This window comes from Methylobacterium sp. Gmos1, assembly GCF_053764715.1.
Genome location: NZ_JBSNCC010000015.1, coordinates 113,067 through 156,372, shown reverse-complemented (window position 1 = coordinate 156,372; position 43,306 = coordinate 113,067). Strand labels below are relative to the sequence as shown.

The 43,306-nt window shown below is 72.3% G+C and carries 44 protein-coding genes and 2 rRNA genes; 23 read left to right on the top strand and 23 right to left on the bottom strand.

Annotated features, from left to right (window positions below):
• Nucleotides 1-78 (top strand): 23S ribosomal RNA (locus tag ACS5PV_RS24260); the annotation flags it as partial.
• 107 nt (nt 79-185) lie between these two features.
• A 5S ribosomal RNA gene (rrf, locus tag ACS5PV_RS24255) occupies nt 186-301 on the top strand.
• A gap of 519 nt (nt 302-820) precedes the next feature.
• On the opposite strand, the gene ACS5PV_RS24250 is transcribed toward rrf, so the two are convergent.
• The 4 genes from ACS5PV_RS24250 to ACS5PV_RS24235 form a co-directional block, all read right to left on the bottom strand.
• Nucleotides 821-1,549, bottom strand: coding sequence for an amino acid ABC transporter ATP-binding protein (locus tag ACS5PV_RS24250; protein WP_455397911.1), 729 nt, complete (start codon nt 1,547-1,549; stop codon nt 821-823).
• Between the two features lie 143 nt (nt 1,550-1,692).
• On the bottom strand, nt 1,693-2,385 hold the full coding sequence (locus tag ACS5PV_RS24245; RefSeq protein WP_455397904.1) for an amino acid ABC transporter permease: 693 nt from the start codon (nt 2,383-2,385) through the stop codon (nt 1,693-1,695).
• A gap of 28 nt (nt 2,386-2,413) precedes the next feature.
• Nucleotides 2,414-3,133, bottom strand: a complete 720-nt coding sequence (locus ACS5PV_RS24240; protein WP_455397903.1) for an amino acid ABC transporter permease — start codon at nt 3,131-3,133, stop codon at nt 2,414-2,416.
• A 173-nt stretch (nt 3,134-3,306) separates the two neighbouring features.
• On the bottom strand, nt 3,307-4,218 hold the full coding sequence (locus tag ACS5PV_RS24235) for a transporter substrate-binding domain-containing protein (protein ID WP_455397902.1): 912 nt from the start codon (nt 4,216-4,218) through the stop codon (nt 3,307-3,309).
• A 329-nt stretch (nt 4,219-4,547) separates the two neighbouring features.
• Between ACS5PV_RS24235 and dgcN the strand changes: the two genes are divergently transcribed.
• From dgcN to ACS5PV_RS24215, 4 genes are all read left to right on the top strand, one after another.
• Nucleotides 4,548-5,558 (top strand): N-acetyltransferase DgcN, encoded by a 1,011-nt coding sequence (dgcN, locus tag ACS5PV_RS24230; protein ID WP_455397901.1) that lies wholly within the window; start codon nt 4,548-4,550, stop codon nt 5,556-5,558.
• Nucleotides 5,555-6,535 carry an N-acetyl-D-Glu racemase DgcA gene (gene dgcA, locus ACS5PV_RS24225; RefSeq protein WP_455397900.1) on the top strand — a complete coding sequence of 327 codons (981 nt, stop codon included), beginning with the start codon at nt 5,555-5,557 and terminating at the stop codon, nt 6,533-6,535. Before dgcN ends, dgcA begins: the two co-directional genes overlap by 4 nt.
• 120 nt (nt 6,536-6,655) lie before the next feature.
• Complete coding sequence (locus ACS5PV_RS24220) at nt 6,656-6,973, top strand: EthD family reductase (protein WP_455397899.1); 318 nt, start codon at nt 6,656-6,658, stop codon at nt 6,971-6,973.
• A 37-nt stretch (nt 6,974-7,010) separates the two neighbouring features.
• A complete protein-coding gene (locus ACS5PV_RS24215) occupies nt 7,011-7,292 on the top strand; it encodes a hypothetical protein (RefSeq protein ID WP_455397898.1) in 282 nt (93 codons plus the stop codon).
• A gap of 18 nt (nt 7,293-7,310) precedes the next feature.
• On the opposite strand, the gene ACS5PV_RS24210 is transcribed toward ACS5PV_RS24215, so the two are convergent.
• From ACS5PV_RS24210 to ACS5PV_RS24200, 3 genes are all read right to left on the bottom strand, one after another.
• Nucleotides 7,311-7,931, bottom strand: coding sequence for a hypothetical protein (locus tag ACS5PV_RS24210; RefSeq protein ID WP_455397897.1), 621 nt, complete (start codon nt 7,929-7,931; stop codon nt 7,311-7,313).
• Between the two features lie 185 nt (nt 7,932-8,116).
• On the bottom strand, nt 8,117-8,347 hold the full coding sequence (locus tag ACS5PV_RS24205; RefSeq protein WP_455397896.1) for a DUF6894 family protein: 231 nt from the start codon (nt 8,345-8,347) through the stop codon (nt 8,117-8,119).
• 250 nt (nt 8,348-8,597) lie between these two features.
• Nucleotides 8,598-8,912 carry a hypothetical protein gene (locus ACS5PV_RS24200; RefSeq protein WP_455397895.1) on the bottom strand — a complete coding sequence of 105 codons (315 nt, stop codon included), beginning with the start codon at nt 8,910-8,912 and terminating at the stop codon, nt 8,598-8,600.
• Nucleotides 8,913-9,197: 285 nt separating this feature from the next.
• On the opposite strand from ACS5PV_RS24200, the gene ACS5PV_RS24195 reads away from it, so the two are divergent.
• Nucleotides 9,198-10,874: a formate--tetrahydrofolate ligase gene (locus ACS5PV_RS24195; protein ID WP_455397894.1), complete on the top strand. Its 1,677-nt coding sequence runs from the start codon at nt 9,198-9,200 to the stop codon at nt 10,872-10,874.
• Between the two features lie 21 nt (nt 10,875-10,895).
• Here ACS5PV_RS24195 and ACS5PV_RS24190 read toward each other — a convergent pair whose 3' ends face one another.
• From ACS5PV_RS24190 to tsaD, 5 genes are all read right to left on the bottom strand, one after another.
• Nucleotides 10,896-11,891, bottom strand: coding sequence for an NAD(P)H-dependent glycerol-3-phosphate dehydrogenase (locus ACS5PV_RS24190; protein ID WP_455397893.1), 996 nt, complete (start codon nt 11,889-11,891; stop codon nt 10,896-10,898).
• A complete protein-coding gene (locus ACS5PV_RS24185; protein WP_455397892.1) occupies nt 11,888-12,265 on the bottom strand; it encodes a type II toxin-antitoxin system PemK/MazF family toxin in 378 nt (125 codons plus the stop codon). The genes ACS5PV_RS24190 and ACS5PV_RS24185 overlap by 4 nt, the downstream gene beginning before the upstream one ends.
• An 11-nt stretch (nt 12,266-12,276) precedes the next feature.
• Nucleotides 12,277-12,480, bottom strand: a complete 204-nt coding sequence (locus ACS5PV_RS24180; protein ID WP_455397891.1) for an antitoxin MazE-like protein — start codon at nt 12,478-12,480, stop codon at nt 12,277-12,279.
• A gap of 104 nt (nt 12,481-12,584) precedes the next feature.
• Nucleotides 12,585-13,502 (bottom strand): GNAT family N-acetyltransferase, encoded by a 918-nt coding sequence (locus ACS5PV_RS24175; RefSeq protein WP_455397890.1) that lies wholly within the window; start codon nt 13,500-13,502, stop codon nt 12,585-12,587.
• A complete protein-coding gene (tsaD, locus tag ACS5PV_RS24170; RefSeq protein ID WP_455397889.1) occupies nt 13,499-14,587 on the bottom strand; it encodes a tRNA (adenosine(37)-N6)-threonylcarbamoyltransferase complex transferase subunit TsaD in 1,089 nt (362 codons plus the stop codon). The genes ACS5PV_RS24175 and tsaD overlap by 4 nt, the downstream gene beginning before the upstream one ends.
• A gap of 148 nt (nt 14,588-14,735) precedes the next feature.
• Here tsaD and ACS5PV_RS24165 point away from each other — a divergent pair, with 148 nt between their 5' ends.
• The 3 genes from ACS5PV_RS24165 (at nt 14,736) to ACS5PV_RS24155 (ending at nt 19,719) form a co-directional block, all read left to right on the top strand.
• Nucleotides 14,736-15,536: a uroporphyrinogen-III synthase gene (locus tag ACS5PV_RS24165; RefSeq protein ID WP_455397888.1), complete on the top strand. Its 801-nt coding sequence runs from the start codon at nt 14,736-14,738 to the stop codon at nt 15,534-15,536.
• 121 nt (nt 15,537-15,657) lie between these two features.
• Nucleotides 15,658-18,066: a hypothetical protein gene (locus ACS5PV_RS24160; RefSeq protein WP_455397887.1), complete on the top strand. Its 2,409-nt coding sequence runs from the start codon at nt 15,658-15,660 to the stop codon at nt 18,064-18,066.
• Between the two features lie 147 nt (nt 18,067-18,213).
• Nucleotides 18,214-19,719, top strand: coding sequence for a heme biosynthesis HemY N-terminal domain-containing protein (locus ACS5PV_RS24155; RefSeq protein ID WP_455397886.1), 1,506 nt, complete (start codon nt 18,214-18,216; stop codon nt 19,717-19,719).
• 154 nt (nt 19,720-19,873) lie between these two features.
• Here ACS5PV_RS24155 and ACS5PV_RS24150 read toward each other — a convergent pair whose 3' ends face one another.
• Together ACS5PV_RS24150 and hrcA are read right to left on the bottom strand one after the other, a co-directional pair.
• The gene (locus ACS5PV_RS24150) at nt 19,874-21,724 is read right to left on the bottom strand and encodes a DEAD/DEAH box helicase (protein ID WP_455397885.1); all 1,851 of its coding nucleotides are present in this window, start codon (nt 21,722-21,724) and stop codon (nt 19,874-19,876) included.
• A gap of 122 nt (nt 21,725-21,846) precedes the next feature.
• Entirely contained in the window at nt 21,847-22,950 is a 1,104-nt protein-coding gene (gene hrcA / locus ACS5PV_RS24145; protein ID WP_455397884.1) for a heat-inducible transcriptional repressor HrcA, read from the bottom strand.
• A 218-nt stretch (nt 22,951-23,168) separates the two neighbouring features.
• Here hrcA and ACS5PV_RS24140 point away from each other — a divergent pair, with 218 nt between their 5' ends.
• From ACS5PV_RS24140 to rdgB, 3 genes are all read left to right on the top strand, one after another.
• Nucleotides 23,169-23,537: a hypothetical protein gene (locus ACS5PV_RS24140; RefSeq protein WP_455397883.1), complete on the top strand. Its 369-nt coding sequence runs from the start codon at nt 23,169-23,171 to the stop codon at nt 23,535-23,537.
• Nucleotides 23,538-23,933: 396 nt separating this feature from the next.
• Nucleotides 23,934-24,647, top strand: a complete 714-nt coding sequence (gene rph / locus ACS5PV_RS24135; RefSeq protein ID WP_455397882.1) for a ribonuclease PH — start codon at nt 23,934-23,936, stop codon at nt 24,645-24,647.
• Entirely contained in the window at nt 24,647-25,279 is a 633-nt protein-coding gene (gene rdgB, locus ACS5PV_RS24130) for an RdgB/HAM1 family non-canonical purine NTP pyrophosphatase (RefSeq protein ID WP_455397881.1), read from the top strand. Before rph ends, rdgB begins: the two co-directional genes overlap by 1 nt.
• Before the next feature lie 94 nt (nt 25,280-25,373).
• Here rdgB and ACS5PV_RS24125 read toward each other — a convergent pair whose 3' ends face one another.
• Nucleotides 25,374-25,799 (bottom strand): organic hydroperoxide resistance protein, encoded by a 426-nt coding sequence (locus ACS5PV_RS24125; RefSeq protein WP_099954895.1) that lies wholly within the window; start codon nt 25,797-25,799, stop codon nt 25,374-25,376.
• A gap of 228 nt (nt 25,800-26,027) precedes the next feature.
• Between ACS5PV_RS24125 and ACS5PV_RS24120 the strand changes: the two genes are divergently transcribed.
• Nucleotides 26,028-26,534, top strand: coding sequence for a MarR family winged helix-turn-helix transcriptional regulator (locus ACS5PV_RS24120; RefSeq protein WP_455397880.1), 507 nt, complete (start codon nt 26,028-26,030; stop codon nt 26,532-26,534).
• A 173-nt stretch (nt 26,535-26,707) separates the two neighbouring features.
• Here ACS5PV_RS24120 and ACS5PV_RS24115 read toward each other — a convergent pair whose 3' ends face one another.
• Nucleotides 26,708-27,547, bottom strand: coding sequence for an aldo/keto reductase (locus ACS5PV_RS24115; RefSeq protein ID WP_455397879.1), 840 nt, complete (start codon nt 27,545-27,547; stop codon nt 26,708-26,710).
• Between the two features lie 293 nt (nt 27,548-27,840).
• On the opposite strand from ACS5PV_RS24115, the gene ACS5PV_RS24110 reads away from it, so the two are divergent.
• The 4 genes from ACS5PV_RS24110 to ACS5PV_RS24095 all read left to right on the top strand — a co-directional run bounded on the left by ACS5PV_RS24110 (nt 27,841) and on the right by ACS5PV_RS24095 (nt 30,879).
• Nucleotides 27,841-29,004: a methionine ABC transporter ATP-binding protein gene (locus ACS5PV_RS24110; RefSeq protein ID WP_455397878.1), complete on the top strand. Its 1,164-nt coding sequence runs from the start codon at nt 27,841-27,843 to the stop codon at nt 29,002-29,004.
• Entirely contained in the window at nt 28,994-29,659 is a 666-nt protein-coding gene (locus tag ACS5PV_RS24105; RefSeq protein ID WP_455397877.1) for a methionine ABC transporter permease, read from the top strand. Before ACS5PV_RS24110 ends, ACS5PV_RS24105 begins: the two co-directional genes overlap by 11 nt.
• A 33-nt stretch (nt 29,660-29,692) precedes the next feature.
• Nucleotides 29,693-30,475, top strand: a complete 783-nt coding sequence (locus tag ACS5PV_RS24100; protein WP_455397876.1) for a MetQ/NlpA family ABC transporter substrate-binding protein — start codon at nt 29,693-29,695, stop codon at nt 30,473-30,475.
• A 146-nt stretch (nt 30,476-30,621) separates the two neighbouring features.
• Nucleotides 30,622-30,879 carry a hypothetical protein gene (locus ACS5PV_RS24095; protein WP_455397875.1) on the top strand — a complete coding sequence of 86 codons (258 nt, stop codon included), beginning with the start codon at nt 30,622-30,624 and terminating at the stop codon, nt 30,877-30,879.
• A 248-nt stretch (nt 30,880-31,127) separates the two neighbouring features.
• On the opposite strand, the gene ACS5PV_RS24090 is transcribed toward ACS5PV_RS24095, so the two are convergent.
• A complete protein-coding gene (locus ACS5PV_RS24090; RefSeq protein ID WP_455397874.1) occupies nt 31,128-31,718 on the bottom strand; it encodes an SH3 domain-containing protein in 591 nt (196 codons plus the stop codon).
• A gap of 281 nt (nt 31,719-31,999) precedes the next feature.
• On the opposite strand from ACS5PV_RS24090, the gene ACS5PV_RS24085 reads away from it, so the two are divergent.
• Nucleotides 32,000-33,001, top strand: coding sequence for a 2-hydroxyacid dehydrogenase (locus ACS5PV_RS24085; protein ID WP_455397873.1), 1,002 nt, complete (start codon nt 32,000-32,002; stop codon nt 32,999-33,001).
• Nucleotides 33,002-33,224: 223 nt separating this feature from the next.
• Here ACS5PV_RS24085 and ACS5PV_RS24080 read toward each other — a convergent pair whose 3' ends face one another.
• A complete protein-coding gene (locus ACS5PV_RS24080; RefSeq protein WP_455397872.1) occupies nt 33,225-33,650 on the bottom strand; it encodes an OsmC family protein in 426 nt (141 codons plus the stop codon).
• 91 nt (nt 33,651-33,741) lie between these two features.
• Nucleotides 33,742-34,341, bottom strand: coding sequence for a regulatory protein RecX (locus ACS5PV_RS24075; RefSeq protein ID WP_455397910.1), 600 nt, complete (start codon nt 34,339-34,341; stop codon nt 33,742-33,744).
• 48 nt (nt 34,342-34,389) lie between these two features.
• Here ACS5PV_RS24075 and ACS5PV_RS24070 point away from each other — a divergent pair, with 48 nt between their 5' ends.
• Nucleotides 34,390-35,811 (top strand): TAXI family TRAP transporter solute-binding subunit, encoded by a 1,422-nt coding sequence (locus ACS5PV_RS24070; protein WP_455397871.1) that lies wholly within the window; start codon nt 34,390-34,392, stop codon nt 35,809-35,811.
• A gap of 93 nt (nt 35,812-35,904) precedes the next feature.
• Here the strand turns inward: ACS5PV_RS24070 and ACS5PV_RS24065 are convergent, their stop codons facing one another.
• The 4 genes from ACS5PV_RS24065 to ACS5PV_RS24050 all read right to left on the bottom strand — a co-directional run bounded on the left by ACS5PV_RS24065 (nt 35,905) and on the right by ACS5PV_RS24050 (nt 39,700).
• Nucleotides 35,905-36,165, bottom strand: a complete 261-nt coding sequence (locus ACS5PV_RS24065) for a hypothetical protein (protein ID WP_455397870.1) — start codon at nt 36,163-36,165, stop codon at nt 35,905-35,907.
• Nucleotides 36,166-36,391: 226 nt separating this feature from the next.
• A complete protein-coding gene (locus ACS5PV_RS24060; RefSeq protein WP_455397869.1) occupies nt 36,392-37,621 on the bottom strand; it encodes an MFS transporter in 1,230 nt (409 codons plus the stop codon).
• A gap of 80 nt (nt 37,622-37,701) precedes the next feature.
• Entirely contained in the window at nt 37,702-38,943 is a 1,242-nt protein-coding gene (locus tag ACS5PV_RS24055; RefSeq protein WP_455397868.1) for a capsule biosynthesis protein, read from the bottom strand.
• 103 nt (nt 38,944-39,046) lie between these two features.
• Complete coding sequence (locus tag ACS5PV_RS24050) at nt 39,047-39,700, bottom strand: ABC transporter ATP-binding protein (protein WP_455397867.1); 654 nt, start codon at nt 39,698-39,700, stop codon at nt 39,047-39,049.
• A 319-nt stretch (nt 39,701-40,019) separates the two neighbouring features.
• On the opposite strand from ACS5PV_RS24050, the gene efeU reads away from it, so the two are divergent.
• Genes efeU through efeB form a run of 3 tightly spaced genes read left to right on the top strand, consistent with a single transcriptional unit; the run spans nt 40,020 to nt 43,266 of the window.
• Nucleotides 40,020-40,859: an iron uptake transporter permease EfeU gene (efeU, locus tag ACS5PV_RS24045; RefSeq protein ID WP_455397866.1), complete on the top strand. Its 840-nt coding sequence runs from the start codon at nt 40,020-40,022 to the stop codon at nt 40,857-40,859.
• 15 nt (nt 40,860-40,874) lie between these two features.
• Complete coding sequence (gene efeO, locus ACS5PV_RS24040) at nt 40,875-41,987, top strand: iron uptake system protein EfeO (protein WP_455397865.1); 1,113 nt, start codon at nt 40,875-40,877, stop codon at nt 41,985-41,987.
• Nucleotides 41,988-42,009: 22 nt separating this feature from the next.
• Complete coding sequence (gene efeB / locus ACS5PV_RS24035) at nt 42,010-43,266, top strand: iron uptake transporter deferrochelatase/peroxidase subunit (RefSeq protein WP_455397864.1); 1,257 nt, start codon at nt 42,010-42,012, stop codon at nt 43,264-43,266.
• The last annotated feature ends 40 nt before the right edge of the window (nt 43,267-43,306 follow it).

The window sequence follows — 43,306 nt, the reverse complement described above, 5'->3', positions numbered from 1 at the left end:
CCACGTGGATAGGCTGGATGTGCAAGCGCGGTAACGCGCTGAGCTGACCAGTACTAATCGCTCGATCGGCTTGATCGCTCTCATGATCCGTGTCCGGATCAGACACACGAACACGATGAAGACGCGACCGGCCGCCGATAGCGGCTGCCGGTCAGCATGCTTGCCGGACGAACGTGCTTGGCCGGTCTGGTGGTCTGAGCGGGGTGATCAGAACCCGATCCCATCTCGAACTCGGCCGTTAACCGCCCCAGCGCCTATGGTACTGTGTCTCAAGACACGGGAGAGTCGGTCACCGCCAGACCTGCCAAGCACGTCACATTCCCTCGACACGACCCTCACGAACGAAGCCCGCCCGGCTGACGCCTGGCGGGCTTCGCTACGTTCAGGCACTCTTCTCCGCCAAATTTCCCTGTTTGTCCGGTCCCTCACCATGGAGACCGACGCGCAGCGAGGCTCGCTTTCCCCACTACGACGCTCAGCAAGGCGGCGGTGGGCGGGGTCGATCTCGTTCGCGTAGCGTGGTGAACATCCGTTTCGTCAGCGTCCGGTTCTGGCCGCCAGCGATGAAGGTCGCCTTCACGGTCTCGTCGGGTGCCGGGACCGAGACGGCAGTGCCGCCAGGGACCGCGCTCGACCGGGTCCCTGGCGGGTAAGGAATGCAGTCCCCCTGGTCGGAAGGGCTGCTGCCCGAACACACAGTCGGGGGCAGGTCAAATCACGGGTATTTCACACGCGATCGTCCTGCCCGCGGAAGGGGAGGGGCCGTCCAGCGCTTCACCGCGTGAGCGGCGGGCGCAGACGGCGCAGGGCCCGCGGCCCGTCAGTGCGACAGGATTCGCGACAGGAAGGTCTGGGCGCGCTCGCTGCGGGGGCTGCCGAAGAAGTCCTCCTTCTGCGCGTCCTCGACGATCTCGCCCTTGTCCATGAAGATTACGCGGTTCGCGACCTTGCGGGCAAAGCCCATCTCGTGGGTCACGACCATCATGGTCATGCCCTCGCGGGCGAGCTCGACCATCACGTCCAGCACCTCGCCGACCATCTCGGGGTCCAGCGCGGAGGTCGGCTCGTCGAACAGCATCACGATCGGGTTCATGGCGAGCGCCCGGGCGATGGCCACGCGCTGCTGCTGGCCGCCGGAGAGCTGGCCCGGATACTTGTGGGCGTGGGCCTTGAGGCCGACCCGCTCCAGCAGCGCCAGGCCCTTGGCCTGCGCCTCGTCCTTGCTGCGACCGAGCACCTTGCGCTGGGCGAGGTTCAGGTTGTCGGTGATCGACAGGTGCGGAAACAGCTCGAAGTGCTGGAACACCATGCCGACCCGAGAGCGGAGCTTGGGCAGGTTGGTCTTCTTGTCGGCGATCTTGGTGCCGTCGACGGTGATCTGGCCCTTCTGGAACGGCTCGAGGGCGTTGACGCACTTGATGAGCGTCGACTTGCCGGAGCCCGACGGGCCGCAGACCACCACGACCTCGCCCTTGGTGACGGAGGTGGTGCAGTTCGTCAGCACCTGGAAGTCGCCGTACCATTTCGACACGTTGTCGATGGCGATCATCGGCCCGGTGGTCGCCGTCACGGGCGGCCGCTCGGTGAGCAGGGTGCCGACGGGGCCGGTACCGGGCGCCGCGTCGGACGCGGCCTGCGGCTCCGGAACGGGGCTGACGGGCGGCATCGCGGAGGAGGTCATGGCGGCAAACCCTATCGGATGATGGCGACCCGGCGCTGCAGGCGGCGCACCAGGAGCGAGGCGATGAAGCACACGGCGAAGTAGACCACCGCCGCGAACAGGTACATCTCGACGAGGCGGCCGTCGCGCTGCGCCACCTTGGACGCGGCGCCGAGGAAGTCGGTGATGGACAGGACGTAGACCAGCGAGGTGTCCTGGAACAGCACGATGGTCTGGGTCAGCAGCACCGGCAGCATGTTGCGGAAGGCCTGGGGCAGGATGACGTTGCCCATCGACTGCCAGTAGGTCAGGCCGAGCGCCGAGGCCGCCGCCGCCTGTCCCTTCGGGATCGACTGGATGCCCGCCCGCATGATCTCGGAGAAGTAGGCCGCCTCGAACAGCGTGAAGGTGATGAGCGAGGACGAGAAGGCGCCGACCTGGATCGGCCGCTCGGACCCGATGATCCACTGCCCGATATACGGCACCAGGAAGTAGAACCAGAAGATCACCAGCACCAGCGGCAACGAGCGCATGAAGTTGACGTAGGCCTTGGCGACCTGCGGCAGCACCGGCAGGCCCGACAGCCGCATCATGGCGATCAGCGTGCCGAGGACCACGCCGCCGATTGCCGCGAGCGCGGTCAGCGTCAGCGTGAAGGTCATCCCGTCGAAGAACAGGTAGCGCCAGGAATTGAGGATGACGCTGAAATCGAAATTCGAGAACATCGCAGGATCTTGCCCGAGCTGGAGGGGTTCAGCGGCCCGGCACCGCGACGCGGCGCTCGATCAGCCCGGCGGCGGTCACCACCAGCAGGTTGATGATGATGTAGATGATCGTCGCGGCGGTGAAGGCCTCGAAGACCTGGAACGAGAATTCCTGCATCGCACGGGCCCGGGCGGTCAGCTCCAGGAGGCCGATGGTCAGCGCCACCGACGTGTTCTTCAGGTTGTTGAGGAACTCGGAGGTCAGCGGCGGCAGGATGATGCGGTAGGCGTTGGGCAGGAGCACGTAGCGGTAGGTCTGGGCGGTGGTGAGCCCGAGCGCCGTGCCGGCCATGCGTTGGCCCCGCGGCAGGGCCTGGATGCCGGCCCGCACCTGCTCGGCGACGCGCGAGGCGGTGAAGAAGCCGAGGCACACGACGGCGGTGTAGAACGGCGCGTTCGGCAGCTGCTTCAGCCAGGTGCCCCAGGATTCCGGCAGCACCTCGGGCAGGACGAAGAACCACAGGAACATCTGCACGAGGAGCGGGATGTTGCGGAACAGCTCGACGTAGGAATTGCCGACGGCCTGCGCGCCGCGGCTCGGCAGGGTGCGCAGCACGCCGACGACCGAGCCGACCGCGAAGGCGATGACCCAGGCGCAGAGCGCCGTGACGATGGTCCAGACCAGGCCCGACAGCAGCATGTCGGCGTAGGTGCCGGTCCCCTCGGGCGACGCCTCGAAGAAGATGCCCCAGTTCCAGTTGTAGTTCATGCCCTGTCTTCCGGGTGCGTTCGGCGTGTTGGATGCGGTCTCGGCGCCGATGGTATACGGTTTTCCCGCCCCGGCGAGGCCGGGCGCGGGCGCGGGCACAGGGAAAAAGTGCCGAGGGACGCGAAGGTCCGCGGGAGGCGCCGCCCGGACGAGGGCGGCGCCCGCTCGTCAGGTCAGTAGGCGGCCGGGTCCGGGCTGTCGCTCGGCTTGGCGAAGGCCTGCTGCAGCGCCTCGCTCATGGGCAGGTTCAGGTTGATGTCCCGCGGCGGGATCGGCTTCATGAACCACTTGTCGTAGGCCGCCTTGGCCTCGGGGCTCTTGTAGAAGGCGGCGGTGGCGGCGTCCGTGACCTTCTTGAAGGCTGCGTCGTCCTTGCGCAGCATGATGCCGTAGGGCTCGGGCTTCGACAGGGCGTCCGTCGAGATCACGTAGGCGGTCGGCTCCTTGGAGGAGGCGGCCAGCGAGGCGAGCAGGACGTCGTCCATCACGAAGGCGGCGGCACGTCCGGTCTCGACCATCAGGAACGCCTCGGCGTGGTCCTTGGCCGGCAGGATCGTGATGCCGAGCTTCTTCTCGGCGTTGTACTCGTTGATCTGCTTGATGTTCGTGGTGCCCGAGGTCGACACGACGGTCTTGCCCTTCAGGTCCTCGAACTTCGTCAGGCCGCTCGTCTTCTTGGTGACGAAGCGGTTGGCGGTGAGGAAGTGGGTGTTGGTGAACGCGACCTGCTTCTGCCGGTCGACGTTGTTGGTGGTCGAGCCGCATTCGAGGTCGACGGTGCCGTTGGCGATCAGCGGGATGCGCGTCGCCGAGGTCACCGGGTTGAGCTTGACCTCGAGCTTGTCGAGCTTCAGCTCGGACTTCACCGCGTCGACGATCTTGTAGCAGATGTCCATCGCGAAGCCGACCGGCTTCTGGTTGTTGTCGAGGTAGGAGAACGGCACCGACGAATCGCGGTAGCCCAGCGTGATCTGCCCGGTCTCCTTGATCTTCTTCAGCGTCCCGGTGAGGTCCTGGGCCGAGGCGGTCCCGGCGGAGGCCGCCAGGCCGGCGAGCAGGACGGGAAGCAGGCTTCTCAAACGCATTCGTGCTCTCCTTTTGGGCAATGACCTAGTCCGTCACGGCGTTGTTGGCGTCAAGGGCCGGGTCGGCCGAGGATCGGGGAAGAGTGCGGCGGCCGGACGGAGCCCGATTGCGCAGGACCGGGAGGTCGTGCCCGGCCCGCCCCTGGCAAGGCGCGGGCCAACCGCGGCCGTCCGGAGGCGGCCTTGCCGGCCGGGCAGTCCCTCGCGGCAGGCCTGTTGCACCCCGGGGCCGCCCGCGCGAAGGTGCCGGCGCCGAGGATGACGGCCTTTGCGGCTCGACTCTTGCCCGGCACCCGTGACGCCCCCGCGACGACGGACCGACGAGACCGATGCAGATCGCCACGCCCTACCTGATGTTCCTCGGCGACGTGCCCGACCGGCTCGCCGCCAAGACCGCCTACGGCATCGTCGACTGGCGGCCGGACTGGTGCGTCGGGCAGCTGCGCCTGCCCGGCTGCGCCGCCGATCTCGGCATCCCGGACCTGACGATCGAGGAGGGCGTCGCCAGGGGCGCCCGCACGCTGATCGTCGGCGTGGTCAATGCCGGCGGCGTCCTGCCGCCGCACTGGGTCGCCAGCATCGTCGCCGCGCTGGAGGCCGGGCTCGACGTGGCGAGCGGGCTGCACACCCGCCTCGGCTCGGTGCCGGAGATCGCCGAGGCCGCCTCCCGCCACGGGCGCCAGCTCCACGACGTGCGCCATTCCGACCAGCGCTTCGACACCGGCAAGGGCACGCGGCGTCCGGGCCGGCGGCTCTTGACCGTCGGCACCGACTGCTCGGTCGGCAAGAAGTACACCGTGCTGGCGCTCGAGAAGGGCATGCGCGACCGCGGCCTCGACGCCGATTTCCGCGCCACCGGCCAGACCGGGGTGTTCATCTCCGGCCGCGGCGTCGCCATCGACGCGGTGGTCGCCGACTTCATCTCCGGCGCCGTCGAGTGGATCGCGCCGGCGGCCGACCCGCAGCACTGGGACCTGATCGAGGGCCAGGGCTCGCTGTTCCACCCGAGCTTCGCCGGCGTCAGCCTCGGCCTGCTGCACGGGGCGCAGGCCGACGCCTTCGTGGTCTGCCACGAGCCGACCCGCACGACGATGCGCGGGGTCAAGCATCCGCTGCCGAGCATCCAGGAGGTGATCGACCTCACGGTGCAGCTCGGCCGGCTCACCAACCCGGACATCCGGCCGACCGGCATCGCGGTCAACACCCAGGCCCTGGAGGAAGGGGAGGCGCGCGCGCTCCTGGACGAACTCGCCGCCGCGCACGGCCTGCCCGCGACCGACCCGGTGCGGTTCGGCGTCGAGGGGCTGGTCGACCGCCTGGTCTCGGAGTTCCCGGCGTGATCCGGCTCGCGACCGCCATCGAAAGCTGGCCGATCGCCGGCACCTTCACCATCTCGCGCGGCAGCCGGACGGAGGCCGTGGTGGTGACCGCCACGATCACCGACGGCACCGCCACCGGCCGGGGCGAGTGCGTGCCCTATGCCCGCTACGGCGAGACCGTGGAGGGCGTGCGCGACCTGATCACCCGGCAGGCCGAGGCGCTCGCCGCCGGCCTCACCCGCCGGGACCTCGCCGGCCGGATGCCGGCGGGCGCCGCCCGCAACGCCCTCGACTGCGCCCTGTGGGATTTCGAGGCCAAGCGCGCCGGCCGGTCCGCCCATGACCTGGCCGGGATCCCGGCGCCCGCTCCGGTGACGACCTGCTACACGCTGAGCCTCGGCAGCCCGGAGGAGATGGCGGCGGCCGCCCACGTGGCGGCGGCCCGACCGCTGCTGAAGGTGAAGCTCGGCGGCGCGGGCGACCCCGAGCGGATCGCCGCGGTGCGCCGGGGCGCCCCACATTCGCGCCTCGTGGTCGATGCCAACGAGGCGTGGTCGCCCGAGACGATCGAGGCCAACCTCGCGGCCTGCGCGGCGGCCGGCGTCGAGCTGATCGAGCAGCCCCTGCCGGCGGGCGACGACGGGCTACTCGCCCGGATCGACCGCCCGATCCCGATCTGCGCCGACGAGAGCCTGCACGGCGACGTCGACCTCGACGCGCTCAAGGACCGCTACGACGCGATCAACATCAAGCTCGACAAGGCCGGCGGCCTCACCGAGGCGCTGCGGCTGGCACAGGACGCGAAGGCGCGCGGGCTGTCGATCATGGTCGGCTGCATGCTCGGCACCTCGCTCGCCATGGCGCCGGCGATGCTGCTCTCGGGCCTCGCCGACTTCGTCGACCTCGACGGCCCGCTGCTGCTGGCCCGCGACCGCGAGCCGGGGCTGAGGTTCGAGGGCAGCGTGGTCCATCCGCCCGAGCCGGCGCTGTGGGGATGACCAGGTTGGGGTGACCGACCTTTGGGCAGGTCCGGCGCGCTTGCGCCGGGCCGGCAAAGGGTGCTCTCTGGCCGTCAGGGACCGGGAACGGGTCCCGCATCCGGGAGCGACGGGAACGCCATGATCGTGGTCAGCGTGATGTATCCGGGCGGCGCCGACGCCCAGCCCTTCGACCTCGCCTACTATCTCAAGCACCACATTCCGCTGGCGCAAGAGCGCTGGTCGTCGATGGGCCTGGAGAAGACCGAGGTGGTCACGGCGAGCGGCACGCCCGACGGCGGCCCGGCGCCGTTCCAGGTGATCGCGCTGCTCACCTTCCGCTCCCTCGACGACTTCAAGAAGGCCGGTGCGGCGCATGGCAAGGAGATCTTCGGGGACATCCCGAACTTCTTCAAGGGCCAGCCGGTGGTGCAGATCAACGAGCCGCAGAGCTTCTGACGCTCGAGGGCACCCCTTCTTCGAGATCGCTCCAGCGATGATCGACATCGTCAAGGTCCTGCACGAGCAGCACCCGGATCTCGGCCCCTACGTCCTGGCGCTGCGCGAGCGGTCGGGGCTCGTCGTGCCGGGCGATCCCGGCGCGCTCGCGCCGGAGGTGCGGGACTGGGCCGCCCGCGAGGCGCCGAGCACCGCGTTCAGCCGGCGCGCGCTGACCTACGCGCCGTTCCCCGGGCTGCCGGAGGAGACCCGTACCCTGGGCGTCGTCGCCTTCGGCAATGCGGCCGACCTCGCCCGCTTCGCGACGCGCTGGACCTGAGCGTCGCGGAGCCCGGCGTCATCGGCCCCGGACGGCGATATCGCGCGGGACCGCGGAGCCGGCGGCGAGGCGCGCGCTCACGGTCAGCCCGAGATCGATGCACAGCACCAGCAGGATGCCGGCGAGCAGGGCGATCACCGCCGCCTGGGCGCGGGGGCTGAACCCGGCTACCGCCGGCCGCGGCCCCTCCGGCACCGCCGGCAAAGGCGCCGCCCCGGGCTGCGGCGCGGCCGGTGCCTCCGGGGCGGGATCCTCCGGGACGGCAGGATCCTCCGGGACGGACACAGCCCCTCCCGTGAGGCCGAACCGGGGCCGGTAGCCGCCGACCGGGACGGTGATGCGCACGTCGAGCCCCGCGGCGTGCTGGGCATAGGCGTCGTCGAGCGCCCGCCGCAGGCGCCCGGCCTCGACGCGCACGCTGGGATCGAGGCTCGGGTCGAAGTCGGGGTTGCGGCCGAGGGCCTGGGTGGCGATGGTGTAGGCCTTGATCGTCGCGCCGCGCCCGGCCAGTTCCTCCTCCACGACGAAGCGCAGGAAGCGCGCGAGCTTCGGCGAGCGCAGGAAGGGCGGCGCGTGCAGCACGACCTCCAGGGTCTCGACCACGCGGTCGGCCGGAACCTCCTCCTCGGTCTCGGACATCGAATTGCCTTCCCGGCGCGGCCGGACGCGCTCCGGCCCGTCGCGTCCCGCCGCCAGGGGCAGCCGGACCCATAGAACTCCCATTGAGTATAGGGACGAGACGCTAGGATGTTAGTCCCTGCCCGCCCGGAAGGCGATCCGGCCTGGGGACAGGCCGCACGGAAACGACGGCGCGCCGCGGGGTGTCAGTCGCGGCGCGGCGGGAACGGCACGGTAAAGACCAGGTCGTGCGCCTCGTTGCGCACCTCGACGCGCCAGGCGCGCCAGTCGATCCGCGTGGTTTCCGGGCCGGTCATCGCGTCGGCGATCAGGGTCCGCGCCTGGCTATGCGCCTCGCCGAGGTCACGGCAATCGAGCCCGGCCTCGTCCGGCACGCTCTGGGTCGAGTCCATGATGTCGAAGAAGTAGCGCGGCACGGCGGATCGGACTCGAGGTGTTGCGATGACGGAAGACGACGGAATCCCCGCCTCGCTCCGTCGACGGCCCAGGGGCCGCACAGCAATGGCGATGATTGCCTGTTCTATTCACGACTCGGAAACCAAGCGGACCGGCCAAAGTTCCGCTTGCTATTCGTGGCAAGGCCTAGGTCGTTTGGTCTAGTAATTTACCTAGTAAAGAACCGGATCGAAGGAATCTTGTCCGCTCGTCTCGGGCCGCACGAGCGCCTCAACGGGCCTCCCGCTCGGCGGCCCCGCGCCAGGGGGGCTGCCGGTCGTGGGCCGTCAGGGTGTCGCGGGAGGGCGGCCGGCCCGCCTCCGGGATCGCGCTCCGCAGGCCCGCCCCGAGGGCGCGCCCGGCTTCGGCTACCGTGGCCTCGACCACCCGCGCGCGCATCTCGCCTTGCATCGCCTCGAGGACCGGCCCGGCGAACTCGCCGAGCGTCGGGGCCGTCCGGGCGGGAGCGGGCGCCTCGCCGAAACGCAACGGCGACAGGTAGTAGATCGCGCCGATCACCAGCCCGGCCCGCATCCAGAAGGCCATCCCGTTCCCCCGCTCGCCCCGACGACCGACCCACTCTCGGCGGCAATGGTGAAGCGTTTGGCGACGGAGCGGGCGCGATCTGCCGGTATGCCTAACGCCGCTCGCGACCGCCCCCGGCGGGACGTCGATCCTGTTTGCAACCCGCGCGGGGGGCTTCCAATTTTTCTGGGCATCCTGCTCAAGCGAATTGATCTTTTCGACCAGGGCGGCCTGCGCCTAGAATCCCTGACGCCAAAAATCCCTCACGCCAAGCCGCACCGGCTCCAGAACAACGATCGGGACCCAATGCCGACCGACATCGAGATCGCCCGCGCGGCCACCTTGCAGCCGATCACCGCGATTGCCGGGCGGATCGGCATCCCGGACGAGGCCCTGCACCCCTACGGCCGGCATATCGCCAAGATCGACCACGCCCACATCCGGAGCCTCGAATCGCGGGCAGAGGGCAAGCTGATCCTGGTGACGGCGATCAGCCCGACCCCGGCGGGCGAGGGCAAGACCACCACCACGGTCGGCCTCGGCGACGCCCTCAACCGCATCGGCCGCAAGACCGTGATCTGCCTGCGCGAGCCCTCGCTCGGGCCCTGCTTCGGCCAGAAGGGCGGGGCGGCCGGCGGCGGCAAGGCGCAGGTGGTGCCGATGGAGGCGATCAACCTCCACTTCACCGGCGATTTCCACGCCATCACCTCGGCCCACAGCCTCGCGGCGGCCCTGATCGACAACCACGTCTACTGGGGCAACCCGCTCGGCATCGACCTGCGCCGGGTGGCGTTCCGGCGCGTCGTCGACATGAACGACCGGGCGTTGCGCAGCATCACCCAGAGCCTCGGCGGCGTCGCCAACGGCTTTCCCCGCGAGGACGGGTTCGACATCACTGTCGCCTCCGAGGTGATGGCGGTGTTCTGCCTCGCCCGCGACCTCGCCGACCTCGAGGCCCGCCTCGGCCGGATCGTGGTGGCGGAGACCCGCGACCGAAAGCCCGTGACGCTCGCCGACCTCAAGGCCACCGGCGCGATGACAGTGCTGCTGAAGGACGCGCTGCAGCCGAATCTCGTCCAGACCCTCGAGGGCAGCCCGGCGCTGATCCATGGCGGGCCCTTCGCCAACATCGCGCATGGCTGCAACTCGGTGATCGCGACCCGGGCGGGCCTCAGGCTCGGCGACTACGTGGTGACCGAGGCCGGCTTCGGCGCCGATCTCGGGGCGGAAAAATTCTTCGACATCAAGTGCCGGCAGGCGGCTTTACGCCCCTCGGCGGTGGTGATCGTCGCGACCGTGCGCGCCCTCAAGATGCATGGCGGCGTGGCGAAGTCGGATCTCGGCGCCGAGAACGTCGCGGCCCTGGAGCGGGGATTTGCCAACCTCGCCCGCCACGTCGAGAACGTGCGCCGCTTCGGCGCGCCGGTGGTGGTCGCGGTCAACCACTTCCACGCCGACACCGAGGCCGAGCACGCCGCCCTCAAGGCTCTGTGCCGCGACCGCCTCGACGTCGAGGCGATCACCTGCCGGCACTGGGCCGAGGGCGGCGCCGGGGCCGAGGGCCTGGCCCACGCGGTCGCGGGCCTCGCCGATGCCGGCCCGGCCACCGCCCCGCGCTTCGCCTACCCGGACGCGATGCCGCTGGAAGACAAGATCCGCGCGGTGGCGCAGACGCTCTACGGCGCCGCCGACATCCAGGTGGAATCGAAGGCGGCCGCCAAGCTCGCGGCGTTCGAGCAGGCCGGGCACGGCCACCTTCCGGTCTGCATGGCCAAGACCCAGTACTCGTTCTCCACCGACCCGACCCTGATGGGCGCGCCGAGCGGCCACGTGGTGGCGGTGCGCGACGTGCGCCTCTCGGCCGGGGCCGGCTTCGTCGTGGCGATCTGCGGGGAGATCATGACCATGCCGGGCCTGCCGAAGGTCCCGGCGGCGGAAGGCATCCACCTCGACGCGGAAGGACGGATCGAGGGGCTGTTCTGACGGCCTCCGGGTCCGGCCGGCTCAGGCCTCGGCGCGTAGGGGCCGGCTGAGCAGGTCGGCGATCGCGGCGTCGAGGCCGAGCGTCCCTGAGAGCAGCCCCGCCACCGCCTCGGCCACCGGCATCTCGACCCCCCGCTCGCGGGCCAGCGCCACCAGCCCCTGCGCGGTGAGGGCCCCTTCGGCGAGCTTGCCGCCGGCGGCCTCCTCCGGGCTCGCGCCCCGCCCCAGCCGCTCGCCGAAGGCGAAGTTGCGCGATTGCGGCGAGGCGGCGCTGAGCACGAGATCGCCGAGGCCGGAGAGCCCCATCAGGGTCTCGGGCCGGGCGTCCCAGGCGCGGGCGAACCGCATCAGCTCGGCGAAGCTGCGGGCGACCAGCGCCGCCCGCGCGCTCTCGCCGAGGCCCCGGCCGATCGCCGCCCCGCAGGCGATGGCGAGCACGTTCTTGGCCGCCCCGCCGATCTCGACCCCGCGCGGGTCGCTGCCGTGATAGACCCGGAAGCTCGGCCCGGAGAGAGCGGCGGCGAGCCCTGCCGCGAGGTCCGCGTCTCGGCTCGCCAGCGTCACCGCGGTCGGCAGCCCGCGGGCGACGTCGGCCGCGAAGCTCGGGCCCGACAGGACCGCGATCGGGGCCTCCGGCGCCGACTCGGCGGCGACGTCGGTCAGGAAGGCGTTGGTGCCGCGCTCGATGCCCTTGGCGCACAGGACGAGCGCGGCGTCCGGCTTCAGGTGCGGGCGCAAGGCGCCGAGCACGCCCCGGAGCGTCTGCGCCGGCGTCACCACCAGCACCGCCCCGGCGGCGGCGAGGTCCGCCGCCGACGCGGTCGGGCGCACCCCCGGATGCAAGGGCACGCCCGGAAGGTGGCGGGCATTCTCGCGCGAGCGGGCCATGGCGGCGGCGCCTGCGGCGTCGCGCATCCACAAGATCACAGGCCGCTCCGCCGCCGCGGCGGCGGCGTTGGCGAGGGCGGTGCCCCAGGCGCCGCCGCCCAGGACCGCGATCGGGCCGGTGGCGGTCATGATGCCCGGCCACTACGGACGTGAACGGGGCCGCCGCTCGGCAGAGCGCCGGCGAGACCGAGAAAGACCAGCACAGCCTCGTCGAGCCGCTTCATGTCGGACGGATCCAGGCGGCCCACCAGGTTCCCGATCTTGTGCCGGGGCACGGTCGTGATCTTGTCAACCATCAGTCGGCAGGGCGCCCGCAGGCCGTTGCCGTGGTTCGGAGTAATCGGAAGCCGGAACAAGGGTGCATCCGTGGAGTCTGTCGTGAAGGCGCAGATCGTGACGGAATCGGTTGCCGCGAAGGCATCATCCTGGAGGATGACGGCAGGGCGCGGCTTGCCGGCGTAGTCCTTGCCGCCCGAGACGGTCCAGATGTCTCCACGCGTCATGGCGGTGCCGATCAGTGTTCCGGATCGGCAGAAACGGCATCGATGAAATCCTGGTCGTCCCGCGCCTGCCGGCTGGCGGCGACCGCCGCCGCCTGCCGCTGTGCTTCGTGCCGGAAGGCCGGTGCGCGCACATCCGGCACGAGGATCTCGATGCGGCGCTGGCCCGGACCGGGGTCTGCCCGGCGGAGCGGTCTCGACGGCTTCGACTGGGACATGGCGGGCCTTCCAGGCTTCCCGATCATCCGCCCCGGCGGAATGGCGCCCGGCGCCCGCGAGACGGGTCGAGAACCGGGACCTGCGAGAGCGTCGCGAGCGAGCCTCATCCTAGGCCAGCGTCGCCCGCCCCGCCACCGCCGAAGAACTCCGCCGCCGTCAACCGGTACAGCCGGTGCGGCCGGAGCTCGTGGCCCTCCGGCAGGCCCGGATGGGCGAACCCGCCGACCTCGCTCATGCCGAGGCGTTCCATCACCCGGCGCGAGGGCGCGTTCACGTCGGCGGTGTAGGCCACGACCTGGGCAAGCGCGCAGCGGGAAAAGACGTCGGCGAGCGCCAGGCGGGCGCCGCGCACGGCAAAGCCCCGGCCCCAGGCGGGCCAGGCGAGGCGCCAGCCGATCTCGACGAGGCCCGTCGCGTCGAGGCCGGATTCCTGGCCGATCAGCGGCCCGAGGGGCAGCGGCCGGGCCGGGCGCCAGCAGCCGACGAAGCCGACGAAGCCCTCCGGCGCCTCGACCACCCAGGGGCCGAACCCGTCCTCGTCGAAGCGCCGGGCGAGCGCCCGGGCCTCGGCCTGGCTCTCGCGGGCGGTCTTGGGTGCGGGGAAGAACCGCATCACCTCCGGGTCGGCGCAGAGCGCCGCGAAGGGCTCGTCGTCGGCGAGCTGCCAGCGCCGCAAGGAGAACCCGTCGCCGGGCAGGCGCGCGGGCGGCGGCGGCGGCCGGACCTTGCGCCGCCACAGCAGCGAGCGGTGGTTGAGCACCGCGAGGTCCTGGCGGCCGGCCAGCACCGCCTCGCCGAGGCCGAGGGCGACGCCCAGGCGCTCGGGCGGCATGTTGGCCCAGGCCGGCGGGGCGACGCTCTCGCGCCAGGGCCCGCCGCAGGCATTGTCGAGCAGGATGCGGGCGAAGCAGTGGTTGCGCGAGACCGGCCAGTCGGGATGCGCGGCCGCCGCCTCGGGCAGGCGCTCGTCGACCAGGGCCCGCCAGCGGCGCTGCTGCGCCTCGGCCTCCGCGGGGGTCATCCGGCTGCGGTCTCGGACTTGGCCGGATCCTTGTCCGGATCCTTGGCAAGGTCCTTGGCTTGCGCGAAGGGCCAGCGCGGCCGGGCCGGCGCGGTGATGTCGTCGGTGAGGCCGAGGCGCAGGCGCTCGATGCCGGCCCAGGCGATCATCGCGCCGTTGTCGCCGCAGAGCGGCAGGGGCGGGGCGACGAGGGGCAGCCCGGCCTCGCCGGCCTGGTGGGCGAGGGCGCGGCGCAGGGCGCCGTTCGCCGCGACGCCGCCGGCCGCCACGAGCGCGGTCGGATGGCCGGCGACGGCACTGAAATCGCGCAACGCCACCCGCACCCGGTCGACCACCACGTCGACCACCGCCGCCTGGAAGCTGGCGCAGAGGTCGGCGACGTCCTGGTTGGTGAGGGGGGCGATGCGCTCGGCCTCGATCCTGAGCGCGGTCTTGAGGCCCGACAGGGAAAAATTCGGCTCGCGCCGGCCGAGCATCGGCCGCGGCAGGGCGAAGCGCTCCGGATTGCCGCTCTCGGCGGCACGCTCGACTTCCGGTCCGCCCGGATAGGCGAGCCCCAAGAGCTTCGCGACCTTGTCGAAGGCCTCGCCGATGGCGTCGTCGATGGTGCCGCCGAGGCGCACGTATTCGCCGACGCCCTTGACCGCCACGAGCTGGGTGTGGCCGCCGGAGGCGAGGAGCAGCAGGTAGGGGAAGGCGAGGCCGTCGGTGAGCCGGGCGGTGAGGGCGTGGGCCTCGAGGTGGTTGACGGCGACGAGCGGCTTGCGCGCGACGAGAGCCAGGGTCTTGCCGGTGACGAGCCCGACCAGCACGCCGCCGATCAGCCCCGGCCCGGCCGCGACCGCGATGCCGTCGAGGTCGGACAGCCGCATGCCGGCGGTGTCGAGCGCCCGGGCGACGAGCCGGTCCAGCACCTCGACATGGGCGCGGGCGGCGATCTCCGGCACCACCCCGCCATAGGCGGCGTGCTCGGCGATCTGGCTCAGCACCTCGTTGGAACGGATCGCGCCGCGCCCGTCTTCCTCCACCGTCACGATCGCGGCCGCGGTCTCGTCGCAGGTGGTCTCGATCCCGAGGACGTTCATGGTGGGGGCATGGTCTCGCGAGGGGGCTGGCACGCCGCGCGGCGGCCGGTAAGGTGCCCTCCAGATAACCCGTCGCCTCGGGGTCGGCCAAGTGGTCGGTTTCACAGTGGTCGGTTTCACACGGGGTCGGATGCATGAGGGAGGGCGCATGAGGGGAGGGGGCGTGACGCCGGCGACGGCGTGCGGGACCGCCCTCCGGGTCTGGGTCGCGCGGCCGCTGCCGGCCGGCGCGCGCACCGCCGCGCGCCTCGCGGCCCTCGGCCACCGGCCGCTCCTCGCCCCCGTCCTCGACCTCGCGCCGAGCGGCGCGCCGGCCCCGGAGGGCCCGTTCGACGCCCTGGTCCTGACCAGCGCGAGCGCCGTGCCGGCCGTCGCCGGCTCTCCTCTGGCGGCGCTGCCGGCCTACTGCGTCGGGGCCCGCACCGCCGACGCCGCGCGGGCGGCGGGGTTCGGCGCCGTCCACGAGGCCGGGGGGGACGCGCTCGCCCTCGCCGAGCTGATCGGCCGGTCGCTGCCGCGAGGCGCGCGCCTCCTCCACGCCGCCGGGCGCGAGCGCAAGGACGAGCCGGGCGCCACGCTGGCCGCCCGAGGCTACCGGCTCACGGTCTTCGTCGCCTACGCCGCCCGGCCGCTGCCGGCCCTGCCGGAGCCGGTGGCGGAGGCGCTGAGCCATGACGGCCTCGACGCGGCCCTGCACTATTCCCGGCGCAGCGCCGCGACGGCGCTCGGGCTCGCCCGGGCGGCGGGGCGCGAGGCGGCGTTTTTTCGCGTGGCGCATCATTGCCTGTCGGCGGACGTGGCCGCGCCCCTGGTCGCGGCCGGGATCCTGTCCCATGTCGTCGCGACGCGGCCGGACGAGGATGCCCTGCTGGCCGGCCTGCGTGCCAATCCATCGGACAGTGACGCAGAGGCGTCGCCGGCCCTTCGCCCGGGCCGGGAGCGATGCTAAGGGACGATCAACCCATGCGCGGCCCGGGCGGGATCCTGCCCCGCGGCCGCGCTCACACCGCGCCGATCAGGCCGCCGTCCGGCGCGCCCCGGCTCGGACCCACAGGTGAGGATCTTCGGCCGTGACCCCATCCGACAAGGACCAGAAGGATTCGCGCAACCGTCCCGGCGGGCGCGGCGGCAACCCGGCGGATGGGCCGATCATCGACCTGAAGGCCACCCGCGTGCCCGACGCGCCCAAGACCGAGCCGGGGAAGTCCGAGCCGGGGAAGGCTGAGGCGGGCAAGGTTGAGCCCGTGAAGACCGAGGCTGCGAAGCCGGCCGAGGCGGCCAAGGACGCGGCCAAGACGGACGCCGTCAAAGCCGACGCGGCGAAGCCCGTCACGACCACGTCCGTTACCGCGACCGGAAAGCCCGGCGAGCCGCCCAAGCCGGCCGATGCGTCGAAGCCGGCCGACGCGCCGAAGCCTGGCCCAGCCGGCGCGGCGTCGGGTACCGCCTCGCCGCTCGGCGCCTCGGCGGCGAAGCCGGCCGGCGGCACGCCCGCCGGGGCCACGACGCCCATCGCCGGTGCGACCGGAACCACGCCCCCGAAGCCGGGCGAGGCCGCCAAGCTTGCCGATAACAAGCCGGGGGACGTCAAGCCCGGCACGCCGGCCGCCGCGACCGGCCCCGCTTCGGCCGCCTCCGCGACGCCGTCCTCCCCCAGCGGGACCCCGAAGCCTGCGACCGGCGCCGTGGTCACGGGTCCGGGCAGCGGCCCGCTCAAGGTCGGGGATGCCAAGCCGGGTGATGCGAAGCCGGGCGATACCAAGCCCGGCGCACCGGTGACCGGCCTTCCCGTCGGCAAGGCGCCGGAGGCGGGCAAGCCCCTGGACGCCAAGCCTCTCGATTCAAAGCCCCTCGACACCAAGTCGCCCGCCGCCGGCACCGGCGCGACGACGGGAGCCGCTTCCGCGGGCTCGCGCCCCAATCCGGCGAGCCCGGCCGGCGCGACGCTCTCGGCGGTGCCGAAGACCGGCCCGCAGAGCACCGGCCCGCAGAGCACCGGCAGCGGCACGACGGCGAAGGACGCGTCGAAGCCCGAGGCCGCCCGGACGACGAGCGCCATCCCGGCCGCCGCCGCGCCGCAAGCCCGGTCCGGCGCCGGGTTCGGCTCGCTGCTCGCCGCCTCGCTCCTCGGCGGCGTGGTCGGGGCCGGCCTCCTCTACGGCGTGACCACCTACGGCCCAGGCTACGGCATCAACCTGCCGAAGCCCGCGACGCCCGAGAGCAGCGATGCGGTCGGCACCGTGCCGATTGAGCAGCGCCTGGCCGACCTCGCGCCGCGCGACAGCGTCCAGGCCCTCGACCGCCGCATCGCCTCGCTCGAGACGAGCGTGCGCCCGCTGCCCGACGCGGTGCGCGCCGCCGACGCCGCGGCGAAGGCCGCGGGCCAGCGCGCCGAGGAGGCCCTGCGCAAGGCCGAGGCGGCCCCGGCCCAGGGCCAGCCTTCGACCGGTCAGCCCGCCGGGCAGCCGGCGACCGCCGCGAGCCAGGCGCCGGGCGCCGGCATCGACCCCGCCCGCCTCCAGGGCATCGAGAAGCAGCTCGCCGACCTCCAGGGCCGGGCCGGCGGCGGCGACGCGGGCCTGCGCCAGCGGGTCGACGGCCTCGCCCAGGCGGTGACGGCCCTCCAGGGCCGCGGCGACGGCGCCGACCTGCGCGGGCGCCTCGACGGGCTCGACAAGGGGCTGAAGGCGCTCCAGGCCGATCTCGGCACCCGCGCGGCGGCCGACGAGCAGGCCGACAAGGCGCTGGGCCAGCGCCTCGACGAGCTGGCCCGATCGCTCGACGGCCGGGCCAAGGCCGCCGACCAGCGCTTCGACGCGCTCCAGCAATCGTCCGACGCCCGCGCCAAGGCCGTCGACCAGCGCCTCGCTGACCTCGCCAAGGCGGTGGAGGGACGGGCCGAGGCGAGCAGCGTCCAGGCGGCGCTCCGGGTGGTGGCCTCCGACCGGATCGCCAGCGCGCTCGCCTCCGGCGCGCCCTACGCCGATGCGCTCGCGACCTTGAAGCAGCTCGATCCCGGCCAGGCCGGGGCGCTGGCGCCGCTGGAGCCCTTCGCCCAGAGCGGCGCGCCGACCGCGGCGGCGCTGGCCCAGGGCTTCCAGCCCGTCGCCGCCAAGCTGAACGCGGCGGCGCTCGCCGCCCGCCAGCGGGCGGTGGCCGAGCGCGGCAGCATCACCGACCGGCTGAGCAGCATGGCCGAGTCGATCGTCTCGGTGCGCAAGGTCGGGAGCGAGGGCGCGGCCCCGGCCCCGGGCAACGCCGCCGACCCGACCGAGGCCGGCGTCGCCAAGATCCAGGACGCCCTGTCCCGCGGCGCGGTGGCGGAGGCGGCGCAGGCCTTCGACGCCCTGCCGGAGCAGGCCCGCCAGCAGGCCGGGGAGTTCGGCCAGCGCCTGAAGGCCCGCGCGGCGGCCGGCGAGGCCGCCCGGGCGCGGCTCGCCGCGTCCTTCGCGGCGCTCCAGGGTCCGGCGACCCGCTGAGGCCCCGAGGCCGCGGCCACCCTGAAGGGGCGCGGCACTCCGTTTCCGGCGCGGCCGCCACGGCGGCCGCCGTGACATCCCGGGGCGTCCCCGACGCCCCCTCGCGCGCCCGGTGCGGCAGCGCGGCTTTCTGGAGTTGATGGACCGATGTGGCGCGCACTCGCCTTCCTGGCTCTCCTCGCCCTCGCCGCCTACGGGGCGGTCTGGCTCGCCGACCGGCCCGGCGTGGTCACCGTGACCTGGGGCGGCTACGAGCTGGCGACCAGCCTCGCGGCCGCGCTCGTCGGCGTGATGGTGCTGGCGGTGGTGCTCGGCTTCGTCTGGGCCTTCGCCCGCGGCATCCTGAACCTGCCCGAGCGGCTGACCCTGTCGAGCCGGCGCCGGCGCCAGGCCCGGGGCTACAACGCGCTCTCGCGCGGCATGGTGGCGGTGGGATCGGGCGATCCGATCGCGGCGCGCCGCCACGCCGGCGAGGCCGAGCGCCTGCTCGGCCCCGAGCCGCTCGCCCTGCTGCTGACCGCGCAGGCCGCCCAGATCTCCGGCGACCGCGCCGGGGCCGAGCGCGCCTTCCTGCGCATGGTCGACGATCCCGAGACCCGGGTGCTCGGCCTGCGCGGCCTGTTCGTCGAGGCCCGGCGCCAGGACGACGAGACCACCGCCCGCGCCTACGCGATCGAGGCCGCTCGCCTCGCCCCGACCGTGACCTGGGCCAACGAGGCGGTGATGGAGAGCCATTGCGCTGACCGCGACTGGTCTGGCGCCCTCGACACCGTCTCGCGCCGCGCAGCCCTCGGCCTCTCCGACAAGGCGGCGATGCGCCGCCAGCGCGCGGTGCTGCTCACCGCCAGCGCCCTCGACCTCGAGGCGGGCGACCCCGAGCGTGCCCTCGAGCAGGCCCGGGAGGCGGTGAAGCTTGCCCCCGACCTCGTGCCGGCAGCGGCCGTCGCCGGGCGGCTCTTCGCCCGCCGCGGCGATCTCAAGCGTGGCGCCAAGGTGGTCGAGGCGGCCTGGCGCGCCAACCCGCATCCGGATCTCGCCCGGGTCTATCTCGACCTGCGCACCGGTGATTCGAGCCGCGACCGGCTCGCCCGCGCCGAGACCCTGGCCCGGATCTCGTCCTGGCATCCGGAATCGCGCTTCGCCATCGCGCGGGCGGCGATCGACGCCCGGGAGTTCGCCCGCGCCCGCGACGTGCTGGCGCCGCTCGTCGCCGACCAGCCGACCGCGCATGCCTACGAGCTGATGGCCGAGATCGAGGAGGCCGAGCACGGCGCCCAGTCCGGCAAGGCCCGCGAGTGGCAGGCCCGGGCCGCCCGCGCCCCGCGCGACCCGGCCTGGTGCGCCGACGGCCTCGTCACCGACCGCTGGGCCCCGATCTCGCCGGTAAGCGGGCGCCTCGACGCCTTCGTCTGGCAGACCCCGCCGGACCTGCTCGGCCGTGCCCCCGCCGGCCCCGCGCACGAGCCCGAGCCCGCCGCGGCAACGGGCCCGCTCGCCGCGAACCCGCTGAACGGCGCGGCGGCCCCGAAGGCCGGCAACGGCATCGCCACCGTCGGCACGATTCCGCCCGGCACGATTCCGCCCGGCACGGTGACCCCGCCGGTGGTGCCGGTGCCGGTCAAGGTGCCGGAGGTGGTGGGCCCGGGGCGCTGAGGCCCCCCACGACCTGGACGGCCGGGACCGGTACGACCACCGGCGCAATCCATCTCGACGTCATCCCGGGTCCCGCTGTCAGGGTCCCGGGATGACGCGGCGGGTTTCGATTTGGTCCGCCGAGCCAAGCCAAGCCAAGCCAAGCCAAGCAGGCTCAGCCCGGCCGCCTTTCCGCCCCCGCCCAGCGCCGCCGCACGCTCCAGGCGTAGCGCGAATCGCCGTCGAGCAGGTGCAGGTGGTCCTGGAGCCGGTTGCGCTCCAGCCAGGCGAGCGCCGCCTCCAGTTCCTCCACCGTCATCGCCGCCCGGCTCTTGTTGTTGAAGAGGCGCTTGAGCACCGCGTTGTAGCGGTGGGCCAGGGACGCGCCGCGGGGCAGCCGCAGCTCGGCCTCGTCCTCGACCGCCTGCGCCGTCACCATGGCGGCGACCCGGGCGCGCAGGGCCCGCTCGACCCGCGAGGGCGGGACCGGGCTCGCGTCGGTGCCGGCCTGCCCCGCCTCTCCCCGGGCCTCGGGCCTCGCCAACGCCACGGAGGGGCCGGGCCGCAGCATGGCGTAGCGCAGGCCGAGCGCGTTGCTCTCCAGCGGCACGATGCCGTCCTCGGTCTCGCGCGCCAGCGGCCGCGGCTCGGGCGAGGCCGCACCCGTCTGGCGCTTGCGGGGCCTCGTCGCGGTCGCCTGCTCAGTCTCGATCCGGGCGCGGAACTGCGCGAAGAGCGGATCGTCGGGGTGGAAGACCAGGGCGTGCTGGTCGGCGTAGTCGCCCGCATGGGGATCGACCCGCGTCGCCCGGGCGATCATCTGCTCGAGCCAGGGCCGCGATCGGATGTGGGTCAGCGCCGCCACCACCGCGACCTCCGGGGCGTCGAGCCCCTCGTAGGCCATCGCCACCGTCACCAGCACGGCGGGCTCGGGCGTGAGCCGGAAGGCGGCGAGCGCGGCGTGGGCGTCGGTCTCGGCCGAGGTGGCGATGCGCACGTCGCGGCGCGCCTGCTCCTCGGGCATCCAGGCCTGGAGCATGGCGTGGTAGCTCTGGGCGCTCGCCTGGTCGGGGGCGACGACCAGGAGCTTGCCGAGGCCCCGCACGCCCTCAGTAGCGCGAAGGCCGCGCTGGCGCCGGCGCTCGGCCCGCAGCCGGCGGGTGGCGAAGAACGCCTCGCGCAGCAGGTCGCGGGCGAATCCCGTGCGGAGCGCCGTGAACAGGGCCGGCCGGGTCGTCGCGCGCGGGCCCGGGCCCGAGAGCCGGTGCGGGCCGACCCGGGCCTGGCCGCTGGTGCGCCCGCCCTCGAGCCAGCTCGCCTCGCCGTCGAGCGCGCCGAAATTGACCGGCAGCACCGCCTTCTCGGCCAGCGCCTCGGCGCGGGAATAGCCGATCACCGCCCAGCCCGGCGCCTCGATGTCCGGCAGCGGCGCGCTTGTCTCCGTGCGGTAGGGCAGCCACAGGATGCGCCGGCCGTCCGCCCGCTCCAGGGTCCCGGAGAGGAGGAGCCGCAGGCGCGCCTCGCGAAACAGCGGCAGCAGGGCGCTGCTCCAGGCCGCGGCCTCGCTCCCCGCCTCGCCGTCGGCGAGCGCCGGCAGGTGGTGCACCTCGTCGACGACCAGCAGGGTGCGGTGGCGCCGCATCTCGGCGAGGTGGAGGGCAGGGGCCGCCGCCACCGCCTGGTAGGTGGTGACGTAGCCGGCCAAGCCCCGGCTCGGATCGGGCGCGTTGTCGGCCGCCCGCACCGAGAGGGCGTGGCCCAGGGCCGCCCGCCAGGCCGGATCGGCGAAGGCCTCTTCCGCCTGGAGCCGCAGGGAATCCCGCGGCACGACCCAGACCACCCGCTCGACGATGCCCGCCGCGATGAGCTTCGAGGCCGCGATGACCGGCAGCAGCGACTTGCCGCCGCCGGGCGTCACCGCCGCCAGGATGTCGGCGATGCCCGAGGCCTCGCCGCGGGCGAGCGCGCCGACGAGCTCCGACAGGCTGCGCTGGTGGCTGCGCAGGGGACGGGACGGAGCGCTCACGGGTGAAGGGAATCGCGAACCATTCCCGGACCATGCCGGAGCCCGCCTCCCTTGTGAATCCGGGGGACAAGCAGCTTTTCCGCGTTCCCCACACCAGAAACCGGTTGCGCGGTCGCCGGCTTTCAGCCTCGCCCGCGCTCCAGCATCCGCGACACCACCCGGGCGGTGAAATCGACCATCGGGACGATGCGGGCGTAGTTGAGCCGGGTCGGCCCGATGACGCCGACGACGCCGACGATGGTCTGGCTGCCGTCCCGGAAGGGGGCTGCGATCATCGACGAGCCGGAGAGCGAGAACAGCTTGTTCTCCGAGCCGATGAAGATCCGCACGCCCTCGCCGCCCTCGGCGCGCGACAGGAGGTCGATCACGTCCTTCTGGCTCTCCAGGTCGCTGAACAGCAGCCGGATGCGCTCCAGGTCCTCGGCCGCCCGCAGGTCGTCGAGGAGGTTGGCCTGGCCGCGCACGATGAGCTGGCGCTCCTCGCTCGGGCCGACCGAGCGGGCGAGGCCCGCATCGACCAGGCGCCCGGTGATCTCGTCGAGCTCCTGCTTCATCGCCGCCCGGGCGGCCTCGATCTCGCCCCGCAGCTCGCCGAGGGTACGGCCGCGGATGCGGGCGTTGAGGAAGTTCGAGGCCTCCTGGAGCGCGCCCGCCGGCAGGCCGTGCGGCAGGTCGAGCAGGCGGTTCTCGACCGAGCCGTCGTCGGAGACGAGCACCACCAGGGCGCGGCCGGGATCGAGCCGCACGAACTCGATGTGGCGCAGGCGCGGGTTCTGCTTCGCCGTAACGACGACGCCCGCTCCCCGCGAGATCCCCGAGAGCAGCACCGAGGCCTCGGTGAGCGCGCTCTCGAAGGTGTGGCGCGAGGCGGCGGCGCGCATCTGCGCCTCGATCCGGCCCTTCTCCTCCTGGCCGACATCGCCGAGTTCGAGCAGCGCGTCGACGAAGAAGCGCAGGCCGTGCTCGGTGGGAAGCCGGCCGGCGCTGGTATGGGGGGCGTAGATCAGCCCGGCCTGCTCCAGATCCGACATCACGTTGCGGATCGAGGCCGGCGAGAGCGCCATCGGCAGGATGCGCGCGAGGTTGCGCGACCCCACCGGCTCCCCGGTGGCGAGGTAGCTCTCGACGATCTGGCGAAAGATTTCCCGCGAGCGCTCGTTGAGCTCGGCAATGGCACGGGCCTGTCCGGAGCCGCCGGGCAGGGGTGGAAGGTCGCGCGTGTTCATCAACCCTACGGGAGCCAAACGACCCCTTACTGTGATGCGAGCCCGCGCTCCGTGCAAGCGGACGCGACGCCGCGCGGCGGGACGATTTCGCATGCCGCGATGCACGTCGTCACCTGAACGCAGGCCGACATCGCGTCTCAGATCGCGTTCAGCCCGCCGGCACCAGTCTCCACCCCATGGCCGCGACGAGGACGCGGCGAGACGAACCGGAGGCAAGGATGCTGACGATGCGAAACCCGATGGCGGCCGGCAAGCGGCTCGTGGGCAAGCGGCTCCTCGCGGCGGCCGCTCTGGTAGCGGGCGGTCTCCTCACGGCCGGCAGCGCCCAGGCGGCGCCGTTCGCGCCCGGGGCGGTGACAGCGCCGACGGCCGAGGTGGTGCAGGTGCAGTACGGCCACCACCACGGCTGGGGGCACGGTCATCACCGCGGCTGGGGTCACCGCCATCACGGATGGGGGCACGGCCACCACGGCGGCTGGGGCCATCGCCATCACCATCACGGCGGCTGGGGGCACCACCGGCGCCATCACGGGCACTGGGGCCATCACCACGGCCGGCACCATCACCGGGGCTACGGCTACTACTGAAAGGGCTGCTTCCTAACATATCCCGCTGACGACAAAGTCGCGGAATCCCCTCTCCCGCGTGGGAGAGGGGTAGGGGTGAGGGTGATACGGTTCCGCAGAAGGCTCAGACCGCCGAGCTGCCAGCACGACGCTCCCAGCTTCACACGGAAGCGCGCCACCCTCACCCCTGTCCCCTCTCCCACAAGGGGGGAATTGCGCTTTACTTTCGATCATCGCGGCAACAGGAATTGATCGAGGGTCGATCGCAGAGACCCTCACCCGCCTCCCTTATCCGCAAATCTCCTCCCGTCCCGGCTCCCCTTGCCGCCCCCGGCGCCAGCGCCTAAGAGCGCGGCCCTTAGCGGATCTCAAGTGCCGCGCCGTCAGTGCGCGGCGCCCTCGACAGGAGTTGTGCCCATGCGCCCCTCGAAGCGCGCCCCCGACGAGCTGCGCAAGGTCACGCTGGAGCGGGGCGTCTCGCGCTACGCCGAGGGCTCGTGCCTCGTCACCTTCGGGGAGACCAAGGTGCTGTGCACCGCCTCGCTCGAGGAGCGCGGGCCGTCCTGGCTGCGCGGCTCCGGCAAGGGCTGGGTGACTGCCGAGTACAGCATGCTGCCGCGCGCCACCCACGACCGCAACCGGCGCGAGGTCAATGCCGGCAAGCCGTCGGGCCGCACCCAGGAGATCCAGCGCCTGATCGGCCGGTCGCTCCGCGCCGTCGTCAACCTGCCGGCGGTGGGCGAGCGCCAGATCGTGGTCGATTGCGACGTGCTCCAGGCCGATGGCGGCACCCGCACGGCGGCGATCACCGGCGCCTGGGTCGCCTTGCACGAGTGCTTCACCTGGATGCGCGGCCGCTCGATCATCTCGGTCGACCCGATGCGCGACCACGTCGCGGCGATCTCCTGCGGGATCCACAAGGGCACGCCGGTGCTCGACCTCGACTACGCCGAGGATTCCGGCGCCGAGACCGACGCCAACTTCGTCATCACCGGCGGCGGCGGCATCGTCGAGGTGCAGGGCACGGCGGAGGTGAAGCCGTTCTCGGAGGAGGAGTTTTTGGGCCTCCTGCGCCTCGCCAAGGCCGGTGTGGCCGAGCTGGTGGCGCTCCAGAAGCAGGCGATCGCCTGATGGGCCGCCTCCTCTCCGGGCGGGTCGTGATCGCGACCCACAATGCCGGCAAGCTGCGCGAGATGCGCGAATTGCTGGCCCCCTTCGGCGTCGAGGCGGTCTCGGCCGGCGAACTGAACCTGCCGGAGCCCGACGAGACCGGCACGATGTTCTCCGAGAACGCCGCCATCAAGGCGCGGGCGGCGACGAAGGCCACGGGCCTGCCGGCCTTCGCCGACGATTCGGGGCTCTGCGTCGACGCGCTCGACGGGGCGCCCGGCCTGTTCTCGGCCCGCTGGTCCGGCGGCTCGAAGGATTTTTCCGGCGCGATGGCGCGCATCGAGCGCGAACTGGCCACCCGGGCCGCGACGAACCGCCGGTCGCACTTCGTCTCGGCCCTGGTCCTGACCTGGCCGGACGGGCACGAGGAGCTGTTCGAGGGCCGGGTCTTCGGCGAGCTGGTCTGGCCGCCCCGCGGCGACAAGGGCTTCGGCTACGACCCGATGTTCAAGCCCGACGAGAGCCCGCTGACCTTCGGCGAGCTGTCCTCGGAGGAGAAGCACGGCATCGACTGGGCGAAGGGCGAGGCCCTGTCGCACCGCGCCCGGGCCTTCCTGGCGCTCGCCGCCGCCTGCCTGCGCCGCCCGGGCTGAACGCGACGAGGCGCCCGCTCCCAGGGGGGAGGGGCGCCTCGGTCAGGGGGGGAGGGGGGGCGGCCCGCGCCGCCCCACCCCATGTTACGTCACATTACGCGACAGTGAGACCCACGTCGACGTTGCCGCGGGTGGCGTTCGAGTACGGGCACACCTGGTGGGCCTTCTCGACCAGCGTCTCGGCGGTCGCCTTGTCGAGGCCCGGCAGCGAGATGGTCAGGTCGGCGGTGATGCCGAAACCGCCCTCGGAGCGCGGGCCGATGCCGACCTTGGCGGTCACGGTGGTGTCGGCCGGGACGGCGATCTTCTCCTGGCCGCCGACGAACTTCATCGCGCCGAGGAAGCAGGCGGCGTAGCCGGCCGCGAAGAGCTGCTCGGGGTTGTTGCCGGCGCCGCCGGCGCCGCCGAGCTCCTTGGGGGTCGACAGCTTGACGTCGAGGCTGCCGTCCTGGGTCTGGGCGCGACCGTCGCGACCGCCATTCGCCGTGGCCTGGGTGGTGTACTTCACGTCGACGGACATCGGACTCTCCTCAAAGTTCGGGTCGGGCTGGCCGAAGCGGACCTCGCCGAAGCGGACTTGGCCGAAGCGGATCCCGGCTTGCCGCTGCATGCTCTTAGATCAAAATCCGGTTGTGCGCAATTTGTTTTTGTGCGCCGTCATCGCTATGATCGAAGCGGCCTCGGGGGCAGATGGTTCCGGGTGCCATTGTCAGGCCCCGCGCGACGGAGCCCTCTTGAGGAGCGGGACATGTCCGAGTTCGACGCGCGTGGTCCCAACCCCGACCAGCCCGCCGGCCAGGTCGACGACGACCTGCTGCTCTCCAGCCAGATCTGCTTTGCGGTGTACTCGGCGGCGCACGCCTTCAACCGGATCTACAAGCCGCTCCTCGACCGAATCGGCCTGACCTACCCGCAATACCTGGTGCTGCTCCTGCTCTGGGAACGGGACGGGCAGACGATGAAGACCCTCGGCCAGCGCCTCTACCTCGATTCCGGTACCCTGACGCCGCTGCTCAAGCGGCTGGAGGCGGCGGGCCTGGTGAGCCGGGCCCGCGACGTCCAGGACGAGCGGCTGATGCGCATCAATCTGACCGAGGCCGGCGCGGCCCTGCGCGAGAAGGCGACGCCGTTCCCGCACGAGATCGTCTGTGCCTCCGGCCGGCCCGCCGAGCGGCTGGTGGCCCTGCGCGACGAGATCCTGGCCCTGCGCGACAGCCTGCATGCCTGCGCGGCGCCGGATCGTGGGGCGGCTTGAGAACTCGGCTCCGTGTACCCACGGACGGTCCCGAGGTGCTGCGCAAGATTCTTGGCAAGATTCTCGGCGAGCGGTTTCGCGGCTGACCGATCGCGTTCGGATGTCGAGCGCGACCCGACCAAGCCGAACTCCCGACCTCGATGCCGGCGCAGGTGTGATGCGCCGCTCGCGCCTCACAGCATCGGCAGCTGCCGCGGCTCCCGCCCGCGCGGGAAAGCGGCATCGATCCGGGCGAGTTCGGCGTCGCTCAGGGTCAGGCTGCCGCCCCCGGCATTCTCGGCCGCGTGGGCCGGGCTCGACGCCTTCGGGATCGCCAGCACGCCGTCGCCGCGGGTGAGCGCCGCGAGCGCCACCTGCCGCGGCGTGGCGCCGTGGCTCTCCGCGATCTCGGCCAGCACCCGGCCGCCCGGGGTCGCCGGGCCCGGGAAGCTGTCGTGGCCGAACGGGCTGTAGGCCACCAGCGCGACGCCGTTGCGCCGGCACCAGGGCATGACCGAATGCTCGATCGCCCGCTCCTCCAGGTGGTAGAGCACCTGGTTGCAGGCGATGCGGCCGGGGCCGGCGACGGACAGGGCCTCGTCGAGGTCGTCGGCGTCGAAGTTGCTCACCCCCCAGGACAGGATCTTGCCCGCCCGCACCAGATCCTCGAACGCCGCGAAGGTCTCCGCCAGCGGGTGCGGCCCGCGCCAGTGCAGCAGGTAGCAGTCGAGCCGGTCGGTGCGCAGGCGCCGGAGCGAGCGCTCGCAGGCCTCGATCGTGCCGCGGCGCGAGGCGTGGCCCGGCAGGACCTTGGAGACCAGGAACACCTCGTCGCGCCGGTCGCCGATCGCCTCGGCGATCAGGGGCTCGGCCTCGCCGTACATCTCGGCGGTGTCGACGTGGCTCATGCCGACGTCGAGCCCGCGATTCAGCGCGGCGGCGGCCACGGTGGGCTCGCCCTCGTCGAGGTACCAGGTTCCCTGCCCGATCACCGGCACCGCGGGCCGGTTGCGTCCGAAGGGTTGCCGTCGCATCGCGCGCTCCTGCGATCTGTGCCGTCCTGGGCCGCACGGCACGCGGAGGGCAAGGGCAGATCACGGAGAATGCACGGTTTTCTGCGGATCGTCGCGGTGCGCGGGGGTTAGGCGCGCCCGCACGATCAGGAAAAAAGACCTTCTCCGTCAGGCGCGTTCTGCAAAAAGAACATTCCGGTTGACAGAAAGTCCGCTTCCGGGTTTCTGTGCCGGCCCGCCATCCGGCCTAAGACGTATCGCTGAAGGACCCCGATGACCGCTCCCGTCTCCCCGCCCGCCCGGACCCGCGCGCCGTGACGGCCCCCGTCCGCGTGCCGGTGCCGGCGGACCTGAGCGGCCGGCTCGGCGATCCCGACGCGCTCGTCCGCCTGGAGAGCGTGGCCAAGACCTACACCGCGCGCCGCGGCGCCGGCGCCGTGACGGCGCTGGAGGACATCGACCTCTCGGTGTCCCGCGGCCGGGTGCTCGGCGTGATCGGCCGCTCGGGCGCCGGCAAGTCGACCCTGATCCGCCTGGTCAACGGGCTGGAGCGGCCGAGCCGCGGCCGGGTGATCGTTGACCGGGCCGAGATCTCGGCCCTGCCGGAATCGGCCCTGCGGGCCGAGCGCCGCGGCATCGGCATGATCTTCCAGCACTTCAACCTGCTCTCGGCCCGCACCGCCGCCGGCAACGTCGCGCTGCCCCTCGAAGTGGCGGGCTACGACAAGGCGGCGATCGGCAAGCGGGTGGCGGAACTCCTCGATCTCGTCGGGCTCGAGCCCCAGGCCGACCGCTACCCGGCCGAGCTGTCGGGCGGGCAGAAGCAGCGCGTCGGCATCGCGCGGGCGCTCGCCACCAACCCGAAGGTGCTGCTCTCCGACGAGGCGACCTCGGCGCTGGACCCGGAGACCACCCGCTCGATCCTCGACCTGCTCGGCCGGATCAACCGCGAGCTCGGCCTGACGATCCTGCTCATCACCCACGAGATGGCGGTGATCCGGGCCATCGCCCACGAGGTCGCGGTGCTCGACGGCGGCCGCATCGCCGAGAGCGGCGACGTGTTCGAGGTGTTCACCCGGCCGCGCGCCGCGATCACCCGCACCTTCCTCGACGAGGAGACCGGCCGCACCCTGCCGCCGGCGCTCAAGGCCCGCCTCGCGCCCGGCCTGACGGCCGGGGAGGGGCGCCAGGCGGTGCTGCGCATCACCTTCCGGGGCCCGCACGCCACCGATCCGGTGCTGGCCCAGCTCACGAGCGAGGCCGGCATCCCGGCCGGCATCCTGTCCGGCACCGTCGACGAGATCGCCGGCCGCCCCTTCGGCACCCTGGTGGTCGGCGTCGCGGCCGATGCCGGAATCGTCGATCGGGCGACCGCCTTCCTCACGGCGCGCGGCCTCGACGTGGAGATGCTCGGCACCCTCGATCTCGCCGGCTGGCAGCGCACCGCCAGGCCTACGGACCCGTACCATGTCGCCTGAACTCCTCCGCCTCCTCGTCCAGGCCGCCCTCGACACCTTGCAGATGGTGGCGGTGGCGGCCTGCCTCGGCACGCTGGTCGGCCTGCCGCTCGGCGTGTTCCTCGCCACCAGCGGCCGCGGCGAACTCTTGGCCGCGCCCTGGCTCAACCGGGTGCTGGGGCTCGTCGTCAACGCCACCCGCTCGACGCCGTTCATCATCCTGGTGGTGGCGATCATCCCGTTCACGCGGGCAATCGCCGGCACCTCGATCGGCACCAATGCCGCCACCGTGCCGCTCACCATCGCGGCGATCCCGTTCATCGCCCGTCTCGTCGAGGGCGCGGTGCGGGAGGTCGATGGCGGCCTCGTCGAGGCGGCCCGCGCCTTCGGGGCGAGCCCGCTGCAGATCGTCCTCAAGGTGCTGATCCCCGAGGCGCTGCCGGGCATCGTGCTCGGCCTCACCCTGGCGGTGGTGTCGCTGATCGGCTTCTCGGCGATGGTCGGCGCCGTCGGCGGCGGGGGTCTGGGCGACCTCGGCATCCGCTACGGCTACCAGCGCTTCATGCCCGAGATGATGCTCGCCGTGGTGGTCGTGCTGATCGTCCTGGTGCAGCTGGTCCAGACCCTCGGCGACCGGCTGGCGCGGCGCATGAACAAGCGCCTGCGCCACGGCTGACTCCTTTCCCTTTCACCTTCGGAGCGTAAGACGATGCTGCGTACCCTCACCCTGGCGGTTCTGCTGACCGCCGCGAGCCTGCCGGCGCTGGCGCAATCCCAGCAGCGCGTGCGCGTCGGCGCCACGCCGGGCCCGCACGCCCAGATCCTCGAGGCGGTGAAGCCCATCGCCGCCAAGAAGGGCCTCGACCTCCAGGTGGTCGAGTTCTCGGACTACGTCGTGCCGAACGAGGCGCTGTCCTCGGGCGAGCTCGAGGCCAACTCGTTCCAGCACCAGCCCTATCTCTACAACCAGAAGGCCGACCGCGGCTACAAGATCGAGAGCGTCGCCCAGACGGTGAATTTCCCGATGGGCGTCTACTCGAAGCGCCACAAGAGCTTCGACGCGGTGCCGGCGGGCGGCACGGTGGCGATCCCGAACGATCCGACCAATGGCGGCCGCGCCCTGCTGCTCCTCCAGGACAAGGGTCTCCTGAAGCTGAAGGCGAATGTCGGCTTCAAGCCGAGCGTCGCCGACATCACCGAGAACCCCAAGCGCCTGCGCATCATCGAGGTTGACGCGGCCCAGACCCCGCGCTCCCTCGACGACGTCGATGCCGCGGCGGTCAACACCAACTATGCCACCGCGGCCGGCCTCAAGCCCGGCGACGCGATCCTCAAGGAGGAGCCGAAGGGCCCCTACGTCAACGTGATCGCGGTGCGCAGCGCCGACAAGGACAAGCCCTGGGTCGCGACGCTGGTCGAGTCCTACCGCTCGCCGGAGGTGAAGGCCTTCATCGACGCTAAGTTCGGCGGCGCGGTACTCACCAGCTGGTGAGTACCGAAAGGGGTCGTCGGTCTCGCTTCGCATCTTATCCACAGGGATGAGAGGGAATGAAGCGGGGCCGTGAAACCAAACGAGGCCGTGCGCGTCTTCTCTGCACGGCCCGACTGACGGGCTGGCCTTACCTTTCGAGGTGCCCGATGAAGATCATCACGTCCGCCCTGGTCGCCGCCGTCCTCACCGTCGCGGCCGTTCCCGCCTTCGCCCAGGGCGGTTCGCCCTACAACAACTCGGGCTCGCAGGCCGGCGGCCCGCTCGGCGGCGTGCAGCGCGAGATGGGCGCCCCCGGCGGCGCGCCGGCCATGGGTGCCGCGCCCCGCGCCACCATGCAGCCGATGATGCGCAAGAAGCGCATGATGAAGCACCGCCGCATGCACCGTCACCACCACGCCCGCTGAGCCGTCCTGCTCGGCTCTCGAGGCTGATCCGGCGCGCTCGTCCGGCGGTTCGCTCCGCCCGGCGGGCGCGCCTTCGCGCGTCATGACAGGGGCGCGTCATACGACCGATTTCCGGTTGATCGCTTCAGGCGATCCTGCCGGATCGCAATCGCGATGCGGACGTCGGCTTCGCTCAAGCGTGTGAAGCCTACGGCTTCACCGCGCGGGCTGGTGATGCGGTGACCGGAAGGGATCTTCCGGCGATCGTATCACTCCACCTTCTCGTTCGGGTAGACGCCCCAGAGCCGGTCCTGGCGCATGTAGCCGTCGACGTCGCCGCGCTTCTGCGGCAGGGCCACGATGAGGCGGCACCAGGTGCCGTCGCAGGTCTTGACGCTGCCGATCACGCCGGCCTGGAGCTGCGCCACCACGCCGCTTGCCGTGTCGGCCCGATCGTAGAGCGGCACCGGGGCGCCCTTGTCGGCGCCGCGGTTCAGCACCACCGCGGTGCGTCGGCCCGACAGCAGCGAGTGCAGCACCCAGCCCTCGGTCCCTTCCGAGTCGCGGATGCGGCGCCAGGTCTCGAACTCGGCGATGATCTCGACCGGCAGGCCGGCGCGCTGGAACACCCACAGGGTGCGATGGTCCTTCGACGGGCCCTCGCGCAGGTTCACTCGGTCGGTCTTCAGGCTGACGTAGCGCGGCAGCGGCAGCTTCGTCGCCGGGCCGATGGTGACGCCGATCTCGCCGGGGGCGGGGTTGGCGGCGGGGGTCGGCGGCGCGGCGGCGGCGGGTGGCGGCAGGACCGGCGCCGACAGGGCGGCGAGCAGCAGGGCGGCGAGGAGGCGCGGGTGGAGCATCGGCGGTCGGTCTCCCTTCAGGGAAGCGGCGCGGATTGTCTTCCCGATCGCCTCTGCTAGAGAGGCCGCCGGGCGTCGAGCCCCGGCCGGATCGAGGGGCGTACCGGCCCCTATCGCCGGATCATGGTTAACGGGGCGTAACGACGCCCCGGGGTCCGCACCAAGGCGGGGCTTTTCGCCGGGCCGCCGCGTCGCTTAATCTCGGGCGGCGCGGGCGCCCGTATCGCGTGTCGGGGCCGCGGGGGCAGGCCGGGAGGCCCGCCCGCGGCAGGGGAGGGATCATGTCGTTGAAGCGCAAGCCGCTCGTGGTGGTCACCCGGCGCCTGCCGGACGTCGTGGAGACGCGCATGCGCGAGTTGTTCGACGCGCGCCTCAACCACGAGGACGCGCCGCTCACCGGCGGCGCCCTGGCGCAGGCCCTCCAGGAGGCCGACGTGCTGGTGCCGACGGTGACCGACGAGATCGACGCCTCGCTCCTCGCCCAGGCCGGCCCGAACCTGCGCCTGATCGCCAATTTCGGCAACGGCGTCGACCACATCGATGTCGGGGTGGCGCTCCAGCGCGGCATCACGGTCACCAACACGCCGGGCGTGCTGACCGAGGACACCGCCGACATGACGATGGCGCTGATCCTGTCGGTCGCGCGCCGGGTCACCGAGGGCGCCCGGATCATCCCGGACGACGCCTGGTCCGGCGGCTGGTCGCCGACCTGGATGCTCGGCCGGCGCATCACCGGCAAGCGGCTCGGCATCGTCGGCATGGGCCGCATCGGCCAGGCGCTGGCGCGCCGCGCCAAGGCCTTCGGCCTCTCGATCCACTACCACAACCGCCGCCGGGTCGGCGCCCGGATCGAGAGCGACCTCGAGGCGACGTACTGGGAATCCCTCGATCAGATGCTGGCGCGGGTCGACATCGTGTCGGTCAACTGCCCGCACACGCCGGCGACCTACCACCTGCTCTCGGCCCGGCGCCTGAAGCTGCTCAAGCCCGAGGCGGTCGTCGTCAACACCGCCCGCGGCGAGGTGATCGACGAGACCGCGCTCGCCCGCCTGATCGAGGCCGGCGACATCGCGGGTGCGGGCCTCGACGTGTTCGAGCAGGAACCGGCGGTGAGCCCGCGCCTCGTCAAGCTCGCGAAGGCCGGCAAGGTGGTGCTCCTGCCCCATATGGGCTCGGCCACCCACGAGAGCCGCGTCGACATGGGCGAGAAGGTCATCATCAACATCAAGACCTTCCTCGACGGCCACCGGCCGCCGGACCGGATCCTGCCCAGCATGCTGTGAGGGACTGGACGAGGTTCTCGGCTCGAGGGTCTGACGTAACTCCGTCGTCATGCGAAATCCGACTGATTGCTTCGCAATGCGGATTTCGGCTTCGCTCAGGCGCCGCGCGGGCTGGTGATACGAAATCCAGAAGGGATCTTCGGGATTCCGTATCACTCCGGGGCCGCGGAGGATGCCGCAAACGGGGGCGCCCGGCCTGGCCCGGCAGGACGCCCCGCGACCGTCAGCCCTGCAGCGTCGCCTTCAGGCTGATCTTGGCGTTGAGCACCTTCGAGACCGGGCAGTTCTTCTCGGCCACACCGGCGAGCTCGTCGAACTTCGCCTGGTCGATCCCCGGGATCTTCGCCGTCAGGGTCAGGGCCGAGGCGGTGATGGTGAAGCCGTCGCCATCCTTCTCCAGGCTCACCACGGCTTCCGTGCGCAGCTCGTCGGCGGTGAAGCCGGCGCCCTGGAGCTGGAAGGCCAGCGCCATGGTGAAGCAGCCGGCATGCGCCGCCGCGATCAGCTCCTCGGGGTTGGTGCCCGGCTCGTTCTCGAAGCGGGTATTGAAGCCGTAGGGGTTGCTCGACAGCACGCCCGACTGGGTGGTCAGCTGCCCCTTGCCGTCCTTGCCGCTACCCTGCCAAACGGCGTTCGCCTTGCGGTTCATGCTCGTCTCCCGTGACGTGGAAGAGGCCGCGCGAGGGCGGCCCCGACATCGGCGGAGCCGTCAAAGGCCGCCGCTCACGCCCACAGGTAGGTCAGCGCGTCCCAAGGTCATCCGTGCCGGCGTCATCCTTGCCGAGGTCATCCTCGGATTCCGCGTCGATCACCCGGCGGGCAAGGGCGAACGGGAATCCGGCCCGCGCCATCGCGGCGAGGTCGCGCTCGCGCGCCGCCGCCCGGGCGGAGGGTGCGCGGTACGGCCCAAGGCGGCGCCGTCTGGCATAGGCGAGGGCGGCCTCGTCCTCGCCGCCCTCCTCTTCCACGGCGAGCACCGCGCCCACCGTCTCACGGTCGACCCCCTTGGCGGCGAGCTTGGCCCCGATCGCCCGGGCCGAGCCGCCGCGGCGGCGCAGGGAGCGCACCTTGGCGGCCGCGAAGGCGGTATCGTCGACGAGGCCGGCGCCGAGCGCGCGGGCCACCACCGCCTCGACCATCTCGGAGAAGTCGTCGGGCGCCTCGCCGCGCAGGCGGCAGCGGGTCTCGACCCGGCGCTTGAGCACCCGGCGCAGCATCTCGGCGGAGGCGCCGTAGCGCTCCAGGTAGTACAGGGCCGCCCGTTCGAGATAGGCCGGCGTGATCGGCCGCGCCGCCCTCAAACCGCCATCGCGCCCGGGTTCATCGGCGCCGTCCCGGATCGCCTCCGTCCCGGCGGAGGCGTCCGCCCCGGGCCCGCGCGAGGGGTGATGCCGGCGTTTCTGCACAAGCGTGAATCCTTCTTCCTCCTGGTCGCCCTCGCCCTCGGGGCGGTGGCCGGCGCGGTGCTTTACCTATCGCGGCCGACGACCCTGCGGGTCGCCGTCGGCCCGCGCGACCGGGTCGAGACCCACCTGATCCAGGCCTATGCCGACGCGCTCGCCCGCGCTCGCGAGGATATACGCCTCGAGGTCGTTCCTTACGACGACGTGCGCGACAGCGCCGCGGCGCTCCAGAGCGGCCGGGCCGATCTCGCGGTGGTGCGGCCCGACGTGCGCCTGCCGGAGAACGGCCTGACGCTCGCGGTACTGCACGACGAGGCGCTGGTGGTGGCGGCCCCTCCGGATTCCGGCATCCAGGCCTTCTCGGATCTCGCCGGCAAGCGGCTCGGCCTCGTCGCCCATCACGGCGCCGACCAGCCGCTGGTCGCGAGCCTGCTCGCCTACTACGCCCTGACCCCGGCGCCCGCCGGCGCGGCGCCCGCCCCGGCCGATCCGGGCGGCACGCTGCCGGCGGCGGCCGGCAGCGTCGCCCTGGTGCCGCTGCGCGCTTCCGAGGTCGCGGCGGCGCTCGCCGAGCACCGGATCGACGCCGCGGCGGTGATCGCCGCGCCATCGGCGAAATCCGCCGCCCGGGTGGTCCAGGCGGTCGAGGCGGCCTCGGCCAGTCACGGCGCGACGATCGTGGCGATCCCCGACGGCGAGGCGATCGTGCAGCGCCTGCCCGAATTGCAGGCCGTGTCCATCGCGGCCGGCACCTTCGGCGGTCGCCCCAAGCGCCCGGACGACGAGGTGAAGACGGTGGGCGCCTCCTATCGGCTGATGGCCCGCGCCTCGTTGAGCCGCGACACCGCCGCGAGCGTGACCCAGCACCTGTTCGAATTGCGCTCGCGGCTGGCCGCGATGGTGCCGACCGCCAACCTGATGAAGGCGCCGGACTTCGACAGCGCCGCCGAGGCGACGAGCGCGCGCCTGCCGATCCATCCCGGTGCGGTCGACTACTACGAGCGCGAGCAGCAGACCTTCTTGCAGCGCTACGAGGACTGGGTCTACCTGGTGGCGTTCTTCGGCGGCGGCCTCGGCTCGGCGGTAGCCTGGATCGGCCAGCGCCTCGCCCGCGAGCAGCGCGCCCGCATCGACGCGGTCCTCGACCGGCTGCTCGCCATCCTGATCGAGGCCCGCGCGACGCAGGACCCGGCCGCCCTCGAGGCCCTGGCGGTCGAGATCGACGGCCTCGTCATCGACGTGGTGCGCCATGCGCGCGCGCACTCCACCGATATCCGCACGATGAGCGCGCTGATCCTGGCGGTCGATGCGGCGCGCGCCGCGGTGGCGGATTGCCGGCGGGACGGGACGCCGATGCGGGAACGGGCGGGGCGGGTGCTGTCGCTGCATCCGGCGAGCGGCGCCTGACCTCGCGGAGCACCGCCGGGGATGGCGCAGGAAGGCCGCGCTCGCCCCGCGAGGTCGCGACCACCGGCGCAACGCGCCGGAAGCCGGGATCGATCACTCGGTCTCGGACGGCGCCGTCCGGATGAAGGTCAGCACCTCGTTCAGGGGTAGCGATCCGGGGTAGTCGGGGAAGGCGAGGGCGACCGGCGCGCCAAGGGCCGCCATGATCGCCCGCAGGTCCTCGACCCACGCATCGGCCTCGGCCTGGGTCGCGAAGCCGGTGCGAACCATCGTCTTGTCCGGCTCGATCGTCACCGTGACGGAAAATCGTCCATCCGGCATGTCGAAGATCTGGTACGTCACGCGGCGAGCCATGACGAAGCCCTAGCGCGAAAACGCGATTCCGGAAAGTTATGTGAACGGAATTTACTTCGGGACAATCCGGCAAGCGGGACATTTATCCTCTCCCGCCCCGGATATCCCTGCGCAGGTACGGGCTCGGCGGGGAAGGGTCCGGAAGCGGTAGCCTGGCGGCCGGCACGTGCCCCTGTGATCCGCGACCAGCGATCCGGATTGCCGGTGGTGGAATCCGGCTCGGGCGTCAGGTGACGAGGTGGTCCCGACGCCGCAGGGCCGGAAACAACCGTCCCCACAACGCCGCCACCGCCACCGTCGCGACGCCGCCGACGACGACCGCCGGCACCGCCCCGATGAACGCCGCTAGCGTGCCGGATTCGAACTCGCCGAGCTCGTTCGAGGCGCCGATGAACACCGTGTTGACCGCCGCGACCCGGCCGCGCATCGCGTCCGGCGTCTCGCCCTGGACGAGGCTCTGGCGCACGTAGACGCTGACCATGTCTGCCGCGCCCGTCACGAACAGGCAGGCCATCGACAGGGGCAGCGAGGTCGAGAGGCCGAAGCCGATCGTCGCGAGGCCGAACACCCCGACGGCGATCAGCAGCCGCGGGCCGACCCCGCGGGTGAGCGGGCGGTGGGCCAGCAGGATCGCGGTCGCGACCGAGCCGAGCGCCGGCATGCTGCGCAGGAGCCCGAGGCCGAGCGGCCCGACGAACAGCACCTCCTGGGCGAAGATCGGCAGCAGCGCGGTGGCGCCGCCGAGCAGCACCGCCACGAGGTCGAGGGTGATGGCCCCGAGCACCACCGGCTGCGAGCGGATGTAGGTCAGTCCGGCAAGCAGGGTCGCCCAGGTCACGGCGGGCCGGTGAGTCACCGCTGCCGTCGGTGGCGGCCGGATGCCGACGATGCTGACAGCCGCGCAGGCAAAGCAGGCGGCCGCGAGCCCGAACACCACGGCGGGCCCGAGCGCGTAGAGCAGGCCCCCGAGGGCCGGCCCGGTCACCGACGCGCTCTGCCACAGCGACGAGTTCAGCGCGATGGCGCTGCCGAACTGCTCGCGCGGCACCAGGGTCGGCAGCAGCGCCTGGCTCGCCGGGTTGGCGAAGGCGCGGGCGGTGCCGACGAGCACCATCAGGGCGTAGACCGGCCAGACCGGGGTGGAATGGGAGGCCGCCAGCGCCATCAGGCCGAGGCCGGCGAGCGCCAGGAGCCCGTAGGAGATCGCCGCGACCCGGCGCCGGTCGAACGTGTCGGCGACGTGGCCGGTGACCAGGGCGCCGAGCATCGCGGGAGCGAAGCTCGCGAGGCCGACGAAGCCGAGCGCCAGCGCGCTGCGGGTCAGGTCGTAGACGAACCAGCCCACCGCCACCGCCTGCATCTGGTAGGCGAGCCCGGTGAGGAAGCGGGCGCCGCCGAAGAGACGGAAGTCGCGGTTGCGAAACAGGGTCCAGCCGGACGGCGCAGGCGAGAGCATGATGGTTCCGTGCCCCGCCCGGTCGGCGGGGGTTCGAGGTCCGCTTAACCCCGCCCCGGGGCGGGCTCAAGCGGACGGGATCACGCGAGAACCTTGCGCAGCAGGACCGAGAGGCCGAAGGCGAGGGCCGAGGCGGCGACCGAGATCGTGATGTAGAGCGTGCGCCGCGGCTGCTGGGCCGATTCCGCCCGCACCGGCTCGACGATCATGCTGAAGAACTCGATCTGCCGGTCGGCGATCATCCGCGAGCGCTCCCGCGCGGCGATCGTCGCCGCGTAGTACTTCTCGGCGGTCTTGCGCTCGGCGTCGAGCTCCTCGAACTTCGTCAGCGTGGCCGAGAGCACCCGGCGCTGCTCTGGATCCTGGTTGGCCGCCTCGCGCTCGATGCGGGCGATGGTCTCGTCGAGCTGGGCGATCTGGGCCTTGAGATCCTGGACGCTGCGGCTGTCGTCGCGCAGGTCGCGCTGGAGCAGGCTGAGCTTGACGGCGAGGCCGATGCGCTGGGAGCGGATCTCGGCGATCATCTTCAGGTTGGTGTCGTTGGACTTGACGGCGTCGAGCACGCCGTCCCGGTTGCGCAGGTCGCGCACCGCGAGGTGGAGCTTGGTCAGCTTCGCCTCGGCGCGCTTCATCTCGCGCTCGCTCTCGGCCAGGGCGTCTGTGCGGGCGCGCTCGGTGAGCTGGTTGACCAGTCGCTCGCTCTCGGCCAGCACGGCCCGGCTCACGACGAGGGAATCGTCCGGGTCGAAGGTGTTGACCGTGACCTCGATCAGGCCGGACGCTTCCACGCCGACCTTCACCCGCTCGCCCCAGTACCGGACCAGCTTCTCGATCGGCTTCTCGGGATCGAAGCGGGAAAAGTGGTCGACGTCGTCGCGCGAGAACATCTTGCGCAGCGGCACGGTGCGTTCCAGCGTCTCGACCATCGTCCGGCTCTTGATGTACTCGCCGACGATCATCGAGTCCTGGGCGATCATCTGGGCCGGGATGCTGGAGGTGGTGCCGACCGAATCCGGCGTCGCCTTCTCGGCGCCGCCGATCGCCGGCCGCAGGGCGAAGCGCGCCTCGGTCACGTAGCGATCCGAGAGGTAGAGGCCGAAGAACCCGATGCTGCCCAGCGACGGGAGCACGAACAGGAACAGGCACAGCAGCGGCGTCACGATGTCCCGGCGCCGCTGCGCCCGGATCGTCCGGATGGTCGACTTGTTCGGGTTCGAGAACCGCGACACCCGGGCCGCCTGCCGCAGGGCCTCGCCGATCATCCGGGAGCGGTCGGCGGGGCTGAGCGCCTTGCCTTCCGGATTACGGGCGTCGATCGTCATGGCGGGGGAGTTCCGGCTGGGCGGGGCCGGGGTGCGGGAGGCACCGGCCGGCCGGGGAGACGGGAAAAGGAAGAGGCGGGAGGGGCGACGGGGGGCGTCGCGCTCACTGGTTCAGGCGCTGGTAGACTTCGATCGCGTCGTTGATGTCGGGATAGATCACGGCGCGGCCGTTTGCCAGCACGATCCCCTGCTGGGCATAGTCCCGGATCGTGTCCATCGAGTGCGAGCACATGATGATGTCGGCATTCTTCCGCCGCTGGCTCCACACCTCATCGCAGCGCTTGGCGAAGCGCGCGTCGCCGACGCCGGTGATCTCGTCGACGATGTAGCAGTCGAACGGGATCGCCATGCTCATGCCGAAGGCGAGGCGCGCGCCCATGCCCGAGGAATAGTTGCGGATCGGCACGTTGATGTAGTCGCCGAGCTCGGCGAAGTCCTCCACGAAGGCCAGCACCCGGCGCGGATCCTCGCCGTGGATGCGGGCGACGAAGATCACGTTCTCGCGGCCGGTCATCAGCGGATGGAAGCCGCCGCCGAAGCCGAGCGGCCAGGAGATCCGGGTGGTGCGGATGATCCGGCCCTTCGTCGGCATCTCGCAGCCGGCGATCAGCCGCAGGGTCGTCGACTTGCCGGCACCGTTGATGCCGAGGATGCCGTAGCTTACCCCGGGCTTCAGCGTCATCGACGCCTGGTCGAGGATGGTGCGGCGGTATCCGTCCGTCTTGTAGATCTTGGTGACGTTGTCGAGGCGGATCATCGGCGGAAAGGACACGCTCGAAGCGGGGCGGTCGCCGTCCGGGCGCGACGGGCGGGCCTTCGGGCCTCACCGATCATGCACCGAGCCGGGCATCCGCACGGTTGACGAGGCCGACCGCGGCGATCGGCAGGCTCCGACGTAGCCGCAGAAAGCGGCGAATCTGAGAAGCCGGGCCTGCGGCTCGTCTCGGCCGGACCCTCCGATGAGGCTGCCGCAGTTTCAAGTTATTATAAAGAAGAAGCGTTCCGGCGCGCTAGGATCGCACCGGCTTTTGGATTAAACACCGGCCTCTCTCGTATCGTTTTACGGAAAGACGCCCGTGCTGATTGCGTTCCTGATCATGCTGCGCGAGGGGATCGAGGCGGCCCTGATCGTCGGCATCATCGCCGGCTACCTCGCCCAGACCGGGCGGCGGGCCTGGATGCCGGCGGTCTGGGGCGGCGTCGTGCTGGCGGCCCTGCTCTGCCTCGCCCTCGGCCTCGGCTTGCAGGCGGTCGGCGCCGAGTTTCCGCAGAAGCAGCAGGAACTGGCGGAGGGGGTGATCGCGCTGCTCGCCGCCTGCATGCTGTGCACGATGGTGTTCTGGATGCGCAAGGCCGCCCGCTCGGTGCGGGCCGAGCTGCACGGCGCCGTCGACCACGCGCTCGGGCGGCACGGGAAGGCGCGGGGAGGGTTCGCCCTCGCCGTGATGGCATTCCTGGCGGTGGGCCGCGAGGGGCTCGAATCGGTGTTCTTCCTCCTCGCCACCGTGCAGCAGGATGTCGGCTGGGGCGTGCCGGTGGGGGCGGTGCTGGGCATCGTCCTCTCGGTGCTGGTCGGCGTCGCGCTCGCGAAGGGCGCCGTGCGCCTCGACCTGCGCCGCTTCTTCCGCTGGACCGGGGTGTTCATCCTGTTCGTCACCGCGGGCCTGCTCGCGAGTGCCCTCAAGGCCTTCCACGAGGCCGGCCTGTGGAACCACCTCCAGGCCACCGCCTTCGACCTCGGCCACGTCCTGCCCGCCGACACGGTGCTCGGCACCCTGCTCACCGGCATCTTCGGCTACCAGGAGGCGCCGGCCTGGGGCGAGGTGCTGGTCTATCTCGGCTTCCTGGTCCCGGCCCTCTGGGCCTTTCTCGCCGGCGCCCGGCCGGCGCCGGCCGCCCAGCCCCGCCACGCCTGAAGGACACGCAAGACGATGACCGCCCGCCGGCCGGCCGCCCTCGCCCTTCTCCTCCTCTCCACCGCCGCCGCCTCGGCGCAAGGCCCCGAGCCCGTCGCCGTCACGGTGACCGACAAGGGCTGCGAGCCCGCCGCCCTCACGGTGCCGGCCGGGAAGTCGGTGTTCAGGATCAGCAACAAGAGCCGCCGGGTGCTGGAGTGGGAGATCCTCCAGGGCGCGATGATCGTCGAGGAGCGGGAGAACATCATCCCGGGCTTCGTGCAGTCGCTCTCGGCGACGCTCCAGCCGGGATCCTACGAGATGACCTGCGGGCTGCTCAGCAACCCGAAGGGCACGCTCACGGTGACGGCCGCGGCGGCCACCGCCGCGGGCGCCCCCGATCCGATGGCGCTGGTCGGCCCGCTTGCCGCCTACAAGCTCTACGTCATGGGCGAGGTCGAGGCGTTCCGGACGCAGACCGCCGCCTTCGTCGCGGCGGTGAAGGCCGGACACGTCGCCGAGGCCAAGGCGCTCTATCCGCAGGCGCGCCGCCACTACGAGCGCATCGAGCCGGTGGCGTCCCTGTTCAACGACCTCGACAAGAGCATGGACGTGCGCGCCGACGACTTCGAGCGCAAGGAGGCCGATCCGGGCTTCACCGGCTTCCACCGCCTCGAGAAGGGGCTGTGGGTCGACAACAGTACGGAGGGCCTTGCCGCGCATGCCGACCGGCTCATCGCCGACGCCTCCGAGCTGAAGCGGCGCATCGCCGATCTCACCATCCCGCCGGCCAGGATGGTCGGCGGCGCCGCCGGCCTGATCGAGGAGGTCGCGGCGACCAAGATCTCCGGCGAGGAGGACCGCTACAGCCGCACCGACCTGTGGGACTTCCACGCCAACGTCGAGGGCTCGCGCAAGATCTTCGACCTGCTGCGCCCCCTGGTGGCACCCCGCGACCCCGACTTCGTCGCCCGCACCGAGAAGAATTTTTCGCGCGTCGAATCGCTGCTGGCGAAGTACCGGACCGAGGACGGCGGATTCGCCCCCTACGACTCCTTGAGCGACCGCGACCGCACCGCCCTGAAAGGTCCGATCACCGTGCTGGCCGAGGACCTCTCGACCCTGCGCGGCAAGCTCGGCCTGGACTGACCGCCCCTCATCGACGACCGCCATGGCCTCCTGCCCGTTCTCCACCTCTCGCCGCGCCCTGCTGCGCGGGTTCGCCGCCGGCACCGGCGCCGCCGCGCTCAAGGCCCCGCAGGCCCGCGCCGCCGACGCGACGCCCTCTTCCGCCAGCGACGGCACCCTCGACCGCCAGCCGTTCCACGGCCCGCACCAGGCCGGCATCGTCACGCCCCAGCCGGCCGCCGCCCTGGTCGTCGCCCTCGACGTGCTGGCCGAGGACCGCGGCGACCTCGCCAAGCTGTTCCGGATCCTGACCGAGCGCTTCGCCTTCCTGAGCGCCGGCGGGCCGGTGCCGCCCCTCGACCCGCGGCTGCCGCCGGCCGATTCCGGCATCCTCGGGCCGCAGGTGCTGCCGGACAACTTCACCGCGACGCTCGGCGTCGGCGCCAGCCTGTTCGACGACCGCTACGGACTGGAGGGCGCGAAGCCGCGCGCTTTACGCCCGATGGATCGCTTCCCGAACGACTCCCTCGACGCCCGGCTCTGCCACGGCGACCTGCTGCTGCAATTCTGCGCCAACACCGCCGAGACCAACCTGCACGCGCTCCGCGACGTGATCCGCCACACCCCGGGGCTCGTCTCGCTGCGCTGGAAGCTCGAGGGCATGCTGCCGCCCCACGTGGTCAAGCGCCAGGGGCAGGACACGGTGCGCAACTTCCTCGGCTTCAAGGACGGCACCGCCAACCTCGACGCCCGCGACGAGGCCCTGATGCGCCGCCAGGTCTGGGTGCGGGCCGGGGGGCCTGAGCCGGCCTGGGCGTCGGGCGGATCCTACCAGGTGGTGCGGATCATCCGGAACTTCGTCGAGCGCTGGGACCGCACGCCCTTGCGCGAGCAGGAGCGGATCTTCGGCCGCCACAAGGACAGCGGTGCGCCGCTGGGCGGAACCGACGAGCACGCCCTGCCGGACTACGCCTCGGATCCGGCCGGCAGCCGCACGCCGATGGACGCGCATATCCGGCTCGCCAACCCGCGCACGCCCGAGACGGCGTCGAGCCTGATCCTGCGCCGGGGCTACAACTACTCGGCCGGCATCACCCCGTCGGGCCAGCTCGACATGGGCCTGCTCTTCGTCTGCTTCCAGGCCGACCTCGAGGCCGGCTTCGTGGCGGTGCAGAACCGGCTCAACGGCGAGCCGCTGGAGGAGTACATCAAGCCGGTCGGCGGCGGGTACTTCTACGCGCTCCCGGGCGTGCCGGAGCCGGGCGGGTTTCTGGGGCAGGGGCTGCTGGTCGGGGCGTGAGCCAAGGCCCCGGATCCGGCGCGCCGCCGGATCGACGCCC

Excerpts from the sequence above, each read along its gene's own strand:
- ACS5PV_RS24155 (WP_455397886.1), top strand. The coding sequence starts at position 18,214 with ATGTGGCGCGCACTCGCCTTCCTGGCTCTCCTCGCCCTCGCCGCCTAC.
- ACS5PV_RS24210 (WP_455397897.1), bottom strand. The coding sequence starts at position 7,931 with ATGTCCGAGACCGAGGAGGAGGTTCCGGCCGACCGCGTGGTCGAGACC.
- dgcN (WP_455397901.1), top strand. The coding sequence starts at position 4,548 with ATGCAGATCGCCACGCCCTACCTGATGTTCCTCGGCGACGTGCCCGAC.
- ACS5PV_RS24100 (WP_455397876.1), top strand. The coding sequence starts at position 29,693 with ATGCTGCGTACCCTCACCCTGGCGGTTCTGCTGACCGCCGCGAGCCTG.
- ACS5PV_RS24085 (WP_455397873.1), top strand. The coding sequence starts at position 32,000 with ATGTCGTTGAAGCGCAAGCCGCTCGTGGTGGTCACCCGGCGCCTGCCG.
- ACS5PV_RS24090 (WP_455397874.1), bottom strand. The coding sequence starts at position 31,718 with ATGCTCCACCCGCGCCTCCTCGCCGCCCTGCTGCTCGCCGCCCTGTCG.
- ACS5PV_RS24055 (WP_455397868.1), bottom strand. The coding sequence starts at position 38,943 with ATGACGATCGACGCCCGTAATCCGGAAGGCAAGGCGCTCAGCCCCGCC.
- ACS5PV_RS24245 (WP_455397904.1), bottom strand. The coding sequence starts at position 2,385 with ATGTTCTCGAATTTCGATTTCAGCGTCATCCTCAATTCCTGGCGCTAC.
- ACS5PV_RS24065 (WP_455397870.1), bottom strand. The coding sequence starts at position 36,165 with ATGGCTCGCCGCGTGACGTACCAGATCTTCGACATGCCGGATGGACGA.
- tsaD (WP_455397889.1), bottom strand. The coding sequence starts at position 14,587 with ATGAACGTCCTCGGGATCGAGACCACCTGCGACGAGACCGCGGCCGCG.
- rdgB (WP_455397881.1), top strand. The coding sequence starts at position 24,647 with ATGGGCCGCCTCCTCTCCGGGCGGGTCGTGATCGCGACCCACAATGCC.
- ACS5PV_RS24060 (WP_455397869.1), bottom strand. The coding sequence starts at position 37,621 with ATGCTCTCGCCTGCGCCGTCCGGCTGGACCCTGTTTCGCAACCGCGAC.
- efeO (WP_455397865.1), top strand. The coding sequence starts at position 40,875 with ATGACCGCCCGCCGGCCGGCCGCCCTCGCCCTTCTCCTCCTCTCCACC.
- ACS5PV_RS24125 (WP_099954895.1), bottom strand. The coding sequence starts at position 25,799 with ATGTCCGTCGACGTGAAGTACACCACCCAGGCCACGGCGAATGGCGGT.
- ACS5PV_RS24200 (WP_455397895.1), bottom strand. The coding sequence starts at position 8,912 with ATGGCCTTCTGGATGCGGGCCGGGCTGGTGATCGGCGCGATCTACTAC.
- ACS5PV_RS24105 (WP_455397877.1), top strand. The coding sequence starts at position 28,994 with ATGTCGCCTGAACTCCTCCGCCTCCTCGTCCAGGCCGCCCTCGACACC.
- ACS5PV_RS24175 (WP_455397890.1), bottom strand. The coding sequence starts at position 13,502 with ATGACCCCCGCGGAGGCCGAGGCGCAGCAGCGCCGCTGGCGGGCCCTG.
- ACS5PV_RS24070 (WP_455397871.1), top strand. The coding sequence starts at position 34,390 with ATGCCGGCGTTTCTGCACAAGCGTGAATCCTTCTTCCTCCTGGTCGCC.
- efeB (WP_455397864.1), top strand. The coding sequence starts at position 42,010 with ATGGCCTCCTGCCCGTTCTCCACCTCTCGCCGCGCCCTGCTGCGCGGG.
- ACS5PV_RS24220 (WP_455397899.1), top strand. The coding sequence starts at position 6,656 with ATGATCGTGGTCAGCGTGATGTATCCGGGCGGCGCCGACGCCCAGCCC.
- ACS5PV_RS24050 (WP_455397867.1), bottom strand. The coding sequence starts at position 39,700 with ATGATCCGCCTCGACAACGTCACCAAGATCTACAAGACGGACGGATAC.
- ACS5PV_RS24095 (WP_455397875.1), top strand. The coding sequence starts at position 30,622 with ATGAAGATCATCACGTCCGCCCTGGTCGCCGCCGTCCTCACCGTCGCG.
- ACS5PV_RS24140 (WP_455397883.1), top strand. The coding sequence starts at position 23,169 with ATGCTGACGATGCGAAACCCGATGGCGGCCGGCAAGCGGCTCGTGGGC.
- ACS5PV_RS24195 (WP_455397894.1), top strand. The coding sequence starts at position 9,198 with ATGCCGACCGACATCGAGATCGCCCGCGCGGCCACCTTGCAGCCGATC.
- ACS5PV_RS24215 (WP_455397898.1), top strand. The coding sequence starts at position 7,011 with ATGATCGACATCGTCAAGGTCCTGCACGAGCAGCACCCGGATCTCGGC.
- ACS5PV_RS24165 (WP_455397888.1), top strand. The coding sequence starts at position 14,736 with ATGAGGGGAGGGGGCGTGACGCCGGCGACGGCGTGCGGGACCGCCCTC.
- hrcA (WP_455397884.1), bottom strand. The coding sequence starts at position 22,950 with ATGAACACGCGCGACCTTCCACCCCTGCCCGGCGGCTCCGGACAGGCC.
- ACS5PV_RS24235 (WP_455397902.1), bottom strand. The coding sequence starts at position 4,218 with ATGCGTTTGAGAAGCCTGCTTCCCGTCCTGCTCGCCGGCCTGGCGGCC.
- ACS5PV_RS24185 (WP_455397892.1), bottom strand. The coding sequence starts at position 12,265 with ATGACGCGTGGAGACATCTGGACCGTCTCGGGCGGCAAGGACTACGCC.
- ACS5PV_RS24115 (WP_455397879.1), bottom strand. The coding sequence starts at position 27,547 with ATGCGACGGCAACCCTTCGGACGCAACCGGCCCGCGGTGCCGGTGATC.
- ACS5PV_RS24180 (WP_455397891.1), bottom strand. The coding sequence starts at position 12,480 with ATGTCCCAGTCGAAGCCGTCGAGACCGCTCCGCCGGGCAGACCCCGGT.
- rph (WP_455397882.1), top strand. The coding sequence starts at position 23,934 with ATGCGCCCCTCGAAGCGCGCCCCCGACGAGCTGCGCAAGGTCACGCTG.
- ACS5PV_RS24240 (WP_455397903.1), bottom strand. The coding sequence starts at position 3,133 with ATGAACTACAACTGGAACTGGGGCATCTTCTTCGAGGCGTCGCCCGAG.
- ACS5PV_RS24250 (WP_455397911.1), bottom strand. The coding sequence starts at position 1,549 with ATGATCGCCATCGACAACGTGTCGAAATGGTACGGCGACTTCCAGGTG.
- ACS5PV_RS24080 (WP_455397872.1), bottom strand. The coding sequence starts at position 33,650 with ATGAACCGCAAGGCGAACGCCGTTTGGCAGGGTAGCGGCAAGGACGGC.
- ACS5PV_RS24120 (WP_455397880.1), top strand. The coding sequence starts at position 26,028 with ATGTCCGAGTTCGACGCGCGTGGTCCCAACCCCGACCAGCCCGCCGGC.
- ACS5PV_RS24190 (WP_455397893.1), bottom strand. The coding sequence starts at position 11,891 with ATGACCGCCACCGGCCCGATCGCGGTCCTGGGCGGCGGCGCCTGGGGC.